The following is a 43,192-nucleotide window of genomic DNA, read 5'->3' as shown; positions in this document are numbered from 1 at the left end:
ACGGCCCGCTCGCTCTCGGTCGCGACCGTGGCCAACATGAAGCAGAACCTGGCGTTCGCCTTCCTCTACAACGCCCTGGGCATTCCGCTGGCCGCGGGCCTGCTGTACCCGTTCACGGGCTGGTTGCTGTCGCCCATGATCGCCGCGCTGGCCATGAGCCTGAGCTCGGCCTCGGTGATCGGCAACGCCTTGCGGCTGCGCGGCGCGGCGATCCGCGAGGAGTGACCTTGCTTCCGCACCCGGCCTCTTGAGCCCGCGGGTCTTCAGGAGGCCTTGCGCCTGGGCGCGGGTGGGGGCTCGAGCATGTCGCTGGCCAGCAGCTCCCAGCGCGAGAACAGGCGCGGGAAGTGCGCCGCTTCCCCGCTCATCAGCTTGCGCACGCTCAAGCCACGCGCCATGGCGAAAGTCAGGAAGATGACGTCCTCGGCCTGTGCGGCCGGATGCCCTGCCTCGACGAAAACCTCCAGCCAGGCCCGCTCCACCGAGATGCGGTACTGACGCAGCAGCCGTTTGACCTCCACGCCCAGCGGTTGATCGCCGCCCACCATCATCAGATCGAGCGCGACGTAAAAGTCCTCGCCCAGGAAGAAGTCCTCGCTGTCCTCGATCAGCGCCTGCATCAGCCGGGTCGGCTTGGTGCGCGCGCGCGCGATGCGTTCGAGCGCCTTGCGCTGGCTCTCGATCAGTGTCGCCTCCAGGGCCTGCAGCACCAGCGCATCCTTCGACGGAAAGTGATGCGTCTGCGCACCGCGCGAGACGCCGGACACCTTGGCGGCTTCGGCGATGCGAAAGCCCGCATAGCGCTTCTGCCTGAGCAGCGCGATGGCGCCCTTGACGAGCTTCTGCTGCGTCAGTTGCGTGCGCTCGGCCTGTGTGCGCCGGTGCCGCGGCGACGGGGTGGAGGAGGGCGTGTCGGGAGTGCTCATGGAAGGAAGAAATAAACACGTCTGTTTGGAAGGTGACCCCCGTCGGGCCCATTACCGCTTCCTGATCGAGGCATTCTATCGAGGTATTTCCGCGTTTTCCCTAGTCGGATCGGGGTGCTTCAGGCCGCTTGTCCACGTATGATACAAACCATCCTGACTGTTTCTTTGTTGTTATGACCAGCCCTTCGACATCGCCGGTCCTGTGGTCCGAGTCGGCGTTTTCCCTGCCGATGTGCAACCTCGCGCGCTTCGACCTCATCTCGGTCCGGCTCGCGGTGGACTGCGTCAACGGCGGCAGCCTGACCGCGGCGGCGCAGGGCGCGCACCTGGCGCTGGCCGCGGCCAGCCGGCGCATCCGCGAACTCGAAGGCGCGTTTGGCGAGCCGCTGTTCGAGCGACATGCCAAGGGCCTGTCGGCCACCGAAGCGGGCCGTGTGTTCGCGCGCCACGGCATGGCGCTGTTGCAGACGCTGGACCTGCTGCGCTCCGAGCTGGCCGATCGGCGTTCGGGCATCACGCGGCACATCCGCCTGTGCGCGAGCACCGCCGCCATCACCCAGTTCCTGCCCACACCGCTGGCGGCGTACGGCCGGCTGCGGCCGCACGTGCGCGTGGACCTGGAGGAGCAGGTTTCGGAGGCGGTGGTCGCCGCCCTGCGCCAGGGCCGGGCCGACGTGGGCATCCTGGTCGAGGGGCCGAACGTCGATGGCCTGCAGGTGCTGCCCTTCCGGCGGGACGAGCTGGTGCTGCTGCTGCCCGCCCACCACCGCCTGGCTCATGACGCGGGGCCCATCGCCTTCGCCGACGTGCTGGACGAGGACCTGATCGGCCTGAACACCGGTGCGGCCATCCTGCTCAAGCAGCAGCAGACCGCGCTCGGAGCGGGCAAGCCGCTGCGCCTGCGCATGCAGGTACGCAGCTTCGACGCCGCCTGCCACCTGGTGGCGTCGGGCCTGGGCATCGCGGTGCTGCCGCAGGGCGCGACCGAGCCCATGGTGCGCGCGATGCCGTTGCGCGTCCGACCGCTGGCCGATCCGTGGGCCCAGCGCCAGATGCTGATCGCCTGCGCGCCGCGCGAGGACGATGCCGACCTCGCGGATTTCGTCGAGTACCTGGCGGCCGCTTCGCGGAATGCGAAGACCGAAGGGGCCATTCGCAAATGGACAGTGTGAGGGTGCGCGGACACACTGCCGACGCCATGAACCACACAGCTTCTTTCCCCCACGGCGAGCCGATCGCCGACGCGGCCGATGCCCCTGCCGGCGGCGCGCTCGCCGGCCTCAAGGTGCTCGAGCTCGGGCAGATCATCGCCGGCCCCTTCGCCGCCAAGACCCTGGCCGACTTCGGCGCCGAGGTGGTGAAGGTCGAGCCCACCGGCGCGGGCGATCCGCTGCGCAAGTGGCGCCTGCTCAAGGACGGCACCTCGGTGTGGTGGCAGGTGCAGTCGCGCAACAAGCGCTCGCTCGCGCTGGACCTGCGCTCGCCCGAAGGCCAGGCCATCGTGCGCGAACTCGCGGCCGCGGCCGATGTGCTGATCGAGAACTTCCGCCCTGGCGTGCTGGAGGCCTGGGGCCTGGACCCGGTCCAGCTGCTGGCGCGCAACCCGCGCCTGATCGTGGCCCGCGTGAGCGGCTACGGCCAGAGCGGCCCGTACAAGGACAAGCCGGGCTTCGGTGTGATCGGCGAGGCCATGGGCGGCCTGCGCCACCTGACGGCCGAGCCGGGCCGCGTGCCGGTGCGCGTGGGCGTGAGCATCGGCGACACGCTGGCTGCCCTGCACGCGGTGGTGGGCGTCCTCATGGCCTTGCACGAACGCGCCCGCAGCGGCCAGGGCCAGGTGGTGGATGTGGCGCTCTACGAGGCGGTGTTCAACTGCATGGAAAGCCTGCTGCCCGAATACAGCCTGTTCAACGAAGTCCGCCAGCCGGCTGGCAGCGCTCTGCCGGGCATCGCGCCCAGCAACGCCTACCTCTGCGCCGATGGTAGTCATGTGCTGATCGCCGGCAATGGGGACAGCATCTTCCGCCGCCTGATGGCCGTCATCGGCCGCCCCGACCTGGCGGAGGACGCCACGCTGGCCGACAACGCCGGGCGCGTGGCCCGGGCGCCGGAACTCGACGCCGCCATCGGCACGTGGACCGCGCGACTGACCCGGGCCGAGGCGCTGGCCGCGCTGGACGCGGCGCAGGTACCGGCCGGCCACGTCTACACCGTGGCCGACATCACGGACGACCCGCACTACCGCGCGCGCGGCATGATCGAGACGCTGCGCATGGACGACGGCACCCGCATCGACGTGCCCGGCATCGTGCCCAAGCTCCTGCGCACGCCGGGCAGCCATCGCCGCAACGCGCCGCGCCACGGCCAGGACACCGAAGCAGTGCTGAGCGAATTGGGCATGAACGCGCAGCGCATCGAGGCCCTGTGCCGCGCCGGTGTGGTCCAGCGGGAGGAGGGCGCATGACTGCGTTGCCCTCGCGGGTGCATTTCAACGAGGTCGTCGCGCGCGATGGCCTGCAGAACGAAGCCCGCTTCGTGCCCACGGCCGACAAGATCGCGCTCGTCGATGCGCTGAGCGACTGCGGCTTCGCGCGCATCGAGGTGACCGCCTTCGTCTCGCCCAAGGCGATCCCGCCGCTGGCCGATGCGCAGGAGGTCATGCAAGGCATCCGCCGCCAGACCGGCGTGTGCTACGCCGTGCTGGTGCCCAACGCCAGGGGCGCGGCGCGCGCACTGGACGCGCGCGCCGATGCGATCAACTTCGTGATGTCGGCCTCGGAGTCGCACAACCAGAGCAACCTGCGCATGCCACGCGAACGCAGCCTGGCCGCGCTGGCCGAGGTGCTGGCGGTGACCGCCGGGCAGGCCGAGGTGCAGGTGTCGATCTCCACCGCCTTCGGCTGCCCCATGGAAGGCGCGGTCGATGCGCAGGAGGTGCTGCGCCTGGCCGCGCGCATCGCCGGGTTGGGTGCGGGCGCGGTGCGCGCGCTCACCCTGTGCGACACCACCGGCATGGCGCATCCCGCGCAGGTGACGCAGCTGGTGGCCCTGCTGCGCGCGCGGCTGCCGCAACTGGCGCTGACGCTGCATTTCCACGACACCCGTGGCATGGCGCTGGCCAACATGCTGGCCGGCCTGCAGGCCGGTGTGACGCGCTTCGACGCCGCGCTCGGCGGGCTGGGTGGCTGCCCCTACGCACCCGGCGCCAGCGGCAACGCGTGCACGGAAGACGCGGTCCACATGTTCGCGGCCATGGGGCTGGACACCGGCGTGGACCTCGCGCGGCTGCTGCCCGTCTCGCGCCGCCTACCCGAGCTGGTCGGCCACGCGATCCACAGTCAGGTGGCGCGTGCCGGCCCTCTCCACACCCGCCACCCCGCACCCGCCCATCTCGCATGACAAGGACTTTTCCATGAATTCCTCTCTCTTGGCACCGGCCGCCCCCCGCGAGCAGGCCGCGCCGTTCGACCTGTTCCAGCTCCCAACGGCGTATTACGAAGATCCCTACCCGTACTTCCGCGCCTTGCGCGACGAGACGCCGGTGCATGCCAACAGCGATGGTTCGGTGCTGGTGACGCGCTACGCCGACGTGAAGGCCGTCTGGCGCGACCTCTCGGGCGTGGTCAGCCGCGACGCGGCCTACCGCGAGAAGTTCGGCGAAGGCCCGCTGCTGGAGCACCACACCACCAGCATGCTGTTCCGCGATCCGCCCGACCACGACCGCCTGCGTGACATCGTCAATCCTTTTTTCACGCCCACGGGCATCGAGCGGCTGCGCCAGAGCGTGCGCGAGATCGTGGACCAGCTGCTCGACGAACTCGATGGGCGCGGCGAAATCGACTACGTGGCCGACTTCGCCTCGCAGATTCCGGTGCAGGTGATCTGCGACATCTTTGGCGTGCCGCGCTCGGACGGTCCGCGCATCCGCGACCTCGGGGCCCAGGTGCTGTTCCCGCTCAACCCGCGCGTGACACCACAGGCCATCGCCGACGGCCACCAGGCCGCCGCCGGCTTCAAGGCCTACCTGCTGGAGCACATCAACGCCTGGCGCGCGCGGCCGGTGGAAGAGACGCCGAGCAACGTCATCAGCGCGCTCGTCAAGGCCGAGAAGAGCGGGCAGTCCATCAGCGAAAACGAGATGGTGCACATGTGCATCCTGCTGCTCAACGGCGGCCACGAGACCACCACCAACCTGATTGGCCTGTCCACGTTGGCGCTGCTGCGCAACCGCGACCAGTTCGAACGCATGGCCGGCGACGAGGTCATCGTCGGCACCGGCATCGAAGAATGCCTGCGCTACACCAGCCCGCTGCAGCTGCAGGGCCGGCGCACCACGCGCGAGATCGAGCTGCCCTCGGGCGCGCGCATCGCCGCCGGTGTCGAAGTGGTCATCGCGCAGGCCTCCGCCAACCGGGACGAGCGCGTGTTCACCGAGCCGGAGCGCTTCGACCTCGGCCGCCGTCCCAACCCGCACCTGGCGTTCGGTGCCGGCATCCACGTCTGCCTGGGCCGGCCGCTGGCGCGGCTGGAAGCGGCGATCGCGTTGCCGGCGATCACGCGGCGCTTCCCGAAGATGGACCTGCGCGCCGGCCTGGCTTTCAACCCCAATGCGCGCTTTCGCGGCATCCGCCGCATGCCGGTGGCCCTGTCATGAGCGCTCCGGTGGTCGTGGTGGGGGCCGGGCAGGCGGCCTGCCAGTTCGTGGCATCGCTGCGGCAGGGCGGGCATCAAGGTCCCTTGGTGGTGCTGGGGCAGGAAGCGTCGCCGCCGTACCAGCGCCCGCCGCTGAGCAAGGCCTTCCTGCGCGATGGCGACGCATCGGCACTGTTGCTGCGCCCCCTGTCGTTCTTCGACACCGCGCGCTGCGAGCTGCGCCTGGACACACGCGTGCAAGGCATCGATGTCCAGGCGGCCGAGGTGTTGCTGGCCGACGGCGAACGCCTGCCCTATGCCGCGCTGGTGCTGGCCACCGGCGCGCGCGCGCGGCGCCTGCCAGGGCTGGCCGCGGATGCACCGCGCGTGCACGTGCTGCGCTCGCTGGCCCATGCGCAGGCGCTGCGCGCCGGCCTGGGCGGCTGCCGCCGGCTGGCCGTCGTGGGAGGTGGCTACGTCGGGTTGGAGGTTGCTGCCGCGGCCCGGGCACAAGGCATCGACGTGACGGTGTTCGAGGCCGCGCTGCGCGTGATGCAGCGTTCGGTGGGCGAGGCCACGTCGCGGCGTGTGCAGCGCGTCCACGAGGACCAGGGTGTGCGCTTGCGCCTGGGCGTGTCGCTCGACGGCGTGCGGGCATCGGAGGAGGGCGTGTGGCTGGCATCCGGCGGCCAGACCGAGGCCTTCGACGCGCTGGTGGTGGGCATCGGGGCGTTGCCGCGCATCGAGTTGGCGCAGGCCGCGGGCATCGAGTGTGCTCGGGGCATCGTGGTGGACGAGCAGGGCCGGACCAGCGCGAGCGGTGTGTTCGCGATCGGCGACTGCACCGAGTCGCGCGACGGTGCGCGGCCACGGCTGGAGTCCGTGCAAGGCGCGATCGACCAGGCCAAGGCGGCGGCCGCCGCAATCGCCGGCCGCGCGCCGCCACCGCCCGCCGTGCCCTGGTTCTGGTCGGACCAGTACACGCACCGGCTCCAGGTCGCGGGCCTGCCCCAGGGGCACGACGCCGTGGTGCTGCGCCAGGGCGCGGGCGAGCGCGCGGTGGCGCAGTCCGTGTGGTACCTGCGTGGCGACCGCGTGCTGTGCGTCGAGGCGCTCGATGCGGCCGGCGATTTCATGGCCGGCCGCGCGCTCATCCGCACCGGCACGCCGGTGAACCCGGCGCAACTGGCCGATCCCTTGTTTCCGCTGCAACCCGCGTCCGCGTCCGCGTCGGCGCTCGTGGCGGCACCCGTGTGATGTTTTCAGGAACCGCTTTTCATGATCCACATTGAATTTCAGACCGCCGATGGCGAACAGCTGCGTTGCCAGGGCGACGAAGGCGCCTCGGTGATGGAGGTCGCCGTGGCGCACAACGTGCCCGGCATCGACGCCGACTGCGGCGGCGCCTGCGCCTGCGCCACCTGCCACGTGTACGTGGATGCCGAGGGCATGGCCCGGCTGCCACCGCGCGGCGAGCAGGAGCTCAAGATGCTCGCCTTCGCCGTGGGCGTGGAGGACGGCAGCCGCCTGGCCTGCCAGCTGGCCGTCAGCCGGGCCATCGACGGGCTGGTGCTGCGCGTGCCGGCTTCGCAGTACTGAGCGAGTGCACTTCTTTTTTCGCAACGATTCAAGGTTCCCTCATGAAACTCTGTCGATACGACGACGACCGCCTGGGCGTGGTGCGCGAGCAGACGCTGTACGACGTGACGGCCGCACTCGATGTGCTGCCGCAGGTGCGCTACCCACTGCCGCGCGTGGACCCGCTGATCGCCCATCTCGCGCAGGTGCGCGAAGCGATCGAGCGCCTGCTCCCCACCGCGAAGGCGCGCCCGCTGGCGGGCGCGCGCCTGCTCAGCCCGGTGGCCAACCCCGGCAAGATCGTGGCCGCACCCGTCAACTACGCCAGACACCTCGACGAGGCGCGCGCCCAGGCCGACATCCACCACCACCAGCAGGTGAAGGAGATCCGCCAGATCGGCCTGTTCCTCAAGGCCACCAGCTCCGTGGTCGGGCCCCATGAGGGCGTGGCGCTGCAGCACCTGGATCGGCGCAACGACCACGAGGCGGAGCTGGCGGTGGTCATCGGCAAGGCCGGGCGCAACATCACTCGCGCGCAGGCGCTGTCTCATGTGGCCGGTTACGCGGTGGGCCTGGACATGACGGCGCGTGGCCCCGAGGAGCGCAGCCTGCGCAAGTCGGTGGACAGCTTCACCGTGCTCGGGCCCTGGCTGGTCACCGCCGATGAAATCGCCGACCCGTCAAACATCGATTTCTGGCTCACCGTCAACGGCGAACCCCGCCAGTCGGCCAACACCCGCGACATGGTGCTGGACATCGGCACGCTGATCGAGTTCGCGTCTTCGTTCTACACGCTGCACCCGGGCGACGTGCTGCTCACCGGCACGCCCGAGGGCGTCGGCCCGGTGCTGCCCGGCGACCGCATCGATTGTGCTTTCGACGGCGTGGGGCAGATCAGCGTGCAGGTGCGCGCCGCCCAGCCGCAGCCGGAGTGCGTGGCATGACGGCCGCCGTGGTGCGGGGCGTGGCCCCATCGGCCCAGGCCGACCGCGCGGCCTTCTACGGCCGCATCGATGCGGGGCATTGCGCGCCCCTGTGGGAGGTGCTGCACGGCGTGGTGACCCGCACGCCCAAGACGCCCTGCCTGCCCCACCTGTGGTCGTGGGACACGGTGTGGCCCTGGCTGCAGGAGAGCGGGCGCCTGATCACCGCGCGCGAAGCCGAGCGCCGCGTCATCGTGCTGGAAAACCCCGGCCTGCGCGGGCAGACGCGTGTCACGCACAGCCTCTATGCGGGCCTGCAACTGATCCTGCCCGGCGAAGTCGCGCCCTCGCACCGGCATTCGCAATCGGCGCTGCGCTTCATCCTGCAGGGCGATGGCGCCTACACCACGGTCGACGGCGAGCGCGTCACCATGCACGTGGGTGATTTCGTCATCACGCCCTCCTGGACCTTCCACGACCATGGCAACCTCTCCAGCGAGCCCATGGTCTGGCTCGACGGGCTGGACCTGCCCATCGTCGAGTTGCTCGACGCCCAGTTCCGCGAGGACGGGGCGCAGGAGACCCAGGTGCCGCACGCCCACGCGGGCAGCAACCTCGCGCGTTTCGGCCAGACGCTCAAGCCGGTCGAGCACGTGAGCCGCTCGCGCACCTCGCCGCTGTTCTGGTACCCCTACGACCGCACGCGCGAGGCGCTGCACACGCTCGCGCGCGCCGAAGACCCGCACGCCTGCTGGGGCCATAAGCTGCAGTACACCAACCCATTGACCGGCGGCTGGGCCATGCCCACCATCGGCACCTTCATGCAGCTGCTGCCCGGCGGTTTTCGCGGTGCCGCCTACCGCGCCACCGATTCCACGGTCTACGCGGTCGTCGAGGGCCGGGGGCGTTGCACCGTGGGCGATCACGAGATGGCCTTCGGGCCGCGCGACGTGTTCGTGTGCCCTTCGTGGATGCCGTACCAGCTGGAGGCCGACGAAGACACCGTGCTGTTCAGCTATTCCGATCGGCCCGTCCAGCAGGCGCTGGACCTGTGGCGCGAATCCTTCCCCACCTAGAGCCCGCCCATGCAAGCCTCCACCTTTCCGAATCTCTCCGCCAACGTCGACGTGGTCGTCGTCGGCTCCGGCATCGCGGGCCTGACGGCCGCCGTCGTGGCGCGCGCGCTGGGCCGCCGTGTGCTGTTGCTGGAAAAAACCGCCCAGGTGGGCGGCACCAGCGCCACCTCCGGCGGCGCGGCCTGGCTGCCTGGCAACCGCCACGTGCCGGCCGAAACCGACCCCGAGGCGCCCATGACCTACCTCGCCCACCTCGTGGGCGAGCGCATGGATGCCGCGCAGGTGCGCGCCTGGCTGGAAGGCGGCATCGAGGCGGTCGACTTCCTCGAACAGCACAGCAGCGTGCGCTTTCGCCTCTACGGCGGCGCCGACTACCGCACCGACGTGCCCGGCGCCGGCATCAAGGGGCGCACGGTCTACCCCGAGCCCTTCGATGACCGCCAACTCGGCAAGGCCTACAAGCTCATCAAGAACCCGCTGCCCGCCATCACCGTGTTCCACGGCATGCAGACCGACAGCCGCGACCTCGCGCAGCTGAGCGCGGCGCTGCAGTCGCCCGGCGCCTTCCTCTACAGCGCCCGGCGGCTGTTCAAGCACTACTCGGACCTTTTGCTGTACGGCCGCTCCACGCGCCGCCAGCGCGGCAACGCGCTGATCGGCATGCTGCTGAAGTCGGCGCTGGACAGTGGCGTGGACCTGCGCGTGAACGCGCCGTTCATCCGGCTGATCCAGGACGCAGGCCGCGTGAGCGGCGTGGTCTTCGAGGAGAACGGTGTGCGTCAGGAAGTGCGCGCCGGCGCGGTGGTGCTGGCCTCGGGTGGGTTTTCGGGCGATCCGGTGATGCGCGCGGCACACACCGCCTACGCCGCCGAGCACATCGGCCTGCCGCCCGAGAGCAACGTGGGCGACGGCCTGCGCCGCGCCATGGACGTGGGTGGGCGCATGGCCCAGGGCAATGTGTCGGACTACTGCCGCGCACCGGTCTCCGTGCTGCGCCGCAAGAACGGCGAGGTGGTCAAGCACCCGCACTTCCGGCTGGACCGCTGCAAGCCGGGCGCCATCGTGGTGGACGCCCACGGCCGGCGCTTCGTCAACGAGGCTTGCTCGTACCACGACTTCGTGATGGCCATGCACGCGGCCGGCGCGGTGCCGGCCTACCTGATCGGCGACCAACGATTTCTGCGCAAGTACGGCATGGGCCTGGTGCGGCCGTTCCCGTTTCCCTACCGCTCCTTCGTCCGCGAGGGCTACCTCGTGCAGGCGCCCACGCTGGCCGCGCTGGCCGAAAAATTGGGCATCGACGCCGCCGGCCTGCAGGCCTCGGTCGAGCGGCTCAACGGCTATGCGCGCACTGGCGTCGACCTCGAGTTCCGCAAGGGTGCGGACATCTACAGCCGGGGCGACGGCGATCCGGCGCACGGCCCCAACCCCTGCCTGGGCGAGATCGCGCAGGGGCCGTTCTACGCGGTGCGCCTCTACCCGGGGGACAGCAGCACGACCTGCGGCCTGGTCACCGACACGCACGCCCGCGTGCTGGATGCCGACAACGCACCGATCCCTGGCCTGTACGCCTGCGGCGTGGACATGAACAACCCCAGCCTGGGCACGCACCCTGCCGCGGGCTGCAACCTCGGGCCGGCCATCGCCTTCGCCTACCGGGCCGCGCGCCACATCGTGGACTCGGCGGGCACACCGTCGGCTGCTTCGCAGAACGCGAAGCCCGCGCGGGCCAAAAGCGAATGGACCGGGGCAGGGGCCGCCGCCACACTCGATTGAACGCCATCCCCGCTGTTCACCCCACTTCCAGAACACGAACCATGCGCCTCCACCTGCCCACCCTCCTGCTGGCCGCCGTGCTGCCCCTGACGGCCCTGGCCAATGACTTTCCCACGCGTGTCATCAAATTCGTCGTGCCCCACGGCACCGGCGGCGGCACCGACCTGGTGGCGCGCGTGCTGGCCCAGAAGATGTCGCCTTCCCTGGGCCAGCCCATCGTGGTCGAGAACCGGCCCGGCGCGGGCACGCAGACCGGTGCCGAGTACGTGGCTTCCTCGCCGCCCGATGGGCACACCATCATGCTGTCGTCGTCCTCGGTGCTGACCATCCCCTACCTGCGCAAGACGCGCTTCGAGCTGCCGCGCGACTTCACGCCCATCGGCCAGGTGGGGCTGGGCACCTTCGCGCTGGTCGTCAACCCCAGGCTGCCGTTCCGCACCCTGGCCGAGTTCATCGAAGCCGCCAAGGCGAACCCGGGCAAGTACACCTACGGCTCCGCCGGCATGGGCTCGGCCGGGCACCTGGCGCTGGAACTGCTCAAGAGCAAGACCGGCATCGAGCTCGTGCACGTGCCCTACAAGAGCAGCGGCGACATCGCCCAGGCCCTGCTGAGCGGGCAGATCGACGTGTCGATCGACATCCTCACGATCCAGAAGGCGCTGATCGACACCCAGAAGGTGAGGGCGCTGGCGACCACCGGGCTCGCGCGCGACCCCAACCTGCCGCAGCTGCCCACCTTCAACGAGACCGGCGTGGTGCCCGGCGGTTACCACATGACCTACTGGTACGGGCTCTTCGTCCCGGTGCGCACACCCGCGGCCGTGGTGCAGCGCCTGCAGCGCGAGTTCACCACCGCGATGAAGGACCCCGAGATCCTGCAGCGCGTGAAGGACTTCGTGCTGCTGCCTTCCGAACTGGGCCCCGCGCAGTTCAAGGACAACGTGGCGACCGAGGCCGCCATGTGGAAGAAGCTGATCGAAAGCAACGACATCCGCGGCGACTGACACCCGCGGCGTCAGCGAACGGGCAGCCAGACCCGACCCGACGACCACCCCCCAGGAGACCGACATGAGAAGAACATTCCTTCGCGGCGTGATGCACGCCCTCGCCCTCGCCGGCATCGCGGCCGTCGCCCCCACGACCCTGGCCGCCGACTACCCGGAACGCGTGGTCCGCCTCGTGGTGCCGCAAGGCCCGGGCGGCGGCACCGACCTCGTGGCCCGGCTGATCGCGCAACGCCTGGCGACACCGCTGGGCCAGGCCGTGATCGTGGAAAACAAACCCGGCGGCGGCACGCAGCTGGGCACGGAATTCGTCGCCGCCGCGCCCGCCGACGGCCACACCGTGCTGCTCACCGCCTCGCCCGTGGTGCTGCTGCCCTACCTGCGCAAGACCCGCTTCGATTTCCTGCGCGACTTCGTGCCCATCGGCCAGGTGGGCGTGGGCAACTTCGCGCTGGTGGTCAACCCGAAGCTGCCGTTCCGTACCGCGCCCGAATTCCTGGCCGCCGTGCGGGCCAACCCCGGCAAGTACACCTTTGGGTCGGCCGGTGTGGGTTCGGCCGGCCACCTGGCGCTGGAGCTGCTCAAGGCCCGCGCCGGGCTGGAGATGGTGCACGTGCCCTACAAGAGCAGTGGCGAGGTTGCGCAGGGCGTGGCCAGCGGCCAGATCGACAGCTCGATCGACAACCTCACCACGCAGAAGGTGCAGATCGCTGCGCAGACCGTGCGTGGCCTGGCCACCACCGGCCTGGCGCGCGATCCCGGCCTGCCCGAGCTGCCCACGCTGCAGGAACTCAACCTGATTCCCGGCGGCTACACCATGACCTACTGGTACGGCATGTTCGTGCCCACGCGCACGCCCGCGCCCGTGGTCGCGCGGCTGCGCAGCGAGTTCGCGGCCATGATGGCCGAGCCGAAGATGCAGGAGCAGATCCGCGGCATGAGCCTGGTGCCCTCCGCCTTCAAGGCCGAGGAATTCGGCACCCACCTCGCGGCGGAGGCGGCCATGTGGAAGGGCATCATCAGCGCAGCTCGGATTGAAATGCCTTGAGAGGCGGCGGGTGAGGTAGGCTTCATGGATGAATCAGTCCAGCTTCGAATTTGACCTGCCGGGCCCGTTGGAGCCCCTGCCCGTGCCCGCCGCCCCCTCTGTCTCGCGTGCCAGACGGGCCAAGCCGGCGCCCTGCGCCCCGCTCCCGCCCACACTTACCCTGGAGGAGATGGCGCAACGCCTGGAGCGGAACCCCGACTTCCGCGTCCTGCGCCGCCTCGTGCCCGTCACGGACTACGGCCCCGCGCAGGCCGGGCAGGCCGCGTCGGGCAGCCGGCGCGTGCTGGTGCTCGACACCGAGACCACCGGCCTGTCGCACCAGGCCGACAAGATCATCGAACTGGCCATGCTGCTGGTGGACGTGGACCTCGCCTCGGGCCTGCCGTTCGGGCCGGTGACGCTGTTCGAAGGCTTTGAAGACCCGGGCATGCCGATCCCGGCCGTGGCCCAGCAGGTGACCGGCATCAGCGACGACATGGTGGCCGGGCACCGGCTGGACGATGCGCAGGTCGAGGCCCTGGTGGCCCAAGCCGATCTCATCGTGGCGCACAACGCCGGCTTCGACCGCCCTTTCGTGGAAGCGCGCTTCCCCGGCTTCGCGGCCAAGGCCTGGGCCTGCTCCTTCGCGGACATCAACTGGAAGGCCGCGGGCGCCGAGTCGGCCAAGCTCAGCGCGCTGGCGCAGAACCACGGCTGGTTCTACGACGCCCACCGCGCCCAGGTGGATTGCCACGCCCTGCTGCAGGTGCTCTCGCGGCCCGTGGGCCCGCAGGGCCCGGCCACCGGCCTGAACCGGCTGATCTCGGTGGCGACCCAGGCCAGCTTCAAGCTGCGCGCCACCGGCTCGCCGTTCGAGTCCAAGGACCTGCTCAAGGCCCGGGGCTACCGGTGGGACGGCGACGCCAAGGTCTGGTACTGCACCCTGGCCGACCAGGAACGCCTGGACGCCGAACTCGAATGGCTCAAGGCCGAGGTCTATGGCCGGCGCCAGGCGCGCGTGGAGATCGAGGCCCTGGACGGCCTGGTGCGCTACTCGGCCAGACCGGGCGTGGTGTCGCAAAGAGGGCTGTAAGAACCCCTTTCCCGGGCGCAGCGGCCCTGGCTTTGTCCTTTACAGTGGCCCCACCATGTCCCAAGCCGACGACGACAGCCTCTCGCCCATCGCTCCCCTGCGTCTGCCGGTGTTCCGCATGTTGTGGACCACCTGGCTCATGGCCAACATCTGCATGTGGATGAGCGAGGTGGCGGCGGCCTGGATGATGACCTCGCTGACCACCAAGCCGCTGTGGGTGGCGCTAGTGCAGACGGCCGCCACCTTGCCCGTGTTCCTGCTCGGCCTGCCCAGCGGGGCGCTGGCCGACAACCTGGACCGCAAGCGCTACTTCCTCTTCACCCAGCTGTGGGTGGCGGCGGTGGCCACCCTGCTGAGCGTGGTCATCTTCCTCGACGTGATGACGCCCCCGCTGCTGCTGGTGCTGATCTTCGCCAACGGCATCGGCATGGCGATGCGCTGGCCGGTCTTCTCGGCCATCGTGCCCGAGCTCGTGCCCCGCTCGCAGCTGCCGGCGGCGCTCGGGCTCAATGGCGTGTCGATGAACGCCTCGCGCATCATCGGCCCGCTGGTCGCCGGCGCGCTGATCGCCAGCGCCGGCAGCGCCTGGGTCTTCCTGTTCAACGCGCTGCTGTCGATCGGGGCGGCCATCATCATCAGCCGCTGGAAGCGCGAGCACACCCCCAACCCGCTGGGCCGCGAGCGCCTGGGCTCGGCGATGCGCGTGGGCCTGCAGTACGTGGCGCAGTCCTACCTGCTCAAGGGCGTGCTGCTGCGCATCTCGATCTTCTTCTTCCACTCCACCGCGCTGATGGCCCTGCTGGCCCTGATCGCGCGCGGCATGCAGGACGGCGGCGCCGGCACCTTCACCCTGCTGCTGGCGGCCATGGGCGCGGGCGCCATCACCTCCACCGCTTTCCTGCCGCGCCTGCGCCGCCGCTACTCGCGCGACGGCCTGGTGCTGCGCGGCGCCGCGGTGCAGGCCACGGCGATGGCCGTCATGGCCGTGACCCACCAGCTCTGGATCGCCGTGCCCGCGATGTTCCTCGGCGGCGCGGCCTGGATCACCGTGGCCAACACGCTCAGCGTGTCGATCCAGATGGGCCTGCCCGACTGGGTGCGCGCGCGCGGCATGTCGATCTACCAGATGTCCATCATGGGCGGCAGCGCGGCGGGCGCGGCGCTCTGGGGCCAGGTCGCCACCTGGACCAGCGTGCCCATCTGCCTGGGCATCGCCGCCGTCAGCGGCATCAGCGCCATGGCGGCCGTCAACCGCTGGATGCCCGACGCCGGGCTGGAAGACGACCTCACCCCCAAGCGCATCTTCCCCGCCCCGTCGACCCCCGAGCCGCCGGGGCATGGCCATGTGATGGTCAGCATCGAGTACCGCGTCGACCCCGCGCGCGCGGCGGAATTCCGGTTGCTGATGCTCAACGAAAGCCGGCGCGGCCGGCTGCGCCACGGCGCCCTGTCCTGGGAGCTGCTGCACGACATCAACGACCCGGGCCGCTTCGTCGAGGTCATCGTCGACGAGTCGTGGACGGACCACCTGCGCCGCTTCGACCGCGTCACCGCCGCCGACGTCGCGCTGCGCGACCGCAAGCTCGCCTTTCACCTCGGCGACGAACCGCCGCGCGTCACCCGCTGCCTGATGGAAACCACCGTCTGAACGGCGGCGCGCAGGCCGTTCAGCGCTCGATCGGCCGCTCGGCCTCGGTCAGTTCACGGCGCGCCTCGTCCAGCTTGGCCTGGCGCTCGGCCAGCTTCTTCGGGTCGCCTTTCTGCTGGGCCTCGCGCAGGCTCTTCTCGCGCTCGGCCACCTTCTTCTGCGCCTGTCTGATCTCGGCGCTGCGCTCTTTCTCCAGCGACGCGTCGGTGCAGTTGGCCTGGTTGGCGCGCAAGGCCTTCTTCAGCCCGGCCACTTCCTGCTTGCGGCCGTGCTCGGTGGCGTTGGCCAGCTGGGCCTCGATGTTGCGGCGCTTGGCCTGGCAGGCGGAAGAGGGCTCGTTGGCCAGCGTCGGCGCGGCGAACACCAGCAGGGCAGAGGCGCAGCACAGGGCGGCGATGGCTTTCATGGGCGGTTCCTTCCTGAGGGGATGAAGCGGCCATCATAGGCCCGCGCGCTATGGGCCGGCGCCGGCCTTCTGCGAGAGATCGCGCGCGGCCTCCAGGAGCCATTGCGCGATGCGCCTGACCTGCGCGTCGTCCACGCGCGCGCTCGGGCCGTACACCGCGAGCGAGCCCACCACCTTGGCGCCGGCCGAGAAAAACGGCGCGGCGATCGCCACCGCGCCCCGGATCAGCTCGTCGCGGCTGATCGCATAGCCGGCCTCGCGGATGCGCACCAGCTCGTCCAGGTAGGCCTTCTGGCGCGCCTTCGGGATGCGGCCCTCGATGTAGTGCAGCGCATCGGGCGCGAACGCGAGAATGGCGCGCCCGCTCGCGCCCAGGATCACCTTCTCGCTGTGGCCCACGCCGCGCTTGAAGCTCAGCGGCTGCGCGCTCGGCATCTCCGCCACACACACCCGCTCCTCGCCGTGGTGCACCAGCAGCGCCACCGTCTCGCCCGTCTGTTCCCACAGGCGCCGCATCATGGGCTGCGATAGCGTGGCCAGGTCCAGGCCCGAGGTCCACATGTGCGCCAGGTGCGCCACCGACGGGCCGAGCTGGAAACGCTGCGGCTCGCCCACGGACACGATGAAACCGCGCAGCTCCAGCGTGCGCAGCAGCCGGTACAGCGTGGGGCGGCTCAGGTCCACGCGCTTGAGCAGCTCGCTCGCGCTCAGCTGCCGGTCGCCCGCGCGAAAGGCCATCAGGATGTCCAGCGCGCGGTCCACGGCGCGCACGCCTTCGTTGCTCTTGTCGATGCTCATCGCCATCTCCCGGGTGTTGGAGCCCACATTGTATGAAATGCGTCCGCCTGATGGACAGTCAGCTCATTTTCTTTGACATGGATCAAGTGGGATTTCTAGAATGGACACCTGTCTCACCTGACGTACAAGCAACCCACCCCACGGAGTCCCCCAGTGAACAAGGAAATGTCTGAAACGCTCACCCGCGTCGGTCCCGGCACCCGCATGGGCAACCTCATGCGCCGCTACTGGGTGCCCGCGCTGGCATCGAGCGAAATCCCCGAGGCCGACGGGCCGCAGGTGCGCGTACAGCTGCTCGGCGAGAAGCTGCTGGCCTTTCGCAACACCGACGGCAAGGCCTGCCTGATCGGCGAGTTCTGCTCGCACCGCGGCGTCTCGCTCTACTTCGGCCGCAACGAGGAAAACGGCATCCGCTGCGCGTACCACGGTGTGAAGTTCGACGGCGATGGACAGTGCGTGGACGTGCCTTCCGCGCCGCAGGCCTGCGCGCGCATGCACATCAAGGGCTACCCCTGCGTCGAGCGCGGCGGCATCGTCTGGACCTACATGGGCCCGGCCGACCAGCAGCCCGCGCCGCCCGAGCTGGAGTGGTGCACGCTGCCGCCCGAACACGTGTTCGTCTCCAAGCGCCTGCAATACAGCAACTGGCTGCAGGCCATGGAAGGCGGCATCGACACCGCCCACGTGTCCTACGTGCACCGCTTCGAGGTCGACACCGACCCCATGCACCAGGGCGTCAAGGCGCTGGACTACATCAAGGCCGACGGCAACGTGAAGTTCGAGATCGAGCAGACGCCCTTCGGCCTGAGCCTGTTCGGCCGCCGCAACGGCGAGCCCGATTCCTACTACTGGCGCATCACGCAGTGGCTGTTCCCCTGGTTCACGCTCATCGCGCCGTTCGGCGACCACGCGCTGGGTGGCCATGTGTGGGTGCCGATCGACGACCACAACTGCTGGGCCTGGAGCATCAACTGGCAACCCGGCCAGCCGCTCACCGAGGAAGAGCGCACCGCGATGCAGGAGGGCAAGGGCATCCACGTCGAGTACGAGGCGCCGGGCAGCTTCATCCCCAGGCAGAACCGCGACAACGACTACGGCATGGACCGCGTGGCGCAGCGCGAAGACCGTTCCTACAGCGGCGTCTTCGGCTTCTCCGCGCAGGACTACTCGCTGCAGGAAAGCATGGGCACCATCCAGGACCACGAGGCCGAGAAACTGCTGCCCACCGACAAGGCCATCGTGATGGCGCGCCGCATGCTGCACGAAGCCGCGCTCGGCCTGGAGCAGGGCCAGACGCCGCCCGCGCTCGACGCCAGCGCGCAGCATGTGCGCCCCGCCGGCGTGCTGCTGCCCAAGGAGCAGGACCCCGTGGCCTGGGCGCGCGAGGAACTCGCCGACGCCACGAAGAAACCGGTCTTCAGCCTCTGAGCGGCTTCCCCTTTTCCCCCACGACAGACCAACACAGGAGACACCCATGAAGTCCCATCTCAAACTCGCGGCCGCCGTCGCGCTCGCGGCCTGCGCGGCCACCTCGGCCTGGGCGCAAGGCGCCGACTGGCGCCCGAGCAAGCCGGTGCGCATCATCGTGCCCATCGTCGGCAGCACCAACGACGTGCTCGCGCGCCTGATCGGCCCCGAGCTGCAGAAGGCGTTCGGCCAGCCCTTCGTGGTCGAGAACAAGCCCGGCGCGGGCGGCAACATCGGCGCTTATGAAGTGGCGCGCTCCGCGCCCGATGGGCACACGCTGCTGATCGGCTACAACGGTCCGCTGGCGATCAACGTCACGCTGTTCGACAAGATGCCCTACGACCCGGTGAAGGACCTGGCCCCGATCACGCTCGCGGTGAAGGCGCCGCAATACCTGGCGGTGAACCCCGCCTCCGGTTTCACCGACGTCAAGGACTTCATCGCCAAGGCCAAGGCCAACCCGACGAAATACACCTACGGCTCGATCGCCATGGGCAGCGCCTCGCACCTCACCATGGAAATGATGAAGTCGGCGGCGGGCTTCCACATGACGCACGTGCCCTACCGGGGCGCGGGCCCGGCCGTCACCGACCTGATCGCGGGCAACATCCAGGCCGGCTTCTTCGTGCCGGGCAACGTGCAGGGCTTCGTGAAGGAAGGCCGCCTCAAGCTGCTGGCCTCCACCGGCCCCAAGCGCTTTCCCAGCACGCCCGATGTGCCCACGCTCGCCGAGTCCGGCCTGAAGGACTTCGAGGCCACCTCGTGGATCGGCCTGCTCGCACCCGCCGGCACGCCACCGGCCATCATCAACCGCTACAACGAAGAGATGGTGCGCATCCTGAACTCGCCCGAGATCCAGAAGCGCCTGCACGAGATGGAGTTCGACATCATCGCGGGCTCGCCCAAGCAGTTCAGCGACTGGATCGGCACCGAGATCGTGCGCTGGGGCAAGGTCATCAAGGCCACCGGCGCCAAGGCGGAGTGAGCGACCCATGAGCGAACCCCAACGCGAACCCCGTCTGGCGGGCAAGACCGCGCTGATCACCGGCGGGGGCGCCGGCATCGGCGCCGCCGCGGCCCGGCTGTTCTGCCGCGAAGGCGCGGCCGTGCTGCTGGTGGACGCCGACGCCCAGGCCCTGGCGCGCACCCAGGAAAGCATCCTGCAGGCCATGCCGCAAGCGCGCGTGAGCACCGTTGCCGCCAACGTGGCCGACGAGGCCGCCGCGAAAGCGGCGGTGGCGCAGTGCACCGGGCAATGGGGTGGGCTCGACATCCTGGTCAACAACGCGGCCATGCGCAACTACACCGCCGCCGCCAACGCCACGGCCGCCGAATGGCAGGCCATGGTGGGCGTGAACCTGGTGGGCATGTCCAACTACTGCGGCGCGACCCTGCCGGCCCTGCGGCACAGCGGCGCGGGCGCCATCGTCAACGTCTCGTCCTGCTACGCCGTGACCGGGCGCAAGGGCATGGCGCTGTACGACGCGACCAAGGCGGCTCAGCTCGCGTTCACGCGCAGCCTGGCCTTCGAGGAAGCGCCGCACGGCGTGCGCGCCAACGCCGTCTGCCCCGGCTCCACACTGACCGACTTCCACGTCGGCCGCGCGCAGGGCTCGGGCAAGAGCGTCGAACAGCTCAAGACCGAGCGCAAGGACACCTCGCTCATCGGCCGCTGGGCGTCGCCCGAGGAGATCGCCTGGCCCATCGTGTGGCTGGCCTCGGGCGAGGCCTCCTTCATCACCGGCACCACGCTGATGGTCGACGGTGGGCTGCACATCATGTGAGGCGCCAGCGATGTCGTCCATCCCCTTGCAGGCCCTGGTCTACAACCTCCGGCACGAGGCCTCCGGCATCGTCAGCGTCGAGCTGCGCCCCGTGGCGCCGGCCACGGCCTTCCCGGTGGTGGAGGCCGGTGCCCACATCGACCTGCACCTGGGCAATGGCCTGGTGCGCAGCTACTCGCTCACCAACCCGGGCGAGAGCCACCGCTGCGTGGTCGCCGTGCTCAACGACCGGCACAGCCGGGGCGGCTCGCGCTACGTGCACGAGCAGCTGCGCGTGGGCCAGGTCATCGCCATCGGTGCGCCGCGCAACCACTTCCGGCTGCAGGAAGACGCGCCGCGCAGCGTGCTGCTGGCCGGCGGCATCGGCGTCACACCGGTGTTCGCCATGCTCCAGCGCCTGGCCGAACTGCAGCGCCCGGCCTGGCTCATCTACTGCGCGCGCAGCCGCAAGGAAGCGGCCTTCGTGGCCGACATCGAGGCCCTGGTGCGGGCGCACCCCGCGCTGTCGCTGCGCTGCCACTTCGACGACGAACACGGCGGGCCACCCGACCTCGTGCAACTGCTCGACGGCCACGCCAAGGACACCCACTTCTACGCCTGCGGCCCGGCGCCCATGCTCGACGCCTACGAACGCGCCTGCGCGCAACTGGGCCAGGCGAACGTGCACCTGGAACGCTTCGCCGCCGGCGCGCCCGTGGCCGACACCACGGCCGCGGTGGGCTACAGCGTGGAACTGCGCAAGTCCGGCAAGACCGTGCAGGTCGCGCCCGGCGTGGTGCTGCTCGACGCCTTGCTCGACGCCGGCGTGACCCTGGACCACAGCTGCCGCGAAGGCGTGTGCGGCGCCTGCGAGACCAAGGTCATCTCGGGCGACGTGGAGCACCACGACCTCATCCTCACCCAGCAGGAGCGCGCGGCCAACAAGTCCATGATGGTCTGCGTCTCGCGCTGCCGCTCGGGCCGCCTCGTGCTCGACGCCTGAGCCCACCCCACCCGCCGCGCGGCCCTTGCGCGGCTCTTTTTTCGGCGGTAATATAACAACGTTACTGAAACGTACCGTTGATACATGAACCCTCCCCCATCGAGTTCCACCGGCCCCTGGGCGTCCAGCGTGCGCGACATGAAGCGCGTGGCCATCCTCGCCGCCGCGAGCGAGGTGTTTGGCGAAGAGGGCCTGCAGGGCGCCACCATGCGCCAGATCGCGCAGCGCGCCGGCTGCACCACCGGCGCCATCTACCCGCTGTTCGCGAGCAAGGAGCTGATCTACGCCGAGCTGCTCGCCACCTCGCTGGCCGACCTGCACGCCCACGTGTCCGCCGCCGCCAGCGGCGCGGGCGCGGGCCTGCCGCACGAGCGCGCCGCCAAGGCCTTTCTCGACCACTACCTCGCGCGCCCCTACGAGGTGAACCTCGGCCTCTACGCCTTCAACGGCCTGAAGAAACTCGGCGTCGGCAAGGAACACGACCTCGCGCTCAACAAGGCGCTGATGGACACCCTGGTGCTGCTCTCGCCGCACGCCCGGCGCAGCCGCCACAGCCCGCCCGACGCCGAGGCCATGGCCACCTTCGCGCAGCTCATCGGCACGCTGGTGCTGCACCAGGCCGGGCGCCTGCAATTCGCCAAGCTTTCCCCCAGGCAGCTCATCGAGCATTCATTGACCACCCGCCGGCGCGCCGCCGGACAGCAGGAGACATGACACATGGCAGTGCGAACCGAAAAGAACGGCCCGGTCTGGACCATCGTCCACAGCCGGTTTGACGAAGCGCGCAACGCGATGGACCCCGAGAGCGCCGATGCCCTCGTGGCCGCGCTGCAGGCCTTCGACAAGGACTCAAGCGCCTCCGTGGCCGTGCTCTGGGGCGAGGGCGGCGCCTTCTGCGCCGGCTGGGACCTGAAGTACGCCAGCACCCTGAACGACCGCGAGAAGTTCGACGCCGACATCTCGCGCGGCCTGGCCTTCCCCATGGGCGCCAACGACGCGCCGCGCGGCCCGCTCGGGCCCACGCGGCTCGAACTCTCCAAACCCGTCATCGCCGCCGTGGAAGGCCCGGCCGTCGCCGGCGGCATGGAGCTCGCGCTGTGGTGCGACATCCGCGTCATGGCCGACACCGCCTACTTCGGCGTCTACTGCCGGCGCTGGGGCATCCCCTTGCTGGACGGCGGCTCCGTGCGCCTGCCCCGGCTCGTGGGCCAGGGCCGCGCGATGGAAATCATCCTCACCGGCCGCAAGGTGCCGGCCACCGAAGCGCTGGCCATCGGCATGTGCGAGAAGGTGGTGGGCGAGGGCGGTGCGCGCGCGGCCGCCGAGGCCATGGCGCAGGAGATCGCGCGCTTCCCGCAGGCCGCTGTGCGCGCCGACCGCCGCACCGTGCACGAAACCTACGGCCTGCCCCTGCGCGAAGCCATGCGCCGTGAATGGCACAACGGCGTGGAGGCGCACTGGGAGCAGGGCGCCGACGGCGCGGGCCGCTTCGCCGCCGGCCTGGGCCGCAGCGGCGATTTCAAGACGATCTAGAAGCACCCCCCTGCGCCGCTGCGCGGCTTCCCCCCTCCGTGGCGCGCCTTCGGCGCTTCGAGGGGGGACGGCATCTTGGGCCGGCGAAGCCGGACCCTCGATGCCTCTGGTGGGCGTTGCTTCAGGCGCCCTGCGGCGCGGGCTGGGCCGAGGCCGGCAGGCCGAAGATCTTGTCGAACGCCAGGTTGAACACGAAGGTGTAGACCAGGAAGAACACGATCAGGCCCAGGTCCAGCACGAAGGCCTGCCAGAGCGAGATGTCCAGCCACCAGGCGAACAGCGGCACCAGCGTGATCACCAGGCCCCCTTCGAAACCGATGGCGTGCGCCACGCGGCGCAGCACGCTGCGCCCGCGCTTGGCCTGGCGCGCCTCCCAGCGCTCGAACAAGGTGTTGTAGACCAGGTTCCAGATCACCGCGATGGCCGAAGCGGCAATGGCCGCCACGCTCGCGTGGCCCATGTTGGCGCCCGACAGCAGGGCCAGGCCCGTGGTGGACATGGTGATGGCGATGATCTCGTAGAGGGTGATGTAGACGACTTTGCGTTTGATGCCTTGCATGGCGAACTCCGATTTCCCTGGCCTCCGGGCCAGTGTGGCTGAGGCAATGAGCGCATGGTAGGTCGGCTTGGCTGACGATAAAAGTCAGATACTTTCAGAAAATCTGATAAGTTAGCCGCCATGGCCTTTTCCAGCGACAACGTGCGCGTCTTCCTCGCGGTGCTCGACGCCGGCTCGTTTTCGGCCGCCGCGCGCCAGCTCGGGCGCGTGCCCTCGGCCGTGAGCATGACCATTGCCCACCTGGAAGCCGAGCTCGATCTCGTGTTGTTCGACCGCAGCGCGCGCGAACCCAGACCCACCGACGTGGCGCGCGCGCTGGAGCCGCAGGCCCGGCAGCTCGCCAGCCAGCTGCGCCAGCTGCAGGCGCACGCCGAAGGCCTGCACCAGGGGCTGGAGCGCCAGCTCACCATCGCCATCGCGCCCGAGCTGCTGTCCGCACCCTGGAGCCAGCCGCTGGCCGTGCTGGCCACCGAGTTCCCCGCGCTCATCGTCGAAGTGCTGTCCGCCCCGCAGGCCGATGCGCTGCGCATGCTGCACGCGGGCGACGCGCAGCTCGCGCTCGTGTTCGAGCGCCCGGGCACCGATGAGCGCGAAGGCTTTCAGGAACTGGGTCAGGAAATCCTGGTGGCGGTGATTTCACCTTCTCACCCCGAGGTGCGGGCGCGCCAGGGCCAGCTGCAGCTGAACGACCTGATCGACATCCGCCAGATCGCCGTGGTCAGCCGCGACCCGCGCGGGCGCGACCCCCGCCTGCTGCTCTCGCGCCACATCTGGCGCACCGACAGCCACCTCGCCACGCTCAGCCTGGTGCAGGCCGGCCTGGGCTGGGCCTACCTGCCGCGCAGCCTCATCGCGCCCATGGTGGCGGCCGGCACGCTGACGGAAATCCGCTTCAACAACATCAGCAACCAGCTGCGCGTGTGGGTGGACGTGGTGTGGCACACCGACCGGCCCATGGGCCTCGGTGCCAAGCGCTTCATCGAGTTGATGCGGCAGGCCGCGACGAGCGGAGCGGCCTGAGCCGGGCGCTCAGACCAGCGCGTTGACCTGCGTGCCCAGCGAGCCGCCGCTGGCCAGCGGCAGGGCGGCCGGCAAGGCGTTGAGCATCGCCATGGCGCTGGACGACTGGATGTCCTGCGCCTTCTTCAGCACCTGGATCTGCACTTCGCTGGTGACCTGATCGCGCTTCATGTCGGCGACGGCGTGAACAAGGGCGGCGGGAGAAACGTCCATGGGGCTTCCAAGCGGGGAGAAAAGATGCCTCTTGTATCGGCCGCTCCCGGGTGAACTTGACCGGCCTGCGGGCCGTTCAGCCCGCGCGGAACTCCCCCGGCGCCACGCCATAGCGCTGCTTGAAGCGCCGGTAGAAGGTCGACACCTCGCCAAAGCCCGCCGCGAAACCGATCTCGGCCGTGCCCAGGTGGCGCGACGCCGGGTCGCGCAACAGCGCGTGCGCGCGCGCCAGCCGGGCGCGCGTGAGGTATTCGTGAAAACTGCCGTCCGACAGCGCGAACAGCTGGTGCAGCGTGCGCAGCGACACGCCGAACGCCCGCGCCACGCGCTCGGGCGTCAAGTCCATCTCGCTCGAGCGCTGCTCCACCTGCTGCTGCACGCGCAGCAACAGCGCGCGCCGCCGCGCCAGCCGCGTGGGCTCGTGCTGATCGGGACCCGCACCCACCGCACCCGCCACCAGCGCGCACAGCGTGCCCAGGGCCATGTCCCGGCTCGTGGCGGAAAGCCCCGCGTGGTGCCGCAACAGGCCGTCGAGCCAGTTCGCGATCAGCTCGCGCTCGGTGTGCGCGCGGTCGATGTGGTGCATGGGCAGCCGCTCACCCGAGCGCAGCGCCAGCAAGGGGTGCAGCCGCGCGCGCTCGATGCGCCAGAGGCGGAAATCGAACACCCCGTCGGTGCCGGTGCGAAAGGCCAGGTTGGGGTCGGCGATCACGATGTCGCCGGCCTCGGCCACACAGCGCTGGCCCTGCTGCTCGAACCACGCGCGGCCCTGCCGCTGCAGGTACACGTAGTAGGTGTCGCCCGGGCACTCATCGATGTCCTGTTCACGGCGCTGCACCAGGTGGCCGTCGCAGACGATGTCGGTCACGTCCAGCGCGCCCAGGTGGCGCCGCGCGATCGCGCCATGGAAGGGTGGGCGCGGGTGCACCGCCGGCTGGCGCTGCGGCGTCAGCGCGTACACGTGCTCGCAACACGCCTCGCGCCATTCGTCGAAGCGCGTGGCGGCCGGCACGCTGTCGGTGGACCACTCCGTGAGCATGGTGGAACTGCCTCCTGATTGGGACGGCTGCCAGTATCCAGCGTTTTGATCAAAACGAACAATATCGCGGGAATATGAACAGAAGCGAATCGATTGAGCGGCTTGTGCTCAGGAAGCCGGGCACGGCCCGGGCAGGCTATGCCAGCGGCGTGGCCTGCAGGCCGCCCACGACAAAGCGCACCAGGTACTTCGCGGCATCTTCAATCGGTGGGGCGGTGAACTCCGCACCCAGCAGCGTCAGGATCCGGTCGTGGGCGTTGTGGGCGTAGAAGAAGGCGCCAAAGAGAAACACCATGCGCCAGTAGAACTCCTTGTCGTCGAGGTGCGTGCAACGCCGATGCAGCTCCTGCATGAAGTCCTTGGCGAACCCGTCCACGATCGATCCCATCGCTTCCCGCACGTCGGGGGATGGGTCGGCCAGCATGCGGCCATAGAAGCTCCGGAACGCGTCGCGCTGCTCCGCGGCGGCGCCCGCCACACGCAGCGACGGCTCCATGGCGGCCAGCAGCAGGTCCTCGATGGGGGCGTTCGTCTCCACGGCGGACGAGAGCCGGGCCATGCGCTCCGCCATGATGGGCCCGAGGCGGCGCTCCAGCACGGCGCGACACAGCGCCTGCTTGGAGCCCCAGTAGTAATGGAACATGCCGAGGTTGACCCCGGCGGCTTCCGCGATCTGGCGAATGCTCGTCCCGCCATAGCCCTGGGCCGCGAACAGCTGCTCCGCCGCGTCCAGGATCAGCGCCTGCGTGTTGGGGCGTTCTGATTCGCCCACGGCCTCGGCGCGTGGGCGCCTGCCGGTCGGACTCAACTTTTTCGTGGCCATGTGCTCTCCCGCGCCCGCCGTCGAGCGCTCAAATCGGTTCGGCCATTGTGCCTGTTGACATGAAGTCATACGTGCGTATAAACTCAAATTACACGGACGTATAAACATGAAACTCATCGACCTCAGCACCTTGTTGGACCCCCAGGACCGAGACCTTCTGCCGCCATCGCTCAGTGCAGCGGCCGGCGTTGTCGCTCCCCGGATCGAATACCAGCGCCCCGACGAAGCCGAAGGCAAGGACCGCTTCTGCGCGTTTTTCGGCTGCACCCACGAAGACCTCCCGGACGGGGAGGGCTGGGGGTCGGAAGTCCTGACCGACATGTCCTCGCACTGCGGCACGCACGTGGACGCGCCGATGCACAGCGGCTCCCGCTGCGCGGGCCAACCGGCCCGGACGATCGATCAGATTGCCCTGGACGAGCTCTATTGCCCGGGCGTCGTGCTCGACTTGCGCGCCATGGTCGAGCCTTGTGGCGCGATCACCCCCGCCATGCTGAACGAGGCCCTGGGCACGGCCGGCGTGGGCGACATCGCCGGCCACGCGGTGCTGCTGCGCACGGGGCAGGAGCGCTTCCGGATCGGGGAGCCGGGCTTTTTCCAGTACCCGGGCATGACGCGCGAAAGCACGCTCCATCTCACCGGCCTGGGCGCCAAGGTGCTGGGCACCGACGCCGTGGGTTGGGACCGGCCGTTTCCCACGATGGCGGCCGATTTCCGCCGCACCGGCGACCGCCGGTATCTGTGGGACGCGCACAAGGCCATCACGGAGTGCGAAGCCTTCATCGTTCAGCAGCTCTGCAACCTGGAAGCGCTGCCGGCCAGCGGTTTCCACGTCGGCTTCTTTCCGATCAAGCTGGCGCGCACCAGCGCGGCACCGGCCCGCGCCGTCGCCTTCCTTCCCGACCTCCTGAAGACGCCATGAAACTCGTCACCTACCGATCCGCGCCCACGCAGCCGCCCCGGCTCGGCGTTCTCCAGGGCGATGGCGCCCTCCTGTGCCTGACCAGCCGGCATGCGGGCGACGCCCGCTTTTCGTCCATGGCCGCCCTGCTCGCGGCAGGCGAAGACGCGCTCGCGCAGGCGCGCCGGGATGCCGAGGCCCACCGCCCCGGGCATCCGAACGAAGTGCCACCCGGTGGTTATGGGTTGTTGACCCCGCTCGAACGCCCACCCCTGATGCGCGACTGGGGCACGATGACGGCGCACCCGAAGTTCTTCCTGGCAATGCGCGCGCGCCAACGCGCGCAGGCCAGCCCGGATCCCGCGGCGGCCCTGGAAGCGGCGCGCCAGGAAGGTCTGCTGGATCTGCCCGCCAACTGGTTCAGCGTGCCGCGCTTCTACACCGCCAACCCCTTGAACCTGGCCGGGCCCGGCCAGGCCATCGAATGGCCCGCCTTCGCGCAGAAACTCGACTACGAGCTGGAACTCGCCATCGTTCTGGGGCGCACGGGCAGGGACATTCCCCAGCACCGGGCGCGCGATTTCATCCTGGGCGTGACCCTGTTCAACGACTTCACGGCCCGCGACGTGCAGGCGGCCGAAGGCCAGCCCGCGGGCAAGAGCAAGGATTTCGACGGCGCCTACGCGCTCGGCCCTTGCATCGTCACGCTGGACGAGCTGCCCGACCTGTACAAGCTGCGCGTCACCTCGCGGCTCAACGGGGAGACGCAGACGGTGGACAGCACGGCCAGCATGGAAATCGGCTTCGAGGACCTGATCGCCTACGCCAGCCGGTCCTGCACCTTGCACGCCGGGGAGGTGTTCGCCTCGGGCACCTTCGCGCGGGGTTGTGGCGTGGAGACCGGCCGGCTGCTGCAGCCCGGGGACCGCATCGAGCTGGAGGCCGAGCACATCGGCATTCTGGAGAACACCATCGTCGCGTCCGGCGCCGCCCTGAAAGGCGGAGCATGAACTCTGCCGTCTACATCGTGGGCGTCGGCATGACACCGACCGGCAAGTTCGCCGATGCCACGCTGCACCAGCTCACCGCCACGGCGGTGCGCGCGGCGCTGGCGGATGCCGGGGCCATCGGGGCGCAGGTGCAGATGGCGTACTTTTCCAACGTGGCGGCTTCCTACCTGCAGGGCCAGCACATGGTGGCCGGTCAGGTCGTGCTGCGCGAACTCGGTATCGTCGGGGTGCCCATCGTCAACGTCGAGAACGCCTGTGCCAGCGCCTCGACGGCCTTCTGGCTGGCGTGCCAGAGCGTGCGCAGCGGAAGCGCCGACATGGCGCTCGCGGTGGGGGCCGAGAAGCTGTACGACGCGAACAAGTCCAAGTCCTTCGAGATCTTCGGCGGCGGCTTCGATGTGACCCGCCAGGGCGAGCTGCTGGCCTACCTGGAGCGCCTGAAAGGCGCGGCCGGCGCGCCGGCCGACCCGGCGGTTTCTTCGCCGCAGCGAAGTGTCTTCATGGACATCTACGCGGCGCTGGCCGTGAACCACATGCAGCGCCACGGCCTGACGCAACGCCAGCTGGCGGCCGTGGCGGCCAAGAACCACGCGCACTCGGTGCACAACCCGCTCGCGCAATACCGCGATGCGTGGTCCATCGACGAGGTGCTGGCCGCCCGTGCCATCGCCGACCCCCTGACGCTGCCGATGTGCGCGCCGATCGGGGACGGGGCCGCGGCCGTGCTCGTCTGCAACGCGGCCGGACTGCGGCGCCTGTCCGGCGCGGCACCCGTCGATGTGCTGGCTTGCCAACTGGTGAGCGGTCTTCCCCGCCACGACGACGACGTGGACCTCGCCATCACGCGCCGGGCCGCCCAGGCCGCCTACGAAGGCGCGGGCATCGGGCCCGAGGACGTGGACGTGGCCGAGGTCCACGATGCCACCGCGTTCGGCGAAATCCTCCAGACCGAGGCGCTGGGTTTCTGTGCCCGCGGCGAAGGGGGGATCTTCGCCGAGTCCGGCGCGACCGCGCTCGGCGGATCGCTGCCCATCAATGTCTCGGGTGGACTCGAATCCAAGGGCCATCCGATCGGCGCCACCGGTCTGATGCAGATCGCCGAGCTGACGCAGCAGTTGCGCGGGCAGGCGGGCCCGCGACAGGTCGCGGGTGCGCGCGTGGCCCTCGCGGAGAACGGTGGCGGATTCATCGAGAACGAGGAGGCCGTCGCTTGCGTCACCCTCCTTGGCGCCGGCCGCCAGAGACGAGCTTGAACACCCAAAGGAACCCTGACATGAAACGAACCCCCATCCCCCGCCGCCACGCGCTGGCGTGCCTGGCCAGCCTCGCGGTGGCATCGCCCCTGTGGGCACAAACCCCCTGGCCCAGCAAACCCATCCGGCTGGTGGTGCCCGCCAGCCCGGGCAGCGGCCCGGACGTCATGGCGCGCCTGATCGGCGATCGGCTGGCACGGCGCCTGGGCCAACCCATCGTGGTCGAACCGACCCCGGGCGCCTCCGGCATCCTGGGGGCCGACAAGGCCCTGAACGCGCCACCGGACGGCTACACCTTTCTGTTCGGATTCAACCAGCTGATGACCATGAATCCGCACATCTACGCCAAGCTCCCCTACGACTCGGTGCGCGGCATCGCGCCGGTGAGCCTGATCTCCAAGGGGGGCTATGTGCTGCTCGCCGGCCCGTCGGTGCCTTTCGATGACGTGGCGGGCATGATCAAACATGCGCGGGCCCACCCTGGCGCCCTGGTCTATGCGTCCTTCGGCAATGGCAGCGCGCCCCACCTGGGCATGGAGCTGCTCAAGCAGCGCGCCGACATCGATCTGCTGCACGTGCCCTACCGCACCAGCGCGGCGGCCAACACCGACCTCATGGCCAACCAGATCCACGTCAAGATCGAAACGCAGTCCTCGGCCGTTCCGCTGGTGCGCAGCGGCAAGGTGAAGGCCCTGGCGGTCACCACGGGCACCCGCATGAGCGCGCTGCCGGAAGTTCCCACCCTGAAGGAGACGGTGCCCGGTTTTGAGCTCACCGGCTGGAACGCCGTCTGGGCCCCCGCGGGCACACCGGCGAATGCGGTGGACCAGATGTCCCGCGCCATCCAGGCCACGCTGCAGGAACCCGAACTGCGCAAGCGGCTTGGCGACATGGGCATCGATCCCCAGGGCTCGATGCCCGGCGAGCTCGACCAGTTGACCGTCCAGGAATCCGCGCAGTGGGGCAAGCTGATCCGGGAAAAAGGCATCAAGGCGGATTGAGCATGGCACCCGCGACCCCGCACACGATCGCCGATCTGGTGGAGGCCTTGGCGCGCGAGCGCGGCGACGATCTGGCCCTGACCTTTGTCGACCACGCCGCGGCGAAGGAGGAGGAAGGCACCCAGCGCCGAACCTATGCGCAGCTGTGGCGGGCCGCCACACGCCTTGCCACCGGCCTGAGCCAGCAAGGTTTCCGCCCCGGTGAACGGGTGGCCCTTCTCATGGCCAACCACCCGGAGTTCGTGGAGATGCTGGTCGCCAGCGGCCTCACCGGACTCACGCTGGTGCCCATGGACCCTCGCACGCCCCCCGAGAGGCTGGCCTACATGCTGACCAAGACGCGCTGTTCGCTGCTGATCGCGGAGCCCGAAGCGCTGCAGGGTGCGCTGGCGGTGCGTGGCGCCTGCCCCGACCTGCGTTTGATGGCGGTGCTCGGTCACCCCGACGTGCCCCTGGTCGCGGGCGTGGTGCCTTACGACAGCCTGCCCGCCGCCACCGCGTCGCCAGCGCTTGCCGCCCTTCGGCGCCCCGCCGACGAGGACATGCAGATCCTCTTCACCTCGGGCACCACCGGGAACCCCAAGGGCATCGTGTACAGCCACCGCAAGTTCACCGACACGGCCCGCATGGCCGCCACGGCCTTCGGGTACGGCCCGGGCGACAGGCTGTACTCCGGACTCTCGCTGACCCACGCCAACGCTCAGCTGGTGACCCTGGGCGCGGCCCTGGTCCGCGGGCTGCCCGTGGTCTTCTCGCGGCGGTTCAGCAAGCGCCGGATGTGGCGCACGGTGCGTGAGCACCGCTGCACCAGCCTGACCTTGCTCGGCGGCATGACCACCGCCATCTACTGCGACCCCGCGACGCCGGCCGATCGCGACCACCAGGTGCGCCTGGTGGTGTCCGCCGGCATGCCGGCGGCCATCTGGAACGACTTCGAACACCGCTTCGGCGTGAGCCTGCTGGAGTTCTACGGCACCGCCGAGGGCGGCCTGACGATGAAGCCCGCCGGGGTCGGGCCCATCGGCAGCATCGGCCAGCCGCCACCTTCGCTGAGCACGCGCATCGTGGACGGCGCGGGGCAGGACGTGGCACCCGGCGAGCGGGGCCAACTGCTGATCCGGTCCTCGGACGGCACGCCTTTCCAGGTGTCCTATGTGGACGATCCCGACGCGTCCGAAGCCAAGTGCCGCGGTGGCTGGCTGTGGACGGGCGACGTGGTGCACGCCGATGCGCAGGGCTGGCTGTTTTTCGACTTTCGCCTGGGTCACGGCATCCGCCGCAATGGCGACTTCATCGACGCCGCGGCCATTGAAAAGGCGCTGGCCGAAACCGCGCTGGTGGACGACGTCTTCGTGTTCGGGGTGCCCGCCGCGTCCCGCGTTCCCGGCGAATCGGATGTGGTGGCGGCGGTCGTCTTCAAGCCGGGAGCGCCTGTCCAGCGGGAACCCGCTGTCGCGGCGCTCCACGCCGCCTTGACCCGGCCCGTGGTCCTGCAGCAGGTCCTGCCGTTGGATGCCATCCCCAAGACCGCCTCGGAGAAACCCCTGGCCCGCGTGCTGTGCCAGATTCTGGCGGACCGACCGGATCTGGCCCTGGATTGGCCGGCATCGACGCCGTTGAACACATGAGCACGGTCTGAACTTTTCGCGCGCGCATTGCCAAGCCTTGGCGCGCGGTTTGCGAAGACAGTTGGCCTGAGTCTGCGCAAGATGGCGGTGTGTGCCTTGACGCTTCCTCCCCTTCGCGCTGCTGCGACACCCCGCCACCCACCACGGTCCTGATCGCCGACGACCACGCGCTGGTGCGCGACGGCATGCGCGGCCTCGTGGCCGGCCTGCTCGGCGAGGTGGTCTGCCTGGAGGTGGGCGATGGCGACGCGCTGATGCGCGCGGCCCAGGCGCACCCGGCGGCCGGGCTGGCCCTGGTGGACCTGAACATGCCCGGCATGGAGCGCGGTTTTCGCCTGGCCGAACTCGCGCACCGCCACCCGGGCCTGCCGCTGGTGGTGATCTCGGCGCTCACGTCGCCCGACGTGGTGCGGCGCACGCTGGAGATTCCCAGCGTGCACGCCTTCGTGCCCAAGAGCGCGCCCTCGGCGCAGATCATGGTCGCGATCGGCGCGGCGCTGCAGGGCCGAAAGCTGCCTTTCGCGCACCGCGCCCCCGAAGCGCGGCGACCCGAGGTGGTGCTCACGCCGCGCATGGAAGAGGTGCGCCAGCTGCTGCGCCAGGGCATGAGCAACAAACTCATTGCGCGCACGCTGGGCATCAGCGAGGGCACGGTGAAGAACCACATGAGCGAGATCTTCAAGGCGCTGCAGGTGTCCAACCGCACGCAGGCGGCGCAGCTCGACGCCGACCGCCTGTGAAGCCCGCTCGGGCGGGGCTCAGCGCGCCGACAGGAAGTCGCCCGCTTCGAGCAGCACCAGCTCGTTGTCGTCCGCCTTGTTGGGGTCGCGGCTGCTGGAGAACGGCAGGTTGTTGTCGTTGCCCACCACGATGTGCCGCGCATCGACGATGTCCACGTTCTCGATGGTGAAGAACGGGAAGGTGAGCACGCCGTTGTTCAGCGGCTTGCGGGCCAGCTGGTTCGGGTCGGCGATGTTCATCAGGTCGATGTAGCCGATCTTGCGCAGGGGGCCGCCCACGTGGGCTTCGTTCAGCTCCACCTTGTAGACCCGCTTGAACTTGGCCAGGTCGTGGAAACAATCGGCGCGCTTCGTGGCTTCCGGGCAGGCCTTGTCGGCCGTGCCTTCGCCGTTGTCGCGCTCGATGATCAGGCCTTCGGTGGGGCTGATCATGTTGAAGTCGCCGATGGCGTGGTGGTTGGCCTCCAGCACGTACTTCCAGTGGCGACCGGTCCACTTCTCCGTCTTCACGTCGAACTCCAGCACGCGCAGGTACTGCTTGCCGTCGATGGCTTCCGGCGCCTTGGTGGCCTCGTCCCACACGGCACCCTCCAGCAGGGGGTAGAGCTTGCTGCCGTCGGGCGATGAGGCCATGCCCTCGAAGCCCTTGGAACGGCGCACCTGGAACTTCACCTCGCCGCCCTGCGCACCGGGCGTCTTCACCGCCGGGTGGTCGGGCGAAACCACGGTCTTGCCATCCACCTGGGTTTCGTACACCGCCTTCACGCGGCCCTTCATGTCGGCCTTGATCAGGTAGGGGCCGAATTCGTCGCCGATCCAGAAGTGGCCGTCCGCGATCTGGAAGCTCTCGGTGTCGAGGTCCGAGCCCGTCAGGTAACGTTGTGCCGTGCCCTCGTGCACGATGCGGAACGGCACCTTCTTGTCGGGGTCGTGCAGGAACACGGTGCCCAGGCGCTTGAACTGCCCGCTCTTGAAGTCCACCCGGTAGTGGTTGAGGAACAGCATGAAGTCGGGCGAGTTGGCCTTGGCGCCGGCGCCGTTGTCCGTCAGCAGCCAGTAGCTGCCGTCAGCCATGCGCTTGATGCCCGAGTGGCCCTGAACAGGCTGGCCCTTGAAGGGCAGCGACACCCCCGTGGGCCGGCCGGCGGACAGGCCTTCCACGCTGCCGATGGCCTCGACGCGGCGGTCGGTGGTGAACTTGCCGCTGACGCGCAGGTCGGCCGGCGCGTCCTTGGGCGCGGCGATCAGGGTCTGCGCGGGCAGCAAGGCGTGCCCGGCGAGGGTGGCCGGGTAAGCGGTCTGGGCCTGGGCGGACAGGCTCAGGCTGGCGACGGCCAGGGCGAGCAGGGCAGGGGGGTGCAGCTTCATGAGAGGGTGCCTTCGTTGGGGTCAATGGACGCGGATCGGGGCCGAGCTTGCCGCCCTGCCATGACAGCGGTGCGACCTTTTGATGACGGTGTGTTGACGGCCTCGCACGCCATGCCAGGCGTTGGCGCGCGCATTGCGAAGACAGGCGGCCCGCCGGTGCGCAAGATGCCGGCATGCACCGGGACGCCCTTTCCCCCCGCGCGCGCCGGGACGATCAGCCCGACCCCGAGGACAGCGCCCACACGGTGGCCTCGCTCTGGGCCTTGCGCGCCTGCGAGCTGCTGTGCGCGCTCATGTTCGCCACCGCCCTGCCCTGGCAGCAGCCGGCCGCGTGGTTCTCCGTCATCGCGGGCATGGGCCTGCTGCGCTGGTGGCACGTCAACCGCCCGGCGTTCCGCGCCCTGCCCAAGGCGCGCCGCCAGCGCGCGTACCGCCTCTACATGTGGGTGCTGATGGCCTTCGTGGGCAGCGCCTGCTGGTTCCTCTACGTGCCCGACAACGTGCCCATGCTCGCGGTGCTCATGAGCTACCTGCTGGGCAATGCCACGCTGATCGCGGTGCGCCTCACCGGCGATGTCGTGCGCACCACCATCGCGCTGTGCCTGGCGGTGCTGCCGACCTCGGTGCGCCTGATCGTCGACGGCCTGGGCGGCCACACGCTGCTGGTGCTGATGGGCATCGGCGGCATCCTCATGACCATCACCATGGTGTTCCTCTCGCGCGCGCAGGAGATCGGCGTGATGCGCCAGGTGGAGCAGCGGCGCCGCGCCGAGGCGGCGGCCGACACGATCGCGGCGCTGGGGCTGGCGAAGTCGCGCTTCTTCGCGGCGGTGAGCCACGACCTGCGCCAGCCGGTGCACGCCATCGGCCTGTACCTCGCGCCGCTGGTGAGCCTGGCCGAGCGCGCGCAGGACCGCGCGGCCCTGCGCGCCATCGACGGCATCGGCCAGTCGTGGCGCGCGCTGGACGACCTGCTGTCGCAGGTGCTGGACCTCACGCGCATGGACTCGGGCGTGGTGCAGGCCGAGCTGCGGCCCACCGAACTCGCGCCGCTGGTGGCGAGCCTGGTGCGCCAGCACAGCGCCGTGGCCGAGGCGGCGGGCGTGCGCCTCGTCGCGCTGGTGCGCCCCGAGGCCTTCGCACTGGCCGATGGGCTGATGCTGGTGCGCGTGCTCTCCAACCTGATGGACAACGCCATCAAGTTCTCGCCCGCCGGCGCCACCGTGCTGGTGGCGCTGCGCCGGGGTGACGGTGGGTGTTGGCGGCTGCAGGTGCGCGACGCGGGCCTGGGCATCGCGCCCGAGGCGCAGGCGCGCATCTTCGAAGAGTTCGTGCAGATGCACAACGAGGCGCGCGACCGCCGCCAGGGCCTGGGCCTGGGGCTGGCGATCGCGCGGCGGCTCGCGCTGCTGATGAACGGCGACATCGCGGTGCGCTCGGCGCTGGGGCAAGGCAGCTGCATGACGGTGAGCCTGCCGCGCGCCGAACCACCACCCGAGGCCGCGCCGGCGCCGGCGCACGAAGCGCATTCGATGCCGGGCGCGCTGCTGCCCCTGCCCGAGCACGCCGTGCCCTCGCCCGCGTTCGCGGTGGAGCGCGTGCTGCTGGTGGAAGACGACTCGCTGGTGGCCGGCGCCACGCGCGACCAGCTCGTGGGCTGGGGCCTGCAGGTGCTGCACGTGGAGACGGCGGCCGAGGCGCTGGCGCAGGCGGCGTATGGCGACGTGGCCATCTGCGACGTGCGGCTGCCGCACGCGGCCTCGGGCCTGGACCTCGCGCTGACTCTGCGCGAGCGGGGCCAGCGCGTGCTGCTCATCAGCGGCGAGACGCACGCGGCCTTGCGCGAATCGGCCGCGCGGCACCGCCTGCCGCTGCTGATCAAACCGGTGTCGAGCGCGCAGCTGCTCGCGGCCTTGCAAGGGCTGTAGGCGCGTGCCCATGTCCTTCGGGGCATGACCAATTTCACGTGGTTGCGAACGGGGTGCGTCGGTAGATTCAAAACCCTGCCACGCCGCCCGTGTGGCGGGCCCGACCGAAGGAACCCCCATGAGACACCAGTTCTCGCCCGATCTCGAATCGCCCCACGCGGCCCCCGCCGTGGTGCCGAGCCCACGCCCGCCGCGTCTGGGCCGTTTTGCCGAAACGCGCGGCACGCCCTCGCTGCGCCGCGCCTACGGCTGGCTGTGCCGCTGCGCGCCCGCCGTGGCCGCGCGCCTGGCCTACCGCCAGCTCGCCACGCCGCCGCGCGCGGCGCTCGGCAAGTGGCCGCTGGCGGTGCGCGAGCAGACGCGCCCGCGCCGCCTGCCGTGCGGCGCGGGTGAGCTCGCGGTGTACGAGTGGGGGCAGGGGCCGGCGGTGCTGCTGGTGCATGGCTGGGGCTCGAACGCCATGCACCTGGGTCGCATGGTGGGCCCGCTGTTGAACGCGGGCTTCCGCGTGGTGGCCTTCGATGCGCCGGCGCATGGGCGCTCGTCGGGCCACCGCACCGACATGGTGGAGTTCGCCAACGCCGTGGCGGCCGTGGCGCGCCACGCCGGTCCGCTGCACGCCGTCATTGGCCATTCCTTCGGCGCCGCAATGGCGATGTTCGCCGCGCGCGACTGGGGCGTGGCCACCTCGCGGCTGGTGCTCATCAGCTCCTTCAACCACTGCAACTGGTTCGTCGAGATGTTCGCGCGGCACATCGGCCTCACGCCCGAGGTGCTGGGGCGCGTGCGCGAGCTCTTCGTGCAGCGCTACGGCGGCCGGCTCGACTGGGGGCGCATGTCGGTGCTGGAGATGGCGCGCCAGGCCGGCCTGCCCGCGCTGCTGGTGCACGACGAGACCGACGAAGAGATTCCGTTCGAGCACGGGCTCTCGCTCGCGGCCGCGATGCCCTGCACGCAGTTCAAGGCCACGCACGGCCTGGGGCACCACCGCGTGGCGCGCAACCCCGAGGTGATCCGCCGCGTGGTGGATTTCCTCGCGCACTGAGGAGGTGGCCATGCAGAACCCGTCTTTCTCCTCGTTCCCCCATCGGCTGGCCCTGGTGCTGGGCAGCGGCGGTGTGCGCAGCATCGCGGCGCTGGGCATCGCCGAGCGCCTGGCGCGCGAGGGCATCCGGCCCGATCTGGTGGTGGGCTGCAGCTCGGGCGCGCTGTTCGGCGCGCAGGTGGCACAGGGTATGCACGGCGAAGAGGCCGTGCGCCTGGCCACCACGCTGTGGTCGGCCGAGCTCACGCAGCAGCGCCGCTGGCGCGCCTACCTGCAGCTCATCGCGCCCAGGCTCGCGGGCTTTGGCGAGGGCTTCGCGCTGCGCGACGACCGCCTGATCACCGAGCGCATCGGCAACGCCTTCGGCGACACGCGCCTGGAGCACCTGCCCACGCCGCTGCGCGTGGCCGCCACCGACGCCGCCACCGGCCAGGCCGTGGTGCTCACGCAAGGCCGCCTGGTGGACGCGCTGCGCGCCAGCATGGCCGTGCCCATCCTGTTCCCCAGCGTGGCCATCGGCGGGCGGCGCCTGGTCGATGGCGTGCTCTCCGACCCGCTGCCCCTCGCGGCGGCGGCCGATGCGCGCGTCGTGCTCTCGCTCGGTTTCTTCGGCGGCCTGCCGCGCCGGGTGGACCGCGTCTCGCGCCTGGTGGCGCAGACCAGCACCACGCTCATCAACAACCTGATGCAGGCGCGCACCGAGGCCGCGCAGGCCCGGGGGCAGAAGCTGATCGGCCTGGAGCTGGACCTGGAGCGCCCGGTCGGCCTGTGGGAGACCGCCGCCATGCCGGCCCTGTTCGAGGCCGGCTGGCGCGCGGCCGAGGCGCGGCTGCTCGACATCGTGGCCGCGCTGGAGGCCGCGCAGGCACCCAAGCGCGAGCTGACCTTCATTGAATGAACCCCTCCCCATGGAACTCAGACGCATGACCCACACCACCGTCCACACCGAGCGCTACGCCCACTGCATCGCCGCCTCGCGCCGCGTGCGCTGGGACATCGAGCACGACGTGATCCGCGCCCGCCGGCTCGACTTCGGCAAACCCTTCCTGCCCGACGGGCTCTCGCGCATCAGCCGGCTCGATTTCCTGAAACCCGCCGAGCAGCTGCGGCTGAGCCAGGTGCAGGGCCGCACCTACGCCAACATGTTCGGCCTGGTCGAGCGCTTCATCGGCATCCAGATGCTCTCGTGCAGCCGCCACCACTGGTTCGGCGACCAGGTCGCGCTGGAGGCGCTGGTGCGCTTCACCGACGAGGAACTCAAGCACCAGGAGCTGTTCCGCCGCGTCGAGCGCCTGGCCGCGGCGGGCATGGCCGATGGCTACGAGTTCCTGCCCACCGCGAACGCCGTGGCCTCGCAGGTGCTGGAGGCGTCCACCTGGGCGGTGCTCGCGCTCACCTGCCACATCGAGCTGTTCACCCAGGTGCACTACCGCCAGAGCATCCAGCCCATGGAAGACATCGCCGGGCTCTACAAGGACGTGTTCCTCTTCCACTGGAAGGAGGAGTCGCAGCACGCCATCCTCGACGAGCTGGAGTGGGAGCGCGAACACGGGCGCCTCACGCCGCGCGAGCGCGACGTGGCGGTTGACGATCTGATCGGCCTGCTGGGCGCGATCGACGGCATCCTGCGGCAACAGGCCACCGCCGACGCGCGGTACTTCACCGACACCAACCCGCGCCGCTTCGCGCCGGGACAGGACGCCCGCCTCGCCGCCGGCCTGCTGGGCGCCTACCGCTGGCAGTACATCGGCTCGGGCCTGCAGTCGCCGCGCTTTCGGCAACTGCTGGTGGCCATGACCACGACGCCCCAGCTGCAGCGCATCCAGGCGGCGCTGGCGCCGCTGTTGTCCTGAACCGTTCACAAGGAGTCATTGATGTCACGCAGATTTCTTCTCCACGCCGCCCTCCTGCTGGCGGCGGCCGGTCCGGCCGTTGCGCAACCCATGGGTATCGAGCGGGCCCACCACGCCCACTACATCGCCGAGTACGAGCGCTCGCTCGCGCTCTACGAGCAACTGGCCGCGCTGGGCGATGCCGAAGCCGCCGAGCGCGCGGGCTTCATGCTGATGCAGGGACCGGCGGCCTACGGCCCGCGCGTGCCGCGCGACGTGGCGCGCGCCACGGCCTGGCTGGAGCAGGCCGCTCGCGCCGGGCGGCCGCACGCGGTCTTCCTGCTCGGGCTGAGCGCCGGCACGGACTGAGCGGCGCACCCGGCATGCGCTGGGCGGATGCGGCCCATGCGCCGCGCGCGCTTGTCGGGCACGCGGCCCGGTTCCGATACTCGGCGCATGAATCAGAACCTGTTGCTGGATGTGGTGGTCAGCGCCGTGTCGCGGGAGACCGACGAGGTGGCCTGTTTTGAGCTGAGCCGAACGGACGGACCTTTGCCCCCGTTCGAGGCCGGAGCGCACATCGACGTGCACACCGCCGTGGGCCCGCGCCAATACTCGCTGTGCAACCTGCACGAGGCGAACGGCCCCTACGTGGTGGGGGTGAAGCGCGAGGCGGATGGCCGGGGCGGCTCGCGCTGGATGCACGACACGCTCAAGGTGGGCACCCGCCTGGTGATCGGCGCGCCCCGCAACAACTTCCGGCTGGTGCCCGAGGCGGTCCACCATTGCCTGCTGGCGGGGGGCATCGGCATCACGCCCCTGGTGGCGATGGCGCACGAACTCGGCCGACAGGGCCACTCTTTCAACCTGGTCTGTTTCGCGCGCAGCCGTGCCCACGCGGCCTTTCGGGGCCGACTGCAGGCGGCGCCCTGGGCCGCCCAGGTGCGCTTCCACTTCGATGACACGCCTTCGCATCAGGTGGATCTGTCGGCCTTCTGCGCGCACCAACCGGAGGGCACGCACTTCTACGTGTGCGGCCCGGCGGGCTTCATGGCCGCGACCCGGCAGGCCACCAGCCAATGCCCCGGCGCGCAGCTGCACGAAGAGCGCTTCGCGGCCGAACCGGCGGCGAACCCGACGGGGCTCGACCGCTATACCGTGGCGCTGGCGCGCAGCGGCCGCAGCGTGCGGGTGGAGGCGGGGCAGACCCTGCTGCAGGCGCTGCGGGGCGCGGGGCTGAACCCGCTCACCTCCTGCGAGGCCGGGGTGTGCGGCAGCTGCGTGACGCCCTACCTCGAAGGCCAGCCCGTGCATGGCGACGCCTTCCTCAGCGCGCACGAGCGGCAGCACCAGCTGGCGCTCTGCTGCGCCGGTTCGCTCGGCGAGCGCCTCGTGCTCGACCTCTAGCCCGCGCCCTTGAGGTCGAGCATCACCTGTTCCTTGAACCAGATGTGGTCCCGGTGGTGGTGCGTGCGCTCGTGCCAGTAGAGGTAGACGTCGTAGGGCGGCAGCTCGATCGGCACCTCCACGGTGGCGAGCGCGAAGCGCTCGCAGAAGCGCTGGGCCAGTGACTCGGGCATCAGGGCCACCATGCCGGTTTTTTCGATCAGGTACGGCACGGAGAGGTAACTTGGTGTCGTGAGCCGGATGTGGCGCGCCAGCCCGAGTTGGGACAGGGCCTTGTCGACCGCGTCGCCAAACGCGTGCACCGTGGGTTTGATCACGACGTGGTCGAGCGCGGCGAAGGCCTCGGGGCTGAGCGTCTGCCCGACGGCGGCATGCCCATTGGCCGCGATGCAGGCCACGCGGTCGCGGAAGATCACGCGGTGGCGCAGGTCCTCCACCGCGGGCGGCAGCATGCCCACGCAGAAGTCGGCTTCGCCGCTCTCCAGCACCTGGTTGAGGTTGCGCGGATGCACCGGGTGGCAGACCGAGACCGAGATGCCGGGGTAGTTCTGCGCCAGGCGCGTGACCAGGGGGTCCATGAACACGCATTCCAGGTAGTCCGTGGCGACCACCCGGAAGTTGCGGCGCGCCGTCTCGGGGTCGAACGCGATGGCCTGCCCGAGCAGCTGGTCCATCTCGTGGAGGATGCGCAGCGCGAACTCGCGCAGCTGCATGGCCTTGGCGGTCGGCACAAGCCCGACCTGGGCTTTCACCAGGATCGGGTCCGAGGTCAGTTGCCGCAACTGGCTCATGGCCCGGCTCATGGCCGGCTGGCTGATGTCCAGCGCATCGGCGGCGCGCGTCACCTGCGAGTGATCGACCAGCGCGACCAGGCACCTGAGCAGGTAGAAGTTCAGCGACAGATCATCTTTTTGGCGCATGGTTTTCATACACAGTCCGCATGGACTGGGGGTTGGCACATCGGGATACTAGTTCAACCTTGGCGCGGTGGCGCAAGGCACGAGAGTCCAGGGACATTCCAGGCAACACCGGTTCGAAGAGGCCGGTCACCCACGAGGAGCAACAGGTTTGGACACCGCAGTTTTGAACGCCTTGAACACCGCGAGGGCCGAGCTGCCCCGGTGCGATGGCAAGGGCCTCTACCACCGGGGCGCGCCGATCATCCAGGTCGACAACGTCAGCAAGCGCTATGCCAATGGCACGGTGGCCTTGGAACGGGCCCGGCTGGAGATCTGGAGCGGCGACTTCGTCACCCTGATCGGTCCCTCGGGATGCGGCAAGAGCACGCTGCTGCGCATCCTCTCGGGCCTGGGCGCGGTCACCGAGGGCTCGATCCAGTGGTGGGGCGAGACCACCCCGGTGCTGGAGCGGCCCGACCAGAAGCTGGCCTTCGTCTTCCAGGACCCCACGCTGATGCCCTGGGCCCGCGTGTTCGAGAACGTGGCCCTGCCGCTGGAACTCAAGGGCACGCTGGACCGCGCCACGATCCAGCGCAAGGTGGAAGAGGTGCTGAACCTGGTGGGCCTGGGCGCCTTCCAGCAGGCCTACCCGAGGGAGCTCTCGGGCGGCATGCAGATGCGCGTGTCGATCGCGCGCGCCCTGGTCACCGAGCCCAACCTGATGCTGATGGACGAACCCTTCGGCGCGCTGGACGAGATGACGCGCAACAAGCTCAACGACGACCTGATGCGCATCCAGCACGAGCGCAAGCTCACGGTGGTGTTCGTCACGCACAGCCTGCACGAGGCGGTTTACCTGTCGTCGCGCGTGGTGGTGATGGCGGCCCGGCCCGGGCGCGTGATCGCCGAGGTGGGCATCGACGCGCCCTTCCCCCGGGGCACGGCCTTCCGCCTGTCGGCGGAGTACCTGCAGTACATGACCCGCCTGAGCGCCGCGCTGGACGCGGCCAGCCGGGGCGAGGAGATCGCACCATGAAGAGCCCGGACATTTCCCGCAACGCCGCGCGCCAGGTGAACTGGGGCTCGAGCAAGCTGCCGGTGCTGGCCATCGGCGTGGGCCTGCTGGCCGTGTGGCAGCTGGTGGTGGTGGCCCTGTCGCTGCCGGTGTACGTGCTGCCGGGGCCGCTCGATGTGCTCAAGGCCTTGTACGCGGATTCGGACCTGCTCTTCACCGGCCTGCTGTTCACGCTCAAGGTCACGGTGCTGGCCTTCGCGGTGGCGGTGCTGCTGGGCGTGGCGATCTCGTTCCTGCTGTCGCAGAGCCGCCTGCTGGAACAGAGCGTCATGCCCTACATGGTGATCCTGCAGGTGACGCCCATCGTGGCGATCGCCCCGCTGATCATCATCTGGGTCAGCAACACCTTCGTGGCCCTGGTGACGATCGCCAGCATCACGGCGCTGTTTCCCATCGTGTCCAACATGACGCTGGGCCTGCGCTCGGTGGCGCCCAACCTGCAGAGCCTGTTCCGGATCTACCGCGCCTCGAACTGGCAGACCCTGACCCGGCTCAAGCTCAAGGCCGCGCTGCCGTACTTCTTTGCCGGCGCGCGCATCAGCAGCGGCCTGGCGCTGATCGGTGCCGTGGTGGCCGAGTTCGTGGCCGGCACCGGCGGCACGCAGTCGGGGCTGGCCTACATCATTCTCGAATCGGGCGTGCAGTTGAAGGTGCCGCGCATGTTCGCCTCGCTGTTCCTGATCTCGCTCACCGGCATTGTGCTGTTCGCGCTGATGGTCTTCATCTCGAACCGCGTGCTCGGCGCGTGGCACGAGAGCACCGTCAAGACCGAGCACTGAGTTTCACCCGTTCCGTTTT

General features: G+C 69.9%; 43 protein-coding genes and 1 pseudogene. 35 read left to right on the top strand and 9 right to left on the bottom strand.

Annotated elements, in window-relative coordinates; all coding sequences use genetic code 11:
* A pseudogene (locus AC3WPZ_RS17455) lies at positions 1–225 on the top strand (copper-transporting ATPase); the annotation flags it as partial.
* Between the two features lie 38 nt (positions 226–263).
* Here AC3WPZ_RS17455 and AC3WPZ_RS17450 read toward each other — a convergent pair.
* The gene (locus tag AC3WPZ_RS17450; RefSeq protein WP_382322107.1) at positions 264–926 is read right to left on the bottom strand and encodes a TetR/AcrR family transcriptional regulator; all 663 of its coding nucleotides are present in this window, start codon (positions 924–926) and stop codon (positions 264–266) included.
* A gap of 173 nt (positions 927–1,099) precedes the next feature.
* Here AC3WPZ_RS17450 and AC3WPZ_RS17445 point away from each other — a divergent pair, with 173 nt between their 5' ends.
* The 13 genes from AC3WPZ_RS17445 to AC3WPZ_RS17385 all read left to right on the top strand — a co-directional run bounded on the left by AC3WPZ_RS17445 (position 1,100) and on the right by AC3WPZ_RS17385 (position 15,683).
* Entirely contained in the window at positions 1,100–2,098 is a 999-nt protein-coding gene (locus tag AC3WPZ_RS17445; protein WP_492440770.1) for a LysR family transcriptional regulator, read from the top strand.
* 26 nt (positions 2,099–2,124) lie between these two features.
* Positions 2,125–3,390 carry a CaiB/BaiF CoA transferase family protein gene (locus AC3WPZ_RS17440; RefSeq protein WP_492440768.1) on the top strand — a complete coding sequence of 422 codons (1,266 nt, stop codon included), beginning with the start codon at positions 2,125–2,127 and terminating at the stop codon, positions 3,388–3,390.
* Positions 3,387–4,325, top strand: coding sequence for a hydroxymethylglutaryl-CoA lyase (locus AC3WPZ_RS17435; protein ID WP_492440766.1), 939 nt, complete (start codon positions 3,387–3,389; stop codon positions 4,323–4,325). Before AC3WPZ_RS17440 ends, AC3WPZ_RS17435 begins: the two co-directional genes overlap by 4 nt.
* Before the next feature lie 13 nt (positions 4,326–4,338).
* The gene (locus tag AC3WPZ_RS17430; protein ID WP_382322103.1) at positions 4,339–5,580 is read left to right on the top strand and encodes a cytochrome P450; all 1,242 of its coding nucleotides are present in this window, start codon (positions 4,339–4,341) and stop codon (positions 5,578–5,580) included.
* A complete protein-coding gene (locus AC3WPZ_RS17425) occupies positions 5,577–6,815 on the top strand; it encodes an NAD(P)/FAD-dependent oxidoreductase (RefSeq protein WP_492440764.1) in 1,239 nt (412 codons plus the stop codon). The genes AC3WPZ_RS17430 and AC3WPZ_RS17425 overlap by 4 nt, the downstream gene beginning before the upstream one ends.
* 21 nt (positions 6,816–6,836) lie before the next feature.
* Positions 6,837–7,157 (top strand): 2Fe-2S iron-sulfur cluster-binding protein, encoded by a 321-nt coding sequence (locus AC3WPZ_RS17420; RefSeq protein ID WP_382322101.1) that lies wholly within the window; start codon positions 6,837–6,839, stop codon positions 7,155–7,157.
* A 41-nt stretch (positions 7,158–7,198) separates the two neighbouring features.
* Positions 7,199–8,080, top strand: a complete 882-nt coding sequence (locus AC3WPZ_RS17415) for a fumarylacetoacetate hydrolase family protein (protein ID WP_444687554.1) — start codon at positions 7,199–7,201, stop codon at positions 8,078–8,080.
* Positions 8,077–9,135: a gentisate 1,2-dioxygenase gene (gene gtdA / locus AC3WPZ_RS17410; protein ID WP_492440761.1), complete on the top strand. Its 1,059-nt coding sequence runs from the start codon at positions 8,077–8,079 to the stop codon at positions 9,133–9,135. The genes AC3WPZ_RS17415 and gtdA overlap by 4 nt, the downstream gene beginning before the upstream one ends.
* A gap of 9 nt (positions 9,136–9,144) precedes the next feature.
* Positions 9,145–10,911, top strand: a complete 1,767-nt coding sequence (locus AC3WPZ_RS17405) for an FAD-dependent oxidoreductase (RefSeq protein WP_492440759.1) — start codon at positions 9,145–9,147, stop codon at positions 10,909–10,911.
* Between the two features lie 41 nt (positions 10,912–10,952).
* Complete coding sequence (locus tag AC3WPZ_RS17400) at positions 10,953–11,915, top strand: Bug family tripartite tricarboxylate transporter substrate binding protein (RefSeq protein ID WP_382322097.1); 963 nt, start codon at positions 10,953–10,955, stop codon at positions 11,913–11,915.
* A 64-nt stretch (positions 11,916–11,979) separates the two neighbouring features.
* The gene (locus AC3WPZ_RS17395; RefSeq protein WP_444687550.1) at positions 11,980–12,963 is read left to right on the top strand and encodes a Bug family tripartite tricarboxylate transporter substrate binding protein; all 984 of its coding nucleotides are present in this window, start codon (positions 11,980–11,982) and stop codon (positions 12,961–12,963) included.
* A gap of 28 nt (positions 12,964–12,991) precedes the next feature.
* Positions 12,992–14,035 carry a 3'-5' exonuclease gene (locus tag AC3WPZ_RS17390; protein ID WP_492440757.1) on the top strand — a complete coding sequence of 348 codons (1,044 nt, stop codon included), beginning with the start codon at positions 12,992–12,994 and terminating at the stop codon, positions 14,033–14,035.
* A gap of 55 nt (positions 14,036–14,090) precedes the next feature.
* The gene (locus AC3WPZ_RS17385; RefSeq protein ID WP_444687549.1) at positions 14,091–15,683 is read left to right on the top strand and encodes an MFS transporter; all 1,593 of its coding nucleotides are present in this window, start codon (positions 14,091–14,093) and stop codon (positions 15,681–15,683) included.
* Positions 15,684–15,702: 19 nt separating this feature from the next.
* Here AC3WPZ_RS17385 and AC3WPZ_RS17380 read toward each other — a convergent pair whose 3' ends face one another.
* Together AC3WPZ_RS17380 and AC3WPZ_RS17375 are read right to left on the bottom strand one after the other, a co-directional pair.
* The gene (locus AC3WPZ_RS17380) at positions 15,703–16,089 is read right to left on the bottom strand and encodes a DUF1090 domain-containing protein (RefSeq protein WP_382322095.1); all 387 of its coding nucleotides are present in this window, start codon (positions 16,087–16,089) and stop codon (positions 15,703–15,705) included.
* 48 nt (positions 16,090–16,137) lie between these two features.
* The gene (locus tag AC3WPZ_RS17375) at positions 16,138–16,887 is read right to left on the bottom strand and encodes an IclR family transcriptional regulator (protein WP_382153793.1); all 750 of its coding nucleotides are present in this window, start codon (positions 16,885–16,887) and stop codon (positions 16,138–16,140) included.
* A gap of 153 nt (positions 16,888–17,040) precedes the next feature.
* Here AC3WPZ_RS17375 and AC3WPZ_RS17370 point away from each other — a divergent pair, with 153 nt between their 5' ends.
* The 6 genes from AC3WPZ_RS17370 (at position 17,041) to AC3WPZ_RS17345 (ending at position 22,653) form a co-directional block, all read left to right on the top strand.
* The gene (locus AC3WPZ_RS17370; protein WP_382153795.1) at positions 17,041–18,315 is read left to right on the top strand and encodes a Rieske 2Fe-2S domain-containing protein; all 1,275 of its coding nucleotides are present in this window, start codon (positions 17,041–17,043) and stop codon (positions 18,313–18,315) included.
* Positions 18,316–18,361: 46 nt separating this feature from the next.
* Positions 18,362–19,339: a Bug family tripartite tricarboxylate transporter substrate binding protein gene (locus AC3WPZ_RS17365; protein WP_382322093.1), complete on the top strand. Its 978-nt coding sequence runs from the start codon at positions 18,362–18,364 to the stop codon at positions 19,337–19,339.
* A gap of 7 nt (positions 19,340–19,346) precedes the next feature.
* On the top strand, positions 19,347–20,138 hold the full coding sequence (locus AC3WPZ_RS17360; RefSeq protein ID WP_444687546.1) for an SDR family NAD(P)-dependent oxidoreductase: 792 nt from the start codon (positions 19,347–19,349) through the stop codon (positions 20,136–20,138).
* A gap of 10 nt (positions 20,139–20,148) precedes the next feature.
* Positions 20,149–21,120 (top strand): PDR/VanB family oxidoreductase, encoded by a 972-nt coding sequence (locus AC3WPZ_RS17355; protein WP_492440753.1) that lies wholly within the window; start codon positions 20,149–20,151, stop codon positions 21,118–21,120.
* Between the two features lie 84 nt (positions 21,121–21,204).
* On the top strand, positions 21,205–21,834 hold the full coding sequence (locus AC3WPZ_RS17350) for a TetR/AcrR family transcriptional regulator (RefSeq protein ID WP_444687544.1): 630 nt from the start codon (positions 21,205–21,207) through the stop codon (positions 21,832–21,834).
* Between the two features lie 3 nt (positions 21,835–21,837).
* The gene (locus AC3WPZ_RS17345; protein ID WP_382322089.1) at positions 21,838–22,653 is read left to right on the top strand and encodes a crotonase/enoyl-CoA hydratase family protein; all 816 of its coding nucleotides are present in this window, start codon (positions 21,838–21,840) and stop codon (positions 22,651–22,653) included.
* Between the two features lie 121 nt (positions 22,654–22,774).
* Here AC3WPZ_RS17345 and AC3WPZ_RS17340 read toward each other — a convergent pair whose 3' ends face one another.
* Complete coding sequence (locus tag AC3WPZ_RS17340) at positions 22,775–23,212, bottom strand: PACE efflux transporter (RefSeq protein WP_444687543.1); 438 nt, start codon at positions 23,210–23,212, stop codon at positions 22,775–22,777.
* A 120-nt stretch (positions 23,213–23,332) separates the two neighbouring features.
* Between AC3WPZ_RS17340 and AC3WPZ_RS17335 the strand changes: the two genes are divergently transcribed.
* On the top strand, positions 23,333–24,232 hold the full coding sequence (locus tag AC3WPZ_RS17335; RefSeq protein WP_444687542.1) for a LysR family transcriptional regulator: 900 nt from the start codon (positions 23,333–23,335) through the stop codon (positions 24,230–24,232).
* Between the two features lie 9 nt (positions 24,233–24,241).
* Here the strand turns inward: AC3WPZ_RS17335 and AC3WPZ_RS17330 are convergent, their stop codons facing one another.
* The 3 genes from AC3WPZ_RS17330 to AC3WPZ_RS17320 all read right to left on the bottom strand — a co-directional run bounded on the left by AC3WPZ_RS17330 (position 24,242) and on the right by AC3WPZ_RS17320 (position 26,307).
* Positions 24,242–24,445: a putative motility protein gene (locus tag AC3WPZ_RS17330; protein WP_291112721.1), complete on the bottom strand. Its 204-nt coding sequence runs from the start codon at positions 24,443–24,445 to the stop codon at positions 24,242–24,244.
* A 76-nt stretch (positions 24,446–24,521) separates the two neighbouring features.
* Entirely contained in the window at positions 24,522–25,484 is a 963-nt protein-coding gene (locus tag AC3WPZ_RS17325; protein ID WP_492435470.1) for a helix-turn-helix domain-containing protein, read from the bottom strand.
* A gap of 136 nt (positions 25,485–25,620) precedes the next feature.
* Positions 25,621–26,307, bottom strand: coding sequence for a TetR family transcriptional regulator (locus AC3WPZ_RS17320; RefSeq protein ID WP_444692075.1), 687 nt, complete (start codon positions 26,305–26,307; stop codon positions 25,621–25,623).
* 106 nt (positions 26,308–26,413) lie between these two features.
* On the opposite strand from AC3WPZ_RS17320, the gene AC3WPZ_RS17315 reads away from it, so the two are divergent.
* The 6 genes from AC3WPZ_RS17315 to AC3WPZ_RS17290 all read left to right on the top strand — a co-directional run bounded on the left by AC3WPZ_RS17315 (position 26,414) and on the right by AC3WPZ_RS17290 (position 32,840).
* A complete protein-coding gene (locus tag AC3WPZ_RS17315) occupies positions 26,414–27,229 on the top strand; it encodes a cyclase family protein (RefSeq protein WP_492435468.1) in 816 nt (271 codons plus the stop codon).
* Complete coding sequence (locus AC3WPZ_RS17310; protein WP_492440751.1) at positions 27,226–28,218, top strand: fumarylacetoacetate hydrolase family protein; 993 nt, start codon at positions 27,226–27,228, stop codon at positions 28,216–28,218. The genes AC3WPZ_RS17315 and AC3WPZ_RS17310 overlap by 4 nt, the downstream gene beginning before the upstream one ends.
* Complete coding sequence (locus tag AC3WPZ_RS17305) at positions 28,215–29,471, top strand: thiolase family protein (protein WP_492440749.1); 1,257 nt, start codon at positions 28,215–28,217, stop codon at positions 29,469–29,471. The genes AC3WPZ_RS17310 and AC3WPZ_RS17305 overlap by 4 nt, the downstream gene beginning before the upstream one ends.
* A gap of 20 nt (positions 29,472–29,491) precedes the next feature.
* A complete protein-coding gene (locus AC3WPZ_RS17300; RefSeq protein ID WP_492440747.1) occupies positions 29,492–30,472 on the top strand; it encodes a Bug family tripartite tricarboxylate transporter substrate binding protein in 981 nt (326 codons plus the stop codon).
* A gap of 2 nt (positions 30,473–30,474) precedes the next feature.
* Complete coding sequence (locus AC3WPZ_RS17295) at positions 30,475–32,100, top strand: class I adenylate-forming enzyme family protein (RefSeq protein ID WP_492440745.1); 1,626 nt, start codon at positions 30,475–30,477, stop codon at positions 32,098–32,100.
* An 89-nt stretch (positions 32,101–32,189) separates the two neighbouring features.
* Positions 32,190–32,840 carry a response regulator transcription factor gene (locus AC3WPZ_RS17290; protein ID WP_492440743.1) on the top strand — a complete coding sequence of 217 codons (651 nt, stop codon included), beginning with the start codon at positions 32,190–32,192 and terminating at the stop codon, positions 32,838–32,840.
* Between the two features lie 18 nt (positions 32,841–32,858).
* Here AC3WPZ_RS17290 and AC3WPZ_RS17285 read toward each other — a convergent pair whose 3' ends face one another.
* A complete protein-coding gene (locus AC3WPZ_RS17285; RefSeq protein WP_492440741.1) occupies positions 32,859–34,208 on the bottom strand; it encodes an esterase-like activity of phytase family protein in 1,350 nt (449 codons plus the stop codon).
* Positions 34,209–34,381: 173 nt separating this feature from the next.
* Between AC3WPZ_RS17285 and AC3WPZ_RS17280 the strand changes: the two genes are divergently transcribed.
* The 6 genes from AC3WPZ_RS17280 to AC3WPZ_RS17255 all read left to right on the top strand — a co-directional run bounded on the left by AC3WPZ_RS17280 (position 34,382) and on the right by AC3WPZ_RS17255 (position 40,420).
* The gene (locus tag AC3WPZ_RS17280; protein ID WP_444687537.1) at positions 34,382–36,136 is read left to right on the top strand and encodes a hybrid sensor histidine kinase/response regulator; all 1,755 of its coding nucleotides are present in this window, start codon (positions 34,382–34,384) and stop codon (positions 36,134–36,136) included.
* Between the two features lie 118 nt (positions 36,137–36,254).
* Complete coding sequence (locus tag AC3WPZ_RS17275) at positions 36,255–37,181, top strand: alpha/beta fold hydrolase (protein WP_382153843.1); 927 nt, start codon at positions 36,255–36,257, stop codon at positions 37,179–37,181.
* Between the two features lie 10 nt (positions 37,182–37,191).
* Positions 37,192–38,079: a patatin-like phospholipase family protein gene (locus tag AC3WPZ_RS17270; protein ID WP_492440738.1), complete on the top strand. Its 888-nt coding sequence runs from the start codon at positions 37,192–37,194 to the stop codon at positions 38,077–38,079.
* A gap of 25 nt (positions 38,080–38,104) precedes the next feature.
* Positions 38,105–39,034, top strand: a complete 930-nt coding sequence (locus AC3WPZ_RS17265; RefSeq protein WP_492440736.1) for a hypothetical protein — start codon at positions 38,105–38,107, stop codon at positions 39,032–39,034.
* A 21-nt stretch (positions 39,035–39,055) separates the two neighbouring features.
* Complete coding sequence (locus tag AC3WPZ_RS17260) at positions 39,056–39,382, top strand: SEL1-like repeat protein (RefSeq protein WP_382322077.1); 327 nt, start codon at positions 39,056–39,058, stop codon at positions 39,380–39,382.
* An 87-nt stretch (positions 39,383–39,469) separates the two neighbouring features.
* Positions 39,470–40,420, top strand: a complete 951-nt coding sequence (locus AC3WPZ_RS17255; RefSeq protein WP_492440734.1) for a PDR/VanB family oxidoreductase — start codon at positions 39,470–39,472, stop codon at positions 40,418–40,420.
* Here AC3WPZ_RS17255 and AC3WPZ_RS17250 read toward each other — a convergent pair.
* Positions 40,417–41,340: a LysR family transcriptional regulator gene (locus AC3WPZ_RS17250; RefSeq protein WP_382322075.1), complete on the bottom strand. Its 924-nt coding sequence runs from the start codon at positions 41,338–41,340 to the stop codon at positions 40,417–40,419. The two genes, AC3WPZ_RS17255 and AC3WPZ_RS17250, sit on opposite strands and share 4 nt — an antisense overlap.
* Before the next feature lie 163 nt (positions 41,341–41,503).
* Between AC3WPZ_RS17250 and AC3WPZ_RS17245 the strand changes: the two genes are divergently transcribed.
* Together AC3WPZ_RS17245 and AC3WPZ_RS17240 are read left to right on the top strand one after the other, a co-directional pair.
* Positions 41,504–42,355 carry an ABC transporter ATP-binding protein gene (locus tag AC3WPZ_RS17245; RefSeq protein ID WP_382153860.1) on the top strand — a complete coding sequence of 284 codons (852 nt, stop codon included), beginning with the start codon at positions 41,504–41,506 and terminating at the stop codon, positions 42,353–42,355.
* A complete protein-coding gene (locus AC3WPZ_RS17240) occupies positions 42,352–43,173 on the top strand; it encodes an ABC transporter permease (RefSeq protein WP_382153863.1) in 822 nt (273 codons plus the stop codon). The genes AC3WPZ_RS17245 and AC3WPZ_RS17240 overlap by 4 nt, the downstream gene beginning before the upstream one ends.
* Positions 43,174–43,192: the final 19 nt, after the last annotated feature.

The sequence above is a fragment of the Hydrogenophaga sp. FW305-3-2-15-A-LB1 genome (assembly GCF_058787875.1).
Note: the sequence above shows the minus strand (reverse complement) of the source record. Positions and strands in the feature narration are given on the sequence as shown.

Coding starts and splice junctions, on each gene's coding strand:
- AC3WPZ_RS17450 (WP_382322107.1), bottom strand. CDS start 926: ATGAGCACTCCCGACACGCCCTCCTCCACCCCGTCGCCGCGGCACCGG.
- AC3WPZ_RS17445 (WP_492440770.1), top strand. CDS start 1,100: ATGACCAGCCCTTCGACATCGCCGGTCCTGTGGTCCGAGTCGGCGTTT.
- AC3WPZ_RS17440 (WP_492440768.1), top strand. CDS start 2,125: ATGAACCACACAGCTTCTTTCCCCCACGGCGAGCCGATCGCCGACGCG.
- AC3WPZ_RS17435 (WP_492440766.1), top strand. CDS start 3,387: ATGACTGCGTTGCCCTCGCGGGTGCATTTCAACGAGGTCGTCGCGCGC.
- AC3WPZ_RS17430 (WP_382322103.1), top strand. CDS start 4,339: ATGAATTCCTCTCTCTTGGCACCGGCCGCCCCCCGCGAGCAGGCCGCG.
- AC3WPZ_RS17425 (WP_492440764.1), top strand. CDS start 5,577: ATGAGCGCTCCGGTGGTCGTGGTGGGGGCCGGGCAGGCGGCCTGCCAG.
- AC3WPZ_RS17420 (WP_382322101.1), top strand. CDS start 6,837: ATGATCCACATTGAATTTCAGACCGCCGATGGCGAACAGCTGCGTTGC.
- AC3WPZ_RS17415 (WP_444687554.1), top strand. CDS start 7,199: ATGAAACTCTGTCGATACGACGACGACCGCCTGGGCGTGGTGCGCGAG.
- gtdA (WP_492440761.1), top strand. CDS start 8,077: ATGACGGCCGCCGTGGTGCGGGGCGTGGCCCCATCGGCCCAGGCCGAC.
- AC3WPZ_RS17405 (WP_492440759.1), top strand. CDS start 9,145: ATGCAAGCCTCCACCTTTCCGAATCTCTCCGCCAACGTCGACGTGGTC.
- AC3WPZ_RS17400 (WP_382322097.1), top strand. CDS start 10,953: ATGCGCCTCCACCTGCCCACCCTCCTGCTGGCCGCCGTGCTGCCCCTG.
- AC3WPZ_RS17395 (WP_444687550.1), top strand. CDS start 11,980: ATGAGAAGAACATTCCTTCGCGGCGTGATGCACGCCCTCGCCCTCGCC.
- AC3WPZ_RS17390 (WP_492440757.1), top strand. CDS start 12,992: ATGAATCAGTCCAGCTTCGAATTTGACCTGCCGGGCCCGTTGGAGCCC.
- AC3WPZ_RS17385 (WP_444687549.1), top strand. CDS start 14,091: ATGTCCCAAGCCGACGACGACAGCCTCTCGCCCATCGCTCCCCTGCGT.
- AC3WPZ_RS17380 (WP_382322095.1), bottom strand. CDS start 16,089: ATGAAAGCCATCGCCGCCCTGTGCTGCGCCTCTGCCCTGCTGGTGTTC.
- AC3WPZ_RS17375 (WP_382153793.1), bottom strand. CDS start 16,887: ATGAGCATCGACAAGAGCAACGAAGGCGTGCGCGCCGTGGACCGCGCG.
- AC3WPZ_RS17365 (WP_382322093.1), top strand. CDS start 18,362: ATGAAGTCCCATCTCAAACTCGCGGCCGCCGTCGCGCTCGCGGCCTGC.
- AC3WPZ_RS17360 (WP_444687546.1), top strand. CDS start 19,347: ATGAGCGAACCCCAACGCGAACCCCGTCTGGCGGGCAAGACCGCGCTG.
- AC3WPZ_RS17355 (WP_492440753.1), top strand. CDS start 20,149: ATGTCGTCCATCCCCTTGCAGGCCCTGGTCTACAACCTCCGGCACGAG.
- AC3WPZ_RS17350 (WP_444687544.1), top strand. CDS start 21,205: ATGAACCCTCCCCCATCGAGTTCCACCGGCCCCTGGGCGTCCAGCGTG.
- AC3WPZ_RS17345 (WP_382322089.1), top strand. CDS start 21,838: ATGGCAGTGCGAACCGAAAAGAACGGCCCGGTCTGGACCATCGTCCAC.
- AC3WPZ_RS17340 (WP_444687543.1), bottom strand. CDS start 23,212: ATGCAAGGCATCAAACGCAAAGTCGTCTACATCACCCTCTACGAGATC.
- AC3WPZ_RS17335 (WP_444687542.1), top strand. CDS start 23,333: ATGGCCTTTTCCAGCGACAACGTGCGCGTCTTCCTCGCGGTGCTCGAC.
- AC3WPZ_RS17330 (WP_291112721.1), bottom strand. CDS start 24,445: ATGGACGTTTCTCCCGCCGCCCTTGTTCACGCCGTCGCCGACATGAAG.
- AC3WPZ_RS17325 (WP_492435470.1), bottom strand. CDS start 25,484: ATGCTCACGGAGTGGTCCACCGACAGCGTGCCGGCCGCCACGCGCTTC.
- AC3WPZ_RS17320 (WP_444692075.1), bottom strand. CDS start 26,307: ATGGCCACGAAAAAGTTGAGTCCGACCGGCAGGCGCCCACGCGCCGAG.
- AC3WPZ_RS17315 (WP_492435468.1), top strand. CDS start 26,414: ATGAAACTCATCGACCTCAGCACCTTGTTGGACCCCCAGGACCGAGAC.
- AC3WPZ_RS17310 (WP_492440751.1), top strand. CDS start 27,226: ATGAAACTCGTCACCTACCGATCCGCGCCCACGCAGCCGCCCCGGCTC.
- AC3WPZ_RS17305 (WP_492440749.1), top strand. CDS start 28,215: ATGAACTCTGCCGTCTACATCGTGGGCGTCGGCATGACACCGACCGGC.
- AC3WPZ_RS17300 (WP_492440747.1), top strand. CDS start 29,492: ATGAAACGAACCCCCATCCCCCGCCGCCACGCGCTGGCGTGCCTGGCC.
- AC3WPZ_RS17295 (WP_492440745.1), top strand. CDS start 30,475: ATGGCACCCGCGACCCCGCACACGATCGCCGATCTGGTGGAGGCCTTG.
- AC3WPZ_RS17285 (WP_492440741.1), bottom strand. CDS start 34,208: ATGAAGCTGCACCCCCCTGCCCTGCTCGCCCTGGCCGTCGCCAGCCTG.
- AC3WPZ_RS17280 (WP_444687537.1), top strand. CDS start 34,382: ATGCACCGGGACGCCCTTTCCCCCCGCGCGCGCCGGGACGATCAGCCC.
- AC3WPZ_RS17275 (WP_382153843.1), top strand. CDS start 36,255: ATGAGACACCAGTTCTCGCCCGATCTCGAATCGCCCCACGCGGCCCCC.
- AC3WPZ_RS17270 (WP_492440738.1), top strand. CDS start 37,192: ATGCAGAACCCGTCTTTCTCCTCGTTCCCCCATCGGCTGGCCCTGGTG.
- AC3WPZ_RS17265 (WP_492440736.1), top strand. CDS start 38,105: ATGACCCACACCACCGTCCACACCGAGCGCTACGCCCACTGCATCGCC.
- AC3WPZ_RS17260 (WP_382322077.1), top strand. CDS start 39,056: ATGTCACGCAGATTTCTTCTCCACGCCGCCCTCCTGCTGGCGGCGGCC.
- AC3WPZ_RS17255 (WP_492440734.1), top strand. CDS start 39,470: ATGAATCAGAACCTGTTGCTGGATGTGGTGGTCAGCGCCGTGTCGCGG.
- AC3WPZ_RS17250 (WP_382322075.1), bottom strand. CDS start 41,340: ATGCGCCAAAAAGATGATCTGTCGCTGAACTTCTACCTGCTCAGGTGC.
- AC3WPZ_RS17240 (WP_382153863.1), top strand. CDS start 42,352: ATGAAGAGCCCGGACATTTCCCGCAACGCCGCGCGCCAGGTGAACTGG.